Here is a 57,180-nt window from a genome sequence, read left to right as displayed (position 1 = left end):
GCAAGAGATCTCGGCCCGCATCCTCGGCAAGCTCAAGCGTGACGCCGAGCAGTACCTGGGTGACACCGTGACCGACGCGGTCATCACCGTCCCGGCGTACTTCAACGACGCCGAGCGTCAGGCAACGAAAGAGGCCGGCGAGATCGCGGGACTGAATGTCCTGCGTATCATCAACGAGCCCACCGCCGCAGCCCTCGCCTACGGTCTCGACCGGGGCAAGGAAGACGAACTGATCCTCGTCTTCGACCTCGGTGGCGGAACCTTCGACGTCTCGCTGCTCGAAGTGGGCAAGGACGACGACTTCTCGACCATTCAGGTGCGCTCGACCTCAGGCGACAACCGCCTCGGTGGAGATGACTGGGACCAGCGTCTCGTCGACTACTTCATCAAGCAGTTCAAAGACACCACCGGCGTCGACGTCTCGGGTGACAAGATCGCCCTGCAGCGCCTCAAGGAAGCTGCAGAGCAGGCGAAGAAGGAGCTTTCGAGCTCCATGTCGACCTCCGTCAACCTGCCCTACCTGTCGCTGACCGACAGCGGCCCGGTGTCACTGAGCGAAACCATCACCCGCGCGAAGTTCGAGGACCTCACCAAAGACCTGCTCGACCGCACCAAGAAGCCCTTCGAGGACGTCATCCGCGAAGCCGGCATCAAGGTCGCCGACATCGACCACGTCGTGCTCGTCGGTGGATCGACCCGCATGCCCGCCGTGGCCGAACTGGTCAAGCAGGAGGCCGGCAAAGAGGCCAACAAGGGCGTCAACCCGGATGAGGTCGTCGCCGTGGGCGCGGCCCTCCAGGCCGGTGTCCTCAAGGGTGAGCGCAAGGACGTTCTGCTCATCGATGTCACCCCGCTGAGCCTCGGTATCGAGACCAAGGGCGGCATCATGACCAAGCTCATCGAGCGCAACACGGCTATCCCGACCAAGCGCAGCGAGACCTTCACCACCGCCGACGACAACCAGCCGTCGGTCGCGATCCAGGTCTTCCAGGGCGAGCGTGACTTCACGCGCGACAACAAGCCGCTCGGTACGTTCGAGCTCACCGGCATCGCGCCGGCCCCCCGTGGCATCCCGCAGGTCGAGGTCACGTTCGACATCGACGCCAACGGCATCGTGCACGTGTCTGCCAAAGACAAGGGCACCGGCAAGGAGCAGTCGATGACGATCACGGGCGGCTCGAGCCTCCCGAAGGAAGACATCGATCGCATGGTCAAAGAGGCCGAAGAGAACGCCGCTGAAGACAAGAAGCGTCGTGACTTCGCCGAGACCCGCAACCAGGCCGAGACGCTCGCGTACTCGATCGACAAGCTGCTGAAAGAGAACGACGAGAAGCTTCCCGCAGAGGTCAAGACCGAGGTTCAGGCCGACGTCGACGCGCTCAAGGCGGCGCTTGCGGGCGAAGACGACGAGGCCGTGAAGACCGCGTTCGACAAGCTGAATGAGTCGCAGGGCAAGATCGGTGAGGCGCTGTACGCGTCGAACCAGGCTCAGCAGGCTCCGGATGCTGGTGCCGACGCTCCTGCAGGTGACGCCGCGCCCGAATCGGACGAGGATGTCATCGACGCAGAGGTTGTCGACGACGAGGAAGACAAGAAGTAGGAACTGATGACGGACAAGAACTTCGATAACGGCGAAGTTCGTCCAGACGACGAGGGGTCGGAGGCTTCGACTGAGCAATCAGCCGAGGCCACCGGCCCCGAGTCGCAGGATGAACTGACGGTCGACGACATCCTCGGCGCTCAGCAGTCCGCCGAGGCCGCGGCCGAGGATGCCGTCCTGGCAGACCTCGAGTCGACCCTGCTGAACGACCTCAAGCGCCTGCAGGCCGAGTACGCCAACTACCGCCGGCGCACAGAAGACCAGCGTGAGATCGAGATCGAACGCGCCAGAGGAGCGGCCGCAAAGGCGCTCATCCCGGCACTCGATGACCTCGACCGTGCCGAGAAGCACGGTGACCTCGAAGAGGGCACCGCGTTCCACGCGATCGCTGAGAAGGTACGCGGTGTGGCCGAGAAGATGGGCATGACCGCGTACGGCGCAGCCGGTGAGCCGTTCGATCCTCAGCAGCACGAGGCGATCTTCCAGGCCCCGACACCCGGTGTGGAGACTGCAACCATCCTCGAGGTCGTCGAGGTCGGGTATCGCCTCGGCGAGACCGAACTGCGACCGGCCAAGGTCGTCGTCGCCGTTCCGGCGGAGTAGGAGCCCGCATGGCAAGCCAGGACTGGTTCGACAAAGACTTCTACAAGACGCTCGGAGTGCAGAAAGATGTCACCGACGCCGACCTGAAGAAGACGTACCGCAAGCTCGCACGCAAGTATCACCCCGATTCGAATCAGGGGGATGCTGCGGCTGAGGCGAAGTTCAAAGAGATCAGCGAGGCCTACTCGGTGATCGGCGACGCCGAACAGCGTGCGGAGTACGACCAGATCCGGGCGATGGGCTCGGGCGCCCGTTTCACCGCGGGTGGCCAGGGTGCCGGTGGATTTGACGATGTCTTCTCGCGGTTCGGCGGAGGTCGAGGGGGCGCGCGTACCCAGACCCCCGAGGACTTCGAAGACATCTTCGCGATGTTCAATCAGCAGCAGGGTGGCTTCGGCAATGGTCGTTTCGGTCAGTCGACGGGCGGGTTCCGCGGTTATGGCGGACCCACCCGTGGGGCCGATGTCACCGCGCGTACGACGATCGACTTCACGACCGCCGCGCAGGGCGAGACCATCACCCTGGCCGGCGAGGACGGCAAGCCGTTCAAGGTGAAGATCCCCGCCGGCGTTGCGGACTCTCAGAAGATCCGCCTCCGCGGGCGCGGACGCCCCTCGCCGGACGGTGGCGAGACCGGCGACATCGTCGTCCAGGTCGCGGTGCGGCCTCATCCCGTCTTTACGCGTGAAGGGCTCAACATCCGGGTCGTGGTGCCGGTGACCTTCACCGAGGCAGCCCTCGGCGCCACCATCGAGGTTCCGACCCTCGGCGGCGACACCGTAAAGTTGCGCGTTGCGCCCGGGACGCCGTCGGGCCGTGTGCTGCGTGTCAAAGGACGCGGCATCCACACCGCAAAGGGCACCGGTGACCTGCTCGCCGAAGTCCAGGTGGCCGTGCCCGCGCATCTCGATGACGCTGCCCGCGAAGCGCTGCAGCGCTTCCACGACCTCGAGCCGAAAGAGAATCCTCGCGCCGACCTGATGTCGAAGGCGCGCGGCTGATCATGGCCTCCGACATCGACGAGGATGCCCCGATTTTCGCGATCGCTGTTGCCGCGGAGCTCTCGGGAATGCACCCGCAGACCCTTCGGCAGTACGACCGACTCGGCCTCGTCGTTGCCGCCCGCACTCAGGGCGGATCGCGGCGTTACTCGTTGCGTCACGTCGAGCAGCTGCGCGAAGTCGCGCGCATGTCGAGCGAGGGTATGGGCCTGCCCGCGATAGCGCGGATCCTCGACCTCGAAGATCGAGTGCGCGAGTTGCACCTCCGTGTGCGCGACCTCGAAGAACGCATGCGCACCGAGCTCGAGAGGCGACCCGGCGCACGCGTCTTCGCCGCGGGCTCGACCGGGTCGGTCGTCACCCTGCGTCACGGCACGCGCGTTCGCCGAGCGACCGAACTGGTGGTGTGGCGCCCTCGGAACTCCCTCAGCGCGTCTGAGCCGGAGTCGGATTCCAACGCCGACTCCGACGAGAACGACTAAACGCTCAGGCCTCCGCGCGCGCGGTCGGGGCAGCTGCCGGGTTGGCCGCGACGAAGGCGTTGTAATCCTGCTTCGACAGCGCCGCGTACGCGTACGCCCACTCGAGGATCGATTCGCCGACCACACGTCCGTTGCCGATATAGCCGGCGACATCGGCCGCGTTGGGTGCCTGTGCGTGTGCGCGGGCGAGGGTCGCTGCGCACCCCTGGGCGTAGTTGCGGAACGGCCCATCCTCGATCTGGTCGGCGTCGATGCCGCCTTTCATGTCGTGGAACTGCCTCACGTAGAAATCGCCTCGTTTGCCCCGCAGGTGGCCGAGAAACGGGTCTGACACGGCCTGCAGGATTCGTTGCAGTGCAACCACGCGTCCGCCCTCTCCGTGTTGCTCCACATGCGGAGCGAAGACCTCGGGCTGCTCCATGGCGCCGTACTCGACCAGGACGCTTTTGTTTGCCTGCTTGCCCTGAAGAAGGAGGACGTTGCCGTCGCCGTCCTGCAGCAGCACGAGTGTGCACAGCGTGCCGACGCTACCGACGCCCACCACACGTCGGGCGATGTCCGACACGGTGTAATGACTCAGGAGCATGCGGATATCGACGTTCGCCGACTGGGCATAGTTCCGAACGTTCTCGATCAGGCGCCCTTGGGTATCGGCGTCCGCCTGCACCATGGTGGGCGGAGATTCGATGAAGGTCATGCGGCCGTCGGGTCCCTTTTGTGTGAGTTTGCGCACGGCGCGGTCTGCGGTGCGCTTCTGCGCATCGTGGATCGCGTCCTTGAGCACGCTGCGGGAAGACTTCTCGGCGGAATCGACCGCTGCGGCCACATCGAGGTGCTCGAAGAACCGCACGAGCGGACTGCGCTCGGCATACGCTGCCATCGCTCGCGCATAGGTCCGGACGGCGGCGAGCGCAGCATCCATCACGACATCTTCATCTCGTGAGGTCGCCTGCCCGGCGATGACGACGCTGGTGACGAGTCGCTTGACATCCCACTCCCAGGGTGCCCACGCGGCCTCGTCGAAGTCGTTGAGGTCGAACACGAGTGTGCGTTGCTGCGACGCGTAGAAGCCGAAGTTCGCCACGTGTGCGTCACCGCAGGAGGGCACCAGAATGCCGCTGTGCGGATCGTTCCCGAGGTCGGCCGCTTGAATGGCCGCCGTCCCGCGGTAGAACGCGAACGGACTCGCCGACATGCGCTCGGTGCGCAGGGGGATGAGGTCTTGCTCGCGAGTTGCGTTCTGCTTATCGAGGATGCCTAGCGGGTCGCGCTCGCCGATGGTCAGTCGCGACAGGGTGCTGCGCGGCTTCTGCTGTCGCGCGGCCTGCCCCGCCGCCACGCGATCGGTGACACTTAGGGGCTTCGTCCACGAGGCGACGAACTCATTCGGCGGCAATGCACTCATGGCGACATCATGGCGCAATATCGCGGCCGTGACGATAGCAGGTGTTCTCCGCACCGACCCTCGCGTTCGGGGCTAGACCCGATCGGGCGAGATCAGCGGCGGAGCCATCACGTCGCTCGTCACGGTTCCCTTCCAACCGGCGGCCGTGATCGCCCCCGAGATCGCAGCGACGACTGCCGCGCTCGTCGCAACCGCCGCGGCCGGCGCGTGCCAGAACTGCACGCGCGCGGCGATGCGTTCGGGCGAAACCGTGCTCACCAGAGACCGAGCCGGAGTGCTCTGGAGCACTCCCTCCGCGTGGGCGGCAGCATCCGTCACCGCCTTCAATACCTCTTCGACCGGCGTCGCGCCGCGCTCGATGCGTACCTGCACCTCGCTGCGGCGCTCGCCGTGGCGTGAGAAGTTCACCAGAGTCTCAGTCATGAGCTTCGAGTTGGGCGTATGAACCGTGCGGCCGTCGAGGGTCTGCATGATGACCGCGCGCGAATTCAACTCGGTCACTGTGCCGATGATCGGTTCGCCGTCAGGGCCCTCGACCATGAGGTCTTCGCCCACCAGTACCGACTTGCGCGTCTGAATGAGCACACCCGCAGCGAAGTTGTCGGCGACACCGCGCATGACAAGTGCGGCCACCGCGATGACGATCAGGCTCATGGCAAGCAGCGGCTGGATGTTGGCGCCGAGGAGGGCGAGCGCGATTCCGAATCCGAGCAAAAGCACGCTGTACTGCGCGACCCGTGCACCGAAGAGGGCGAGCGCGGGCGTGACGTTCGGGACGTGAGCGAGTACCGCGAGCGTTCCCCGCTTGGCGAAGCGCGACAGGATCCATCCCGCGATGACGGCGATCAGCGCAAAGACGACGTCCCACCAGGAGATGCTGACCGTGAGCAGCTGACTGAAGTCCACGCGCTCACGATAGAGCGGTGCGGCGCGCTGGCCGCTCAGCCTCGCCGACGCGCACTAGCCTGGCCCCGTGAAGCGTGCCCCCTCGTCCGTGATGACTCCGCCGCCCCTCTCGCCGACGCTGACGGTGCTGATCGGGCTCGCCGCGGCGGTGATCGCCCTTACTGGCGTGTCGTTCGCCCGCGAGCTCGTCGGGCCCCTCGCGCTCGCGGCGGTGATCGTGATCATCTGTCACCCCGTTCGTCACCCGCTCGAGCGGCGCGGATGGCCGCGCTGGTTGGCGACGACCGCGGTGATCGTCGTGGCCTACCTCATCCTCGCGTTCCTCGCGCTGCTGCTGTTCTTCGCCGGCACGCAGTTCGTCCGCTTAGTGGGCGATTACGCCGACGAGCTACGTCAGACGGCGCAAGCGCTCATCGATGGGCTCGAGGCGGTGGGACTGGACCAGCAGGCGGCGGATGCGACGGCATCCGTCCTTGATCCGTCCACGATCGCCAGCTTCGCCGCCTCACTGGGGGGCACCGTGCTGGGGGTGCTCACTGCCTTCTTCTTCGTCCTGGCGTACGTGATCTTCATGGCCGTAGACGGTGCCCGCTACACGCGGGCCGAGCAGTCGTTCGGAGTGTCGGCCCGCGCCGCGGTCGGTCGCTTTCAGAAGTTCAACACCGGGGTGCGGCGCTACTACATCGTCAACGCCACGTTCGGTGCCATCGTCGCGATCATCGATGGGCTCGCGCTCTGGGCGCTCGACATCCCTGCCCCCGTGGTCTGGGCAATTCTCGCGTTCGTGACCAACTTCATTCCGAACATCGGCTTCGTCGTCGGGCTCATCCCGCCGGCGCTCCTGGCGCTGGTCGTCGGCGGTTGGCCGCTGATGCTCGCCGTGATCGCGGTCTACTGCGTGGTGAATGTCACCCTCCAGGTCTTGATCCAACCGAAGTTCGTCAGCGACGCAGTCGACATCACGCTGACGCTGAGCTTCTTCTCGGTCATCTTCTGGACGTTCATCATCGGCCCGCTCGGAGCCATCCTGTCGATCCCGTTGACCTTGCTGGTCCGTGCGCTCATTCTCGAGGGGGACCCTGGCGCGCGCTGGCTGCGCTGGCTCTCGGGAGATAAGGATGCCGCGCGATGACCTTGGAGCGTTGGGAGAGGCTCTCGTATTGGCCTCTGGTGATCATCTCGTTGGTCTACATCGTCGCGTACTCGTGGCAGGTGATCGCCGATCTGCAAGGCGTTCAGTACCTCGTCGCACGAGTCGTCATGACGGTCGCCTGGTTGGTGTTCGTCGCTGACTACATCGTGCGGCTGAGGCTGGCCTCACCGCGCTGGCCCTGGTTCCGCTCACACCTGTTCGAGCTCGCGGTCGTCACCCTGCCCGCACTGCGGCCGTTGACGCTGCTGCGCGCGGTGACGTTGGTCAACACGCTGCGCCGCACTGCCGGTGCCGCCCTGCGCGGGCGGCTTCTCATTTACGGCCTCGGTTCGGTTATCGTGCTGATCTGGATGGGCGCGCTCGCCGTCCTCGATTCTGAGCGCGGAGCCCCCGGGGCGAACATCGAGACCATCGGCGATGCGATCTGGTGGGCATTTGTGACCCTGACGACCGTGGGGTACGGCGACTACTACCCCGTGACTGTATGGGGTCGTACCGTTGCCGTGCTGCTCATGTGCGGCGGTGTCGCGCTCGTCGGCGTCGTCACGGCTACCCTCGCGTCGTGGGTGCTCGAGCGTACCGGCCGTGATGCCGGTGAACCGGCGACGCGGATGCAGGTGCGTGAGCTGTCGAAGCAGGTCGCCGCACTCTCGGCACAGTTGCCCGAGCAACCGAAGACGAAACCGCCTGCGCCTCCCGCGCCATCCCCCTAGGGCGGTTTCTGGGGCGATTCGCTCAGGGCGTAGCTCTGCGGTCCTCGGTGTCGGCGACCGGGCGTAGGCTCGTTTCGCGCGCGGGATGCCCCAGGCCTCCCTTCTGTGCGCCATGTCACCCTCTGCACTGCAGGAGACCTCGTGCTCGCCAAACTCCTCATCCGCTATCTCACGCCCTATCGCTGGCTCTTGCTCGCGTTGCTGATCTTTCAGATCATCTCGGCGGTTGCGACCCTCTACCTCCCGCGGCTGAACGCCGACATCATCGACCAGGGTGTCTCGCGGGGCGACACCGCCTACATCTGGTCGACCGGGTCGGTCATGCTGGCGATCTCGTTCGGGCAGATCGTCGCGGCGATCATCGCCACCTACTTCGCGGCCAAAGCGTCGATGGCGGCGGGCCGCGACATCCGCCGCGACATCTACGAGAAGGTCAGCGCTTTCTCCGAGCGAGAGGTCTCCGCCTTCGGCCCTGGGTCGCTCATCACTCGCAACACGAACGACGTGCAGCAGGTGCAGATGCTCGCGATGATGGGCTCGACCATGCTCGTCACCGCTCCGCTGCTCGCGATCGGTGGGGTCATCATGGCTCTGCGACAAGACCTGGGGCTCGGCTGGCTGATCGCGGTCGCCGTTCCGCTTCTGCTGGTGATCGTCCTGCTGATCGTGAGCCGGATGGTGCCGCTGTTCCGCGTCTTTCAGACCAAGCTTGACGCGGTCAACCGCATCATGCGCGAGCAACTGACCGGCGTGCGGGTCGTGCGCGCTTTCGTGCGCGAAGACATTGAAGAAGAGCGCTTCCGCGGGGCGAACACCGACATCATGGTGGTCGGTCGCAAGGTCGGCTCGCTCTTCGTGCTGCTGTTTCCGGTCGCCATGCTCGTGCTCAACGTCACGATCGTCGGTGTCATCTGGTTCGGCGGCATCGAGGTCGATGCGGGCTCAATCGAGATCGGCACACTCTTCGCGTTCATGCAGTACATCGCACAGATCCTCATGGGTGTGCTCATGGCGAGCTTCATGGTGATCATGATTCCCCGTGCAGCGGTCTCGGCCGAGCGCATCGGTGAGGTGCTCGCGAGCGAGTCGACGCTCGTGCGCGCCACCAACCCCGTGCGCGAGTTTCCTGCGCGCGCAACGGTGCGCTTCGATGATGTCGAGTTCAGCTACCCCGGTGCCGAGCAACCGGTACTGCAAGGCATCACCTTCGAGGCGAAGCCGGGCGAGACCGTCGCCGTGGTCGGCTCGACCGGTGCGGGCAAGACGACACTCATCTCCCTCATCCCGCGTCTGTTCGATGTGACCGGCGGGTCTGCGCAGGTCGGGGGTGTGGACGTGCGCAAGGCCGACCTCGACGAGCTCTGGAAGGGCATCGGCCTGGTGCCCCAGCGTCCGTTCCTGTTCTCCGGCACCGTCGCCTCGAACCTGCGCTTCGGGCGTGAAGAAGCCACCGATGACGAACTCTGGGCGGCGCTCGAGATCGCTCAGGGCAAGGACTTCGTCGAGCAGATGGATGGCCAGCTCGGCGCGCGCATCTCGCAGGGCGGCACGAACGTCTCGGGCGGGCAGCGCCAGCGCCTGGCGATCGCGCGAGCGATCGTGCACCAGCCCGACATCCTGATCTTCGATGACTCGTTCTCGGCGCTCGACCTCACGACCGACGCGCGATTGCGTCAAGCACTCTGGAGAGAATTGCCACACGTCACCAAAATCGTCGTCGCCCAGCGCGTCTCGACGATTACCGAAGCGGATCGCATCGTCGTGCTGGAGGACGGCCGCATGGTCGGTCTCGGCACGCACGAAGAGTTGATCGAGAGCAGTGCCACCTACCGAGAAATCGTCGACTCGCAGCTGGCGGTGCAGGCATGAGTGCTCCAGACACGCTGACAGAGGAAGAACGTCTCGAACTCGAACTCGCCGAACAGGCGCGACAGAACTCGGGGGACTGGGACAGCGTCAAGCCCGGCAAGGCCGCGAACTTCGGCCAGAGCTTCGGCCGCCTGATCGGACTCTTGCGTCCCCACGCGTTCGCGTTCACGATCGTGTCGATCCTCGGTGCCATCGGTGTCGTGCTGGCCGTCATCGCTCCGAAGATCCTCGGTGAGGCCACCAACCTCATCTTCGAGGGAGCCGTGTCGACGGGGCTGGCCGAACAGTTCCCGGCGGGGACATCGCAGGCCGATGTCGTCGCGGCGCTCGAGGCGACGGGTCAAACCGACTTCGCCAACATCGTCGGGGCCATGAACGACTTCACCGTCGGGGCAGGTGTCGATTTCGATGCGCTCCGCGTGGTGATCGTCGCGGTGCTGGCGATCTACGTCGTCTCGTCGTTGCTCAGTTGGGTGCAGGGCTACGTGATCAACATCATCATGGTGCGCACGATGTGGCGCCTGCGGGAGTCGGTCGAGGCGAAGATCAACCGTCTGCCGCTGTCGTACTTCGACAAGGTGCAGCGCGGTGAGCTCATCTCGCGCGTGACCAACGACATCGACAACATCACCCAGACCATGCAGCAGTCGCTGTCGTCGGCGTTGACCTCGGTGCTGACCGTGGTCGGTGTGATGGTGATGATGTTCTCCATCTCGTGGCAGCTTGCCCTCGTGGCTCTGATCTCGTTGCCGCTGATGACGGTGATCTTCGGAGTGATCGGACCGAAGTCGCAGAAGGCCTTCGGCATCCAGTGGCGAAAGGTGGGGCTGCTCAACGCTCGCGTCGAGGAGTCGTTCTCGGGCCACGCGCTCGTCAAGGTCTACGGCCGCGAGGTCGACTCGCGCGAGAAGTTCGAGATCGAGAACGAAGAGCTCTACCAGGCGAGCTTCAAGGCCCAGTTCCTCTCGAACGTGATCATGCCCGGCATGACCTTCATCGGAAACCTCACCTACGTCGGTATCGCGGTTCTCGGTGGCTTGATGGTCGCCGGCGGCACCCTGCGTCTGGGTGACGTGCAGGCGTTCATCCAGTACTCGCAGCAGTTCACTCAGCCGCTCTCGCAGCTGGGCGGAATGGCCGCGATCGTGCAGTCAGGAACGGCCTCGGCCGAGCGCGTGTTCGAACTGCTCGACGCCGATGAGCAAGAGCCTGACTCTGACGACGCGCCCGAGCCGGTCGGCGGTGAGGGCGTGATCGAGTTCGCGAACGTCAAGTTCGCATACACGCCCGAGCGTCCGTTGATCACCGACCTGTCGTTCCGCGTCGAGCCCGGCCAGACGGTCGCGATCGTCGGGCCGACAGGCGCGGGCAAGACCACGCTCGTGAACCTCATCATGCGGTTCTACGAACTCGACGGCGGACGCATCCTGCTCGACGGACAGGACATCGCCGAACTCACCCGCGACGATGTGCGCTCGCGTACCGGCATGGTGCTGCAAGACCCGTGGCTGTTCGCCGGAACCATCCGCGAGAACATCCGGTACGGGCGTGAGTCGGCGACCGACGAAGAGATCCTCGAGGCCGCAAAGGCAACGCGCGTCGATCGCTTCGTGCACTCGTTGCCCGAGGGTTATGACACGGTGCTGGATGAGGATGCCTCGAACGTCTCGGCGGGCGAGAAGCAGCTCATCACGATTGCTCGTGCGTTCATCGCCCAGCCCTCGGTGCTCATCCTCGACGAAGCGACGTCGTCGGTCGACACCCGCACCGAGCTGCTGCTGCAGCACGCGATGAACGCTCTCCGCGAGGGACGCACGTCGTTCGTGATCGCCCACCGCCTCTCGACGATCCGCGACGCCGATCTCATCTTGGTGATGGAGCACGGAGACATCGTCGAGAAGGGCTCGCACGACGAACTCATCGCGGCCAAGGGCGCGTACTGGCGCCTGTACCAGTCGCAGTTCGAGCAGGCGGCTCAGGACCTCGACGCTGACGAGGCATCCGTCATTTCCGGAGAGAGTGTTCCTGCGGTGGGAGTAGACGCGCAGGTCTGAGCGCGAACGACACACGATCGCGGCGCCCGGGAGGATTCTCGGGCGCCGCGTCGTGTGTGGGCTGTAGGTGAGTTCGGGGGTGTGTGCGTGCCGTGCCCCAAACACGCAGGACTGCGAGGAGCTGCCCGCCGTTGCGGCTTCGAGGGCTCGCTCGTCTCGATGCGAAACGTCCGACGCGGTCACGCGTCCCGGGCGCAGCGGAAGCCGATGTGCGACATGCCGGTGTCTTCGGCCTGCGGAGAGCGCGCGGCAGGCCGAAAGCGCAGGCAATAATCAGGCGAGCACAGGTGCGATCCACCCTTGAGCACGCGGCGGGGGGTGGCAAACCCGGGTTCGGCGCTCGCGGCGGCGAGCAGGTTCGCGCGTTTGCCGGCATCGACGGGCTTGTCAGACAGCCGCAGGTGGCGGGGTGTGTAGAAGTCGCTCGTCCACTCCCACACGTTGCCGGTCATGTCGTAAAGCCCGTAGCCGTTGGCAGGATAGGAGCCCACCGGCGCGGTGCCACCCACCCCTTGGTTGTCGTACGGAAAGCGCCCGAGCCACGAGTTCGCTCGTGCCACGCCGTCCGGGTAGGTTTCGTCGCCCCACGCGTAGGTCGCTCCGACCAACCCGCCGCGGGCGGCGTACTCATGTTCTGCCTCGGTGGGAAGCCGCGCGCCCGCCCATTCGGCGTAGGCGACAGCATCCGGGTAGGCAACATGAACGACCGGATGCTGCGGCCGGTCATCAACGGACGAGTCGGGGCCGAACGGCTTTCGCCAGAACGCGCCGGGCTGCCACCGCCACCAGTTGCGCCAATTCGCGAGATCGACGCGCCCGGCCGTGGGGGTGAAGACCATCGCGCCGGCCACCAGTGCGTCGGGGTCGGCGCCCGGGAAGTCCTTCGGGTCGAGCTCGCGCTCGGCGATCGTCACGTACCCCGTGGCATCGACGAACTGCGCGTACTGCTCGTTCGTGACGGCGTACCGGTCGATGTGGAACGCGTCGATCTCACGCTCGTGCACGGGCTGCTCGTCGGGGTAGAAGTCGCCTGACCCCATACGCAACACACCCGCGTCGATCAGCGCCATGTCGCGGTCGGTTCCGGTCACACCTCCACCGTACCCTCGGCCGACTGAGGTGCGAGGGCACGACCTGGCGAGGGGTCGTTGCACAGCAATCCCTTCAGCGGTTGTGCCCCGACAGTAGCGCCGCACCCATCGCTCGAAGTCACCCGATCGAGGTGACGTCTGCGCGACGGGCCGACGTTAGCGTCAAACAGGTAGCCCTGAGGAGAGGTGTTTTTCATGTCGATCGATCGCCACAGCCGGACTATGCTCCCGATCCCAGACCGAACCGTCCCGCGTCTGACGACTTACGACGCGAAGGATCCCGACACGGCGTTTCCGCCGATCGAGCCGCTCCTTCCGCCACAGGGTGCGCCGAACGTCGTGATCATCCTTCTCGACGATGTCGGATTCGGCGCGGCCAGTGCTTTCGGGGGTCCGTGCGCAACGCCCAACGCCGAGAAGCTCGCCGCAGGTGGACTGAAGCTCAATCGCTTCCACACGACCGCGCTCTGCGCGCCGACGCGGCAGGCGCTGCTGACGGGACGCAATCACCACTCGGTCGGGATGGGGAGCATCACAGAGACCGCCACGTCTGCCCCCGGTTACAGCTCGCTCAAGCCGAACACCAAGGCTCCGCTGGCGATGACGCTGAAACTCAACGGCTACTCCACGGCGCAGTTCGGCAAGTGCCACGAGGTTCCGGTGTGGCAATCCTCACCGATGGGCCCCTTCGACGCATGGCCTTCGGGCGGTGGCGGGTTCGAGACGTTCTACGGATTCATCGGTGGAGAGAACAACCAGTGGGAGCCGGCGCTGTACGAAGGGACGACTCCGGTCGAACCGCCGGCTACTCCGGAAGACGGGTACCACCTCACCGAAGACCTCGCCGATCGGGCGATCGGTTGGATGCGCACCCAGAAGGCCCTCATGCCCGAGAAGCCGTTCTTCGTGTACTTCGCGCCGGGTGCGACCCACGCGCCCCACCATGTGCCGCCGGAGTGGGCGGACAAGTACAAGGGCCGGTTCGCCGACGGCTGGGATGCGCAGCGAGAGAAGACCTTCGCGCGACAGAAGGAGCTCGGCGTGATTCCTGCTGACGCGGATCTCACCTCTCGCCACGGCGAGATCCCTGCGTGGGACGACATGCCCGCCGATCTGAAGCCCGTTCTGGAGCGTGAGATGGAGGTGTACGCGGGTTTTCTCGAGCACACCGACCACCATGTGGGCCGAGTCATCGATGCGATCGAAGACCTCGGGATCCTCGACGACACCATCATCTACTACATCATCGGAGACAACGGTGCGTCGGCGGAGGGCACCGTCAACGGCGCCTTCAACGAGATGGCGAACTTCAACGGCATGGCCGCACTCGAGACACCCGAGTTCATGATGTCGAAGATGGACGAGTTCGGAACACCCACCTCCTACAACCACTACGCCGTGGGCTGGGCATGGGCGATGGACACGCCCTTCCAGTGGACCAAGCAGGTCGCCTCCCACTGGGGTGGAACCCGCAACGGCGCAATCGTTCATTGGCCGAACGGCATTGCCGACAAGGGCGGGCTGCGCTCACAGTTCACGCACGTGATCGACATCGCCCCCACCATCCTCGAAGCCGCCGGTCTCCCTGAACCCACGATGGTCAACGGAGTGCAGCAGGCTCCGATCGAAGGCTCGAGCATGCTGTACGCCTTCGGAGAGAAGGATGCGCCGGAGCGCCACGATCTGCAGTACTTCGAGATGTTCGGAAACCGCGGGGTGTACCACCGGGGGTGGAGTGCGGTCACCAAGCACCGCACTCCTTGGATGCTTATGGAGCAGACCGGCCCGCTCGATGACGACATCTGGGAGCTCTATGACGGGAGTGCCGACTACAGCCAGGCGCACGACCTGTCGAAGGAGCAACCGGAACGGCTGCACGCGCTCCAGAGGCTATGGCTGATCGAGGCGGTGAAGTACAACGTGTTGCCGATCGACGACCGGACCGGAGAGCGGCTCAACCCCGATCTCGCGGGACGACCGACCCTCCTGCGCGGAAACTCACAACTGCTGTTCTCGGGTATGGGGCGCCTGTCGGAGAACAGCGTCCTCAGCATCAAGAACAAGTCCTTCTCGGTCACCGCCGAGGTCACGATCCGCGGCAAGAGCACGCAGGGGGTGGTGGTCGCGCAGGGCGGCCGGTTCGGCGGGTGGGCCCTGTACTTCCACGAGGGTCGAGCCGTGTTCGTCTACAACACCCTGGGCATCCACGAGTTCCTCACGCGCGCCGACTCCGTGCTCGCGGAGGGCACCCACCAGGTGCGGATGGAGTTCGCCTATGACGGGGGTGGTCTCGCGAAGGGCGGCGGGGTGACTCTCTACTACGACGGCGCCCCGGTCGGGACGGGGCGTGTCGAGGTCACGCAGCCCATGATCTTCTCTGCAGACGAGACGACGGATGTGGGCTACGACTCGGGAACCGGGGTCAGCAGCGATTACACGCCCCAGACGAGCAGATTCTCGGGCAAGATCGGATGGGTGCAGATCGACCTCGGAACCGATGACCACGACCACTTCATCGACCCCGAGGAGCGCATGCGCATCGCCATGGCCCGACAGTGAGGTGTGATGCAGGATTCTTTCGACCAAGACCGTCCCGATTCACCGAGTGACCGGCTGCAGAGTGTCACGAACTCGTTCGGATCTGAGGAGGGCGTCTACGGCGTCATCCTCGTCGCCGGCCTGATCGTCGTCACCGGTGCGGAGAACGCGACGGCGTGGAGTGTCTTCCTCGCCGTCGTGGGCACGGTCCTCGTCTTTTGGGCCGCCCACGTGTACGCCGGCACGGTCTCGCGCCACGGCTTCGGTGACGGCACGACGGGATTGCGCAAGGCATTCCGTGATGCGTTGCACCACTCGTGGGGGCTCCTGGTCTCTGCCCTCATCCCGGCGTGCATTCTGCTGCTCGGAACAAGCCACATCGTGTCGGATCCCGTCGCGATCTGGCTGGCCCTGTGGACTTGCGTCGCGGTGCTGGCGGTACTCGGCTTTGTGGCGTTCACGCGCCGTAGCTCGCCGTGGTGGGTGCGGTTGCTCGGGTCGCTGGCGACCGCGGGCTTCGGCATGCTGATGATCTTGCTCAAAGCCGCCCTGCACTGACCCGCACCGCTGACGCCCCCCAAACGTCAAGAGACGGGGTTCCGCCGAAGCCTGGCCGAACCCCGCCTCAACTCCCCGCTCAGCTCAGGAGTTTGGCCTTTGCCGCAGCGAACTCGTCGTCGGAGAGAATTCCCTGCGCGTGGAGCTGACCGAGCTGGGTCAATTGTCCCATCAGATCCGGCGCCGCGGCCGCGGCCGGAGCGGGAGACGGCGGGGGTGCGGCGGCCTGCGCGTTCGCCACGGCCTGCGCTGCCGCAGCATCCATCGCCGCCTGCTGTTGCTGTGCTTCGTAGGCCTGGGCCTCTGCGGCCTGGTTGGCCTTGTTCGCCTGGTGGGATGCCACGCTTCCTGAGACGGCCGTCGCCGTCCCCGCCACGACCGCCGTGCGTGCGGCCATCCCGATGAGTCCCGGGCGTCCTCTTCTTCCGAGCATGTCGGTCTCCTTCAGTCGTTGTATTCGGACAGGTACGCGTTGACGATGGGGGCCGGGATGCTGGTGCGCGAGAGCACCGTGCCGCCCGCCTGCCACAGAGCCCCGGCGAATGCCTTGGCCCAGAGCAGCTCGACGACGAGGATCGCAGCCGAGGTGCCCGGCTCAAGACCGGCCGCAAGCTCCTCGATGTCTTCCTCGCTGGCCAGGCCTGCGAGATCGAGTGCGGGTGCGCTTGCCGATTCGATCGTGTCGGAAAGCTCCATCATCGATAGCTCGCCCTCGGCGGAGCGGGCGACGAATATCAGGTCGAGCACGTTGACCGTGCCGGCCGCGACGAGGTCGTCGACGGCCTGAAGCACTTCGGGCCCCGGCTTGTCGCCATCGAAGCCGATCGCATAGAACTCGATCGGACCGTAGTCGAATGTGGTCATGGATTCCTCCGATTGCGCTAGCGGTGTACACCATCAGGCTCGCGGTCAGGCGCGCGGGGGTCGTCACTCTGTCTGGGTGATTTGACCCTAGTTGAGGGCCGATGTGAGCCGGGCGATTCCGTCGAAGAATGTGGCCTTCGCGGGCTCACGCCGCCACTCATCCAGGGTCAACTCGCGCCCGATGTCGCGATACTTCTGCTCGACTTCGCGCATACCCGCGACGAACGATCGCCCGCGCACGAGAAGGGACGATTCGGCGTTGAGGCTGAAGGATCGGACGTCCATGTTGCTAGAGCCGATGAAGGCGATGTCGTCGTCGATCGAAAGATGCTTGGCGTGCAAGATGAATGGTGCGGGGTACATGAAGATGCGCACTCCCGCTTCGAGCAGGTCGCCGTAGTACGACCGCTGAGCGTGCCCGACGAGCCACTGGTCGGCTTCCTCAGAAACGAAGAGCTGCACGTCGAGTCCGCGTTGACAGGCTGTCGTGATCGCGTAGACCATTGCTTCGTCCGGGACGAAGTACGGGCTCGTGATGATGACCTTCTCGGTCGCGCCGTAGATCAGCGACAAGAACATCCGCAGGTTGTTCTCGGTCGTGTAGGCGGGACCGCTGGGGACGACCTGGCACAACAGCGCATCGGGCGAGGTCGACGCGACGACGTCGGCTGCCGGCACATGGTCGGTGAGAAGTTCGCCCGTCTCGATCAGCCAGTCCGAGAGGAAGACGGCGTTGACACCGGCGACGACCGGCCCGCTCAGCCGAGTCATCAGCTCTTGCCACTGGAGGCCGCGTTCGATGTTCTTCGGCGAATCGTAGGTGCGTGCGATGAGATTCTGCGATCCCATGAATGCGACGCGTCCGTCGACCACGACGAGCTTGCGATGGTTGCGCAGGTCAGGCCGCTGATACTTGCCCTTGAAGATCTGCACCGGCAGCATCCACGACCACTTCACGCCGATGCGATCGAGTTCGGCGAAGGTCTCCTTGCTTCCTGGGATCTTGGCCGAGGGAAGGTGGTCGGCGAGAAGGCGGACCGTCACGCCTCGCGCGACCGCGCGTTCCATCGCAGAGAAGAATCCGCGCGTCGTGTCGTCCCACGCGACGATGAAGAACTCCACGTGCACGAACGTCGTCGCGGTGTCGATCGACTCCGCCATGGCGTCGATCGATCCTTGGTAATCGTCGAGGAGTACCGCCTCGTTGCCGATGGTCGCCGGGATGCCGGTGAGCTTCTCGTTCTGCTGCACGACCCGCTGGAACCACCTCGGCCACGAAGCATCCGTCAATTCGAGACTCTGCGTGCTTACTGTCGATCGGATGATGGCGTCGATGCGTGCCTGCTCGTCACGGCGTGCTTTCGGAAGCCGGAAGTTTCCGATCAGCAAGAACAACAGGATGCCGACGTAGGGGATGAGGAAGATCGCGAGCAGCCATGCCATCGCCGCCGTGGGCTTGCGATCGCGGGGAATGATGATGAGGGCGGTCACCTTGATCGCAAGATCAACGAAGAAGGCGACCGCCCACGCGATGTTCGTGAGTGTGCTGGAGTCCATCGCGAGGCGGGGTTCAGCCCGCGAGTGCCTTCGCCTTCAGCGTGTCGAACTCCGCCTGGCTGATCGCACCCGAGTCCAGCAGGGCCTTCGCCTTGCTGATGTCGTCAACGGTCGAGCCACCGCTGCCGGCTGTCTGGCGGATGTAGCTGTCTTGCGCGGCGCGCATCTCGGCTGCTTGCGCCATCGAGCGCTGGGTCATGCTGTTTCCGCGCGCGATCAGATAGATGAGCGCCGTGAGGAACGGGACGAACACGAGGAAGAGGATCCACACCGCCTTGAGCCACCCGTTCATCGAGGAGTCACGGAAGATATCGCCGAGGATCGAGAAAAGCACCATCAAGTAGGCGAAGAAGACGAAAGCCCAGAAGAACCAGGCGATCCAAGACCAGAGGTCCATGGCAATCCAATCTTTCAGAAGCGGGCCGAGACGCCCGTGTGGCTCTGAAGATACAGACGACCGGCGCGGGGCAGCGTCACCCCGATCGGGTGAGAACTCCGGGTCAGCTTTGTACGACAGGGTTGACTGAAACGACCTCGATGTGAAGCGATTCGAACATCGAGAGAAGACCGAAGAGCTTCGCCTGATCGGGCACAGGTCCGACGATCCGGGTCATTCCCGGCCCATCCGCGTCGACCGCGAAACCATCGAGCGCGGCAACGAGGTCGGGTCCGATTCGCCCCCGCACGACGATCGAGACCGTCTGAGCGGCCATTCAAGACCTCCTCTGCCACCGGGGATGACCCCACGCCTTGAAGACACAATGCAATGCTGTCTCGCGCCGAACATCATCCCTATGGAATGATTTGCCCCAAACGCCCCCGCGTTTGTAAGGCGGTCATGCTCATGTCAGTTCTGCGCATCGCACCACCCCACGCCGTCGACAGGCCAACACTCCGGAATCGTCTCGATGTGGGGATGGATGCCCCGCTGACCCTTGTCGTCGCTCCCGCGGGATCGGGCAAGAGTGTCCTGCTCACACAATGGGCGTCGACGCTGGATACCGTCCCCGTCGTGTGGCTCGAGATGACGCGCGCTGACGACGATCCCGTGAGCCTGTCTCGACGTCTTGTGGGCGAACTTGTTCCCCTCGGCCCTGGATTCGCTGACCTCGCGCTGGCTCCCGCGGCATCGTCGGTGGGACTGGGCGAGCCGCTACTGGAGGCTCTCGCAGCTTCGTTCGCGCAGTTCGCAGAGAAGGTCGTCGTCATCTTCGACGACCTGCACAGGGTCACGAACGGTGCGGTGGTCACCGACCTGTGGCGCCTCGTCGACCTCCTTCCGTCGAATGCTCATTTCATCTTCTCGTCGAGAGTCGACCTCGGTCTGGGGTGGAGCAGACATCGCCTGCAGCACGGGCTCGTCGAGCTTCGGCAGGCCGATCTCGCCTTCGACGCCTGTGCAGCGAGCGAGGTGCTCACGCGGATCACTCGTCGCCCCATCGATGCGAACACCGCCGAGTCGGTCGTCGAGCACACGGAAGGATGGGCGGCAGGGGTTCAGTTGTACGGCCTAGGGCTGCGCTTTCGCTCCGACCCGGCGCAGTTTCTCGATGCGCTCGCCGACAGCGAGCGGCTCGTCATCGACTACCTCAGCGAAGAGGTGCTCGACGCGCAATGCGGATCGCGACGCGACGCGCTCCTCGCTTTGTCGGTGCTGGACGAGTTCACTCCGAGTCTCATCGAGGCCGTCGCGGGCGTCGATGATGGCGCGGCGTTCCTCGCCGACCTCGAGAAGGAGTCGATGTTCGTCACCGCAGTAGCGGGCAAACCGGGCAGCTATCGGTTTCATCAGCTTTTCCGTGATCTGCTGCGCTATCGATTGCGGGCGATGGATGCTGATGCCGAGGGATCCCTTCTCCTCATCGCATCGCGTTGGTATCTGGCGCACGGCGAAATCGAACCTGCGGTCGGGGCGCTGCTGGCGGCAAGGCACTGGGACGACGCGATCGATCTCATCCTTTCTCGGGGTCGCGAAGTGTACGAGAGGGGACAGACGGCCACCGTCGCACGGTGGCTCGGCGCCATTCCGGAGCATCATCGCCTTGCGCGGCCGGATGCTCAAGTGATCTATGCGATCTTGCGGGCGATGTCGGGCGACGCCCTTGTCGCCGAGGCGATCGTTCGCGAATTGCTCGCAGAGCCAGATCTCGATGCGGGTATCAGGGTTATCGCCCAGTCCTACTTCGCGGGACTGGTGCAATTCCTTCCGCACCCCGATGTCTATCTCGCCGCTGGGCGGAAGGCACTCGAGATGCTCGCTGACTTCGGTGATGAAGACATCCCCGACCTGCTGAATCTCACTGATCGTGTGAAGCTCGATGTCTTCGCCCGCGCATCCGTCGGGAGGGCGTACTTTCTCCTCGGCGACACCCGCAATGCGCGACGGTACTTGGGTGAGCTGCTCGCTTCGCCTGGCCCGGTTTATGCACCGTACAAAGTGCATGTGCTCGGCACTCTCGCGCTTGCCGAGGCATGGGATGGCCACCTGCGCCGCGCCGCCGCGCTGGCAGACGAGGCACTCGAGATGGCGCGGCAGTTGGAGCTGCTGAGCCACCCGGCCCCCGCTGACGCGTATCTGGCCAGATCGCTCATCGCCATCAAACGCGGAGAACCCGAGTCCGGGGCGTTTGCCCTGCACGAGGGGTACCAGCGCGCCGCATCAAACGGGCGCACTCAACTGATGTGGATCGCGCACGCGGAGGCGCGCCTGGTCGATCCAGACAGTGCCGAGTCGATGACCGCCGCACCATCTACGCCCCCGCCGCCCCTCGTGCGCGACGCGCTGGAGGCGATCTCACGACGGCAGCAGCGCGAGGCCGGTCACCCCGCGCCACCGTCGAACGCGGCGACGTGGTCGCGCGTCGCGTACGAGGACATCGCCGGTCTTCTCGCCGTGGGCGACACCGCCTCGGCGCGCGCCCGGATGGAACGACTCACGCTGCCCGATCCGTTGCCACCGTCGGTGTTCATCGATGTGAAGCTTCTGAGCGCCTGGCAGGCTTCGCTCCAACGACGCGTTCCCGAGTCGCGAGATTTCTTGCGCTCGGCGCTCCTCGTCGCCGAGAGGGAGCAACTCGTCCAGCCGTTCCGTCGAGCGGGAAATCACGTCATGGGCCTCGTCCGTGAGTTGCCGGAAGGCTTTGCTGGGTTTCGCCGCCTCGTCCTCGAGCGAGGCGGCATGTCGGCCCCGAGTCCTTCCATGGACGGCCTCGCCGAGCCACTCACAGCGCGGGAGCTCGAACTGCTGGCATACCTGCCCAGTCGCCTGACGAATGCTGAACTCGCTGCTCGGTGCTTCGTCTCTCTCAACACCGTCAAGACCCACATGGCGCACATCTATCGCAAGCTCGGCACGCCGGGACGGGATGCTGCGATCATTCGTGCGAGAGAACTCGGACTTCTCGACGCTGCGGAGATCGCCCGGATCGGGTGAGTCGCTGAGGGCAGCCTGTGCTCTACAGTTCGGCCATGACCCTCAGACGCGACGCGGCAGAAAAGCGAGACCCGGACGCGACAGATGCGCGCGAACCGGTCGTCGACGAGCCTGCCTCATCGATCGTCGAGCCTTCCCCGCCCGACCCACCGCGACCCAGGATACTGGCCTCGATTCAGAGCCCACTGGCGCTCGCCTTCATCGCCACTCTTGGTGTGCTCGGTGGCCTCATTCTCGGGTCGGCTCTGGGGTCGATCACGGCGATTCTCCTCTACATTGTGCTGGCGATGTTCGTTGCGCTGGGGCTTGATCCCATCGTCCGCGCGCTCGAGAGACGTGGTCTTCGGCGAGGTGCGGCGATCGCGATCGTCTTCGTGATCTTCGCGCTCCTCGTGATCGGAATCGTGGTCTTCGTGATCCCCGCTGTCATCGCCCAGGTAGGCGAGCTGGTGCGGTCGATTCCAGAGGCGGTGGAAGATATCGTGACGTCGGACTGGTTCCTGGGGTTGCCTGCGGACTTCCAGGTTGCCGTCTCGCAGTTCCTCGCGCAGGTCGCTGAGGCGCTGGGTAAGCCCGAGACGATCGCAATGCTCAGCGGCGGCGTGCTCCGGGTGGGTGTGGGTTTCATCAGCGCAGTGTCGGCCGGTCTGGTCGTCGTGGCGCTGACCCTCTATTTTCTTTCTTCGCTCAGCGCGATGAAAGAAGCCCTCTACTCGCTCGCCGCAGCCCATAGCCGTCCGAAGCTTCGCGACCTCACGGAGCGGGTGACGGAGTCGGTCGGCAGCTCGTTGCTCGGCTGCGTCACCCTGTCATCGATCAATGCCGGTGTCGTGTTCGTGCTCTACGTGCTCATCGGCCTCCCGTTCGCCGCGCTGATAGCCGCGATCACGTTCGTCATCACGCTCGTTCCGCTCTTCGGATCGGTCATCATGCTGGTCGTGGCGTCGTTGGTCGCCCTGTTCGCCAGCCCGGAGCAGGCGCTGATCTTCGCGGTCTGCTACCTCATCTACATCCAGCTCGAGGCGTACGTCGTCACGCCGCGGGTGATGAACCGGGCGATCTCCATTCCCGCTGCTCTTGTGCTGATTGGCGCCATGGTCGGCGGTGCGATCGGCGGCGTCATCGGCGTGCTGGTGGCGCTGCCGGTGATGGCATCCCTGCTGTTGGTCCTGAAGGAAGTCGTCGTTCCGAAGCAGGATCTCAAGGTCTGACGCGGGCAACCGCGCATCGCACGTCGTCAGATGGGGTCGATCCGTAACACGGTCGGGGATTCGCCGACCTCGAGATCGTCAACGATCCGCAACGTCCGTGCGAGGTCATCGACGGCGCTGATGACGGTGCCGAAGCGCTCGCGGTCGGCACACACAGCCGTGACGGTGACGAAGTGCGTGCCGGTGTCCCACGTGTAGGTCGCGAAGGGCGGAGTGCGCGGGTCAACCGGCAGATCCATCACGAGCTTCTCACCGACACCAAGGTAGGTGCCACGAAACGACTCGGTGTCGTCGTACTCCATCGGCATCATCGCCCGGGCGGTTCGAAGCTGCGATGTGGCTTCCTGCACCTGGGCCATCACCACCAAGAGCTCGGGTTCGGTCTTCCACACCCACACGAGCACACGGCCGGCGGCCCGGCGCATGAGAAGCGGCGCGGCCTGGCTCATCGCCCACGCGGCGAAGCCGCTCCCCGGACGCGGGGTCTCCCCGGTGGCGCCGGTTGCCTGGGACAGCAGCATCCCGATCGCCTTCTTGCGTGCGCGCCGCCCACCGAACCCGAACGAATCGGTCACGGGAACCCAGCGGGAGCGGTCAGCGTCAGCGTGCAGGCGCGGCATGCCACCAGGCTACGCGGCCAAGATCCCGGTGCGCGCAAGCCCCTCGGTTAGACTGTGTGCGGCGCGCCTGCTCCCGCAACGCCGCCGCCGCACAGATTGGCCCCGCACCCCCGTGACCGAATCCGCGACGCCCGCCGAAGCATCCGCAGATGAGCGACGTCCGTTGACGATTTTGATGGCGGCCGACACTTTTGCTCCCGACGTCAATGGCGCCGCTCGTTTCACCGAGCGCCTTTCTGCGGGCCTTGCCGCGCGCGGCCATGACGTGCACGTCGTAGCTCCCAGCGCGCACCACTTTCAGCGTGGCACCTTCACCGAGGTCGTCGAGGGCGAAGAGCTCACCGTGCATCGCCTGCCCAGTTGGCGCTGGTGGCCGCACGACTGGGTGCGGTTCGTCTTTCCGTGGATGTCGAAGCATCACGCCCGCCGCGTCATCACCCGAGTGCAACCTGACGTCGTGCACAGTCAGTCGCACATCGTGATCGGCCGCGGCCTCACCAGAATCGCCACTCAACGTGGGGTTCCAGTCGTCGCGACCAACCACGTCATGGCCGAAAACATCATCGACCACAGCACGCTCCCGCCGGTGCTCGACAAGGTGCTCGTCAAGCTCGCCTGGGATGACGCTGCCCGCACGTTCGGCATGTCACGAGCTGTCACCACCCCCACGCGTAAGGCGGCGGAGTTTCTCGAGAAGACGATCCATATCGAGGGCGTCATTCCGATCAGTTGCGGCATCGACAAGAGCAACTACACGCCCAACCTCGAGCCGCGCGAGCCGCGCCGATTGCTTTTCGTCGGTCGGCTCACGAACGAGAAGCACGTCGAGGTCACATTCGAGGCGATGGCCAAGCTTGTTCCGGAGTTCGACCTCACCTTCGAGGTCGTCGGCGGCGGAGACCAGCGCAGAAACCTCGAGCAGGCCGCGCACAAGCTCGGACTCGACGAGCGAGTGACCTTCCACGGGCGAGTCTCTGAAGAAGAACTGCGTGCCGAGTACACCAAAGCCGACGTCTTCGTGATCGCCTCGATCGCCGAATTGCAGTCGATCGCGACGATGGAAGCGATGGCTTCGGGTCTGCCGGTGGTCGCCGCGGATGCCGTTGCTCTTCCGCACCTCGTGCATGACGGCGAGAACGGCTACCTCTTCGAACCGGGCAACGTCGATGATCTGGTTGAGAAGCTTCGTCGCGTGTTGACGGCATCGCCCGAAGAGTATCTGCGCATGCAACAGGCATCGCTCGACGGCGTCGCGATCCATGACATCAAACGCACGCTTGACACCTTCGAGAAGCTGTACCGCGGCGAACCGCTCTGACATGCGTCTGCTCTTCGACGCCCGGTACATCCGCTGGGAGTTTCACGACGGCATCAGTCGGTACTCGGCAGAGCTCGCGGCGGCGGTTTTCGCCGCCGCCCCGGCTCGCGGCATCCAGGTTGCATTCCTGATCTACGATGAGCGCCAGCGCGCCCTGTTGCCCGAGGGCGCAATCGTCAAGGTGATCCACGCGCCGACGTCGTGGCGCGAACCGTTCACGGCCCTTCAGCTGAACGCGCTGAAGCCCGATGTGGTGTTCTCGCCTATGCAGACAATCGGCTCGGCGGGCCGCCGATACAAGCTGATCCTCACGCTGCACGACACGATTTACTATCGCCACCGCACGCCGCCGCGTGATCTGCCCGCTGCCGTGCGGCTGGGTTGGCGCGTGTTTCACCTGAGTTATGTGCCACAGCGGGTGACCTTGAACGCGGCCGATGTCGTGGCGACGGTGAGCGAAACGAGCAAGGCCCAGTTCGCCGCCGTGCGGCTGACCAAGCGGCCTGTGCTCGTGGTTCCGAATGCGCCTCAGCGACTGGCCGACCTCTTGCCGGTTGATGCAGCGGTGGTTTCGGGTTCGAAGAACCTTGTCTACATGGGCTCGTTCATGCCGTACAAGAATGTCGAGACGCTCGTGCGCGCGATGCAGTGGTTGCCGGGGCGCACGCTCCACCTGCTCTCGCGCATCACGCCGGACCGTCGAGCCGAGCTCGATGCGCTGGTGCCGACGGGCGCATCGGTCGTCTTCCACAACGGGGTGAGCGATGAGGCGTATGCGGCCGCGCTCGCAGGTCAGGCTGTGTTGGTGACGACGAGCCTCGACGAGGGGTACGGACTCCCGCTGGCCGAAGCCGTCGAAATGGGCGTGCCCGCTGTGGTGAGTGACCTCGAGATCTTCCACGAGGTCGCGGGCGACGGAGCACTGTACATTCCGGCTGACGACCCCGAGGCGGTGGCTTCGGCGGTGCGCTCGCTCGACGATGGCGCGACCCGCGAGGCGCTTGTTGCCGCCGGAACGGCGCACATCTCGCGCTTCACGTGGGAGCGGTCGGCCCGCATCCTGCTCGATGAGGTCGAGGCGCTCGCGCGCTGAACCGGGTCTGTCGAGGCATCCGTCCGGTGCTCCGTCGCTCCGCTGTCGCGATCCGCGCTGGGTGGCAACGCTGTGCGACAGCGCAGCTCGGACGAAGGCAAAGAAGCATCGCCGAATCAGGGCAATCGGTAGGTGGTGCGGGTGGGCACCGATCGGTAGCCGTCGCGTGCGGCGACGGTGAAGGTGGCGGCGATGGATGCTGCGGCGATAGCCAGTACGGCGATGAGAAGGATCATGGCAGTAACGCTACGGTTGCGCTCATCCCGCCACGAGTGGCAGGATGGACACACATCGTATGAAATCTGCCAGGAGTCGCCATGAAGACCGTCGCCCTCATCGTCCAACAGGGTTTTGCCCCGTTCGAGTTCGGGCTCGCCTGTGAGGCCTTCGGTCTGGACCGCTCGGATGACGGCATCCCGAACTTCGACTTCCGCATTGTGACGCCCGACCCCGGCGCGATCCGCAGCAATCTGGGCTTCTCGATCAACGTCGAAGACGACCTCGCCTTCGCCGACGAAGCCGACCTCGTCGTGGTCGCGCCGATCCCGCGGGGCACCTGGCACAAGGCCGACCCCCGCGTGAGTGAGGTCGTTCGGCGTGCGGCCGAGCGTCGAGCGTGGTTGCTGAGCGTGTGCAGCGGGTCTTTTGTGCTCGCAGCATCCGGCGTCTTGAACGGTCGCCGCGCGACCACCCACTGGATGTACGCGCAGACGATGGCCTCGATGTACCCCGAGATCGACGTCGACCCGGATGTGCTCTACGTGCAGGACGACCGGATCATCACGAGTGCCGGCACCGCCGCCGGCATCGATGCCTGCCTGCACCTGCTGCGCCAGGTGCTCGGCGCTGAGATGGCCAACCGGATCGCGCGGCGTATGGTCGTGCCCCCGCAGCGCGACGGCGGGCAGGCGCAATTCATCGAGAAGCCGCTGCCGCAGGTGTCGTCGCTTTCGCTCGCGCCGGTGAGCGACTGGATGCTCGACAACCTGCGCGAAGAACTCACGGTAGACCAGCTCGCGGCGAAGGCGCACATGTCTCCCCGCACGTTCGCGCGACGGTTCAAGGCTGACCTGGGCGCGACGCCCGCGTCGTGGTTGGCGCGGCAGCGGATCATCCACGCGCAGCGTCTGCTCGAGACCACCGAACTCGGGCTCGATCGCATCGCGTATGAGGCCGGATTCGGCTCGGCCGCCGTGTTGCGGCAGAACTTCGCGCGCGTGCTCGACACAACGCCGACCGCGTACCGAGCGCGCTTCGCGTGCACGCAAGAGGCGATGGAAGCTGTCGCCTGACCTGGTGCTGTTCTCGCCGTTCTGCTAAACTTGAGTCAAGACGGCTCAACTTTCAGGATGAGTGGTCGCAGACTTCAGGAGAACGTATGAACGCCACACAACAGCCCGGGCAGGAGGACGCGCAGAGCGCCCTCGAGCAGTTCGGGATCAACCTCACCGACCGCGCCCGCCAGGGCAAGCTCGACCCCGTCATCGGCCGCGATAGCGAGATTCGGCGCGTCAGCCAGGTGCTGACTCGTCGCACCAAGAACAACCCCGTGCTGATCGGCGAGCCCGGCGTCGGCAAGACCGCCGTCGTCGAGGGCCTCGCTCAGCGCATCGTCGCGGGCGACGTCGCAGAATCGCTCAAAGACAAAGAGCTCATCACCCTCGATATCTCGGCCCTGGTCGCCGGAGCGATGTACCGCGGCCAGTTCGAAGAACGTCTCAAGAGCGTGCTGAAAGAGATCACCGAGTCTGACGGCAAGGTCATCACCTTCATCGACGAACTGCACGTGCTGATGGGCGCGGGCGGCGGCGAAGGCTCGGTCGCAGCATCCAACATGCTCAAGCCCATGTTGGCGCGCGGCGAACTGCGCCTCATCGGCGCAACCACGCTCAATGAGTACCGCGAGTTCATCGAGAAGGATGCTGCGCTCGAGCGCCGCTTCCAGCAGGTCTACGTCGGCGAGCCCTCGGTCGAAGACACCGTGGCGATCCTCCGCGGTCTCAAGGAGCGCTACGAGGCGCACCACAAGGTCGCGATCGCCGACGCTGCGCTGGTGGCTGCGGCATCCCTCAGTCACCGCTACATTCCCAGCCGCCAACTGCCGGACAAGGCCATCGACCTCATCGACGAGGCCGCGTCGCGCCTGCGCATGGAAATCGACTCGGCGCCGCTCGAAATCGACGAGCTGCGCCGGCACGTCGACCGACTCAAGCTCGAAGAACTCGCTCTCAAGCGCGAGAAGGATGCTGCCTCGAAGGAGCGACTCGCGACTCTTCGCGAGACGCTCGCGAAAGAAGAGACCCAGTTGCGCTCGTTGCAAGAGCGGTGGGAGGCCGAGCGTGCATCGCTGAACCGCGTCGGAGACCTCAAGACCAAGCTCGATGCCGCCCGCATGGCGGCAGAGCGCGCGCAGCGCGAGGGCAACCTCGAGAAGGCATCGCGGTTGCTGTATGCCGAGATTCCCGGACTCGAGCGTGAGTTGGTGGATGCTGAGCGCAATGAGCCTTCGGGTGACCGGATGGTCAATGACCAGGTCACCGACGAAGACATCGCCTCGGTGATCGCGATGTGGACGGGCATTCCGGTGGGCCGCCTGCTGCAGGGCGAGACCGAGAAGCTTCTGCACCTCGAAGCCGAACTCGGCAAGCGCCTGATCGGCCAGAAGGATGCGGTGAAGTCGGTCGCCGACGCCGTGCGCCGCTCGCGCGCAGGAATCAGTGACCCCGGACGCCCGACTGGATCGTTCATGTTCCTCGGGCCGACCGGTGTCGGCAAGACCGAGCTCGCCAAGGCGCTCGCCGAGTTTCTCTTCGACGACGAGCACGCGATGGTGCGCATCGACATGTCGGAGTACGGCGAGAAGCACTCCGTCTCGCGCCTGGTCGGTGCCCCCCCGGGCTACATCGGCTACGAACAGGGCGGACAGCTGACCGAGGCCGTGCGGCGGCGCCCGTACTCGGTCGTGCTGCTCGACGAGGTCGAGAAGGCGCACCCCGAGGTCTTTGACGTGCTGCTGCAGGTCATGGACGACGGACGCCTGACCGATGGCCAGGGTCGCACGGTCGACTTCACGAACGTGATTCTCGTGCTGACCTCGAACCTCGGCTCCCCGATCCTCATCGACCCGACTCTGTCGCTCGATGAGAAGCGCGAGATGGTGCAGGCGCTCGTGCGCCAGGCGTTCAAGCCCGAGTTCATCAACCGGCTCGACGACATCGTGATCTTCCAGGCGCTGACCGAAGACGACCTCGCTCAGATCGTCGAGCTCGCCGTTTTCGCGCTGCAGCGCCGACTGAAGGAACGTCGGCTCACGCTGGCGGTCACTCCGGATGCCCGCACCTGGCTCGCCGAGCGCGGGTACGACCCCGCCTTCGGCGCTCGGCCGCTGCGCCGGCTGATCCAGTCCGAGATCCAGAACCGTCTGGCGACGGCGATCCTCTCGGGCTCCGTGCGCGACGGTGACACGGTGCGCGTAGATGTCGCGGTGGACGGTTCGGGGCTCGCCCTGACCTCATAGCGCGCGGGCGCGGTGGCGGAGCGACGTCTTCGCGCGGAAGCACCGCGGACCGGACCTTGCTCGCGGGCCACGACAACTCCGCAGTCGCATACGATCGCGGGTATGCGTACTGCCGCAGTGCTCTGGCGTTCGTCCCACCCCGGGCCGACCGTCGTGGTCACCGTGCTGGCGCTCGCGCTGGGTGTGTCGGTGGGGCTCGAAGCCTGGCGCCTCGTGCTGCTGGTCGTCTCGGTGCTGTGCGGGCAACTTTCGATCGGCATTTCGAACGACGCGATCGACGCCCCCCGGGACCGTGTTGTCGGGCGCACCGACAAGCCGCTCGCCGTCGCGGACGCCCCGCTGCGCGCCGCGTGGATCGCCGCGTTCGCCACCGCGGCGGTGGCGCTGGCGCTATCGCTCGTGCTGAGCTGGCAGATGGCCCTCGCCCACGCCGTCTTTCTGGCGTCGGGCTGGGCCTACAACGCGGCGCTGAAGTCGACGGTGTTCTCGGCCGGATGCTTCGCCCTCGGTTTCGGAGTCTTTCCGTCGCTCGCCCCGCTATCGTTGCCGGTCCCGGTGGTCGCGGTCTGGTGGGCCTGGGTGGCCGGAGCCGTCCTCGGCATCGCCGTGCACTTCTCGAACGTGCTGCCCGACCTCGACGACGATGCCCGCACCGGAGTGCGCGGCTTGCCCCACCGGATCGGGCGCCGGGGTTCGGCGATCGTCGCCGCGGTCTCGCTCGTGCTGGGCGCGTTCGCGGTGTTCGTCGGCGAGTGGGCGGGCGGGGGGCCCGCACCCGATGTCGTGCGGTGGCTGTTCTTCGGCGGGGTCACGGTGGTCGCGGTCGCCGGGCTCATCGCCGCCGTGACGCCTCAGCCGCGGCGGTTGGTGTTTCGGCTCGTCATGACTGCTGCGCTGCTGCTGGCAGTCGAGCTCGTCGTGGTCGGGGGCCTCTCGGGCTGACCCGGCGTCACGCGCCGGCGTCGAGCCCCATCGAGTACGCCCACGCGAAGCCTGCGCCGAGGGGTGGTGTCAGCATCCCGCGCACCAGACTGCGGCGCACGAAGTCGGCCGCGCCCGTGCGGGGCCGGCCGAGCACGGTGTTGACCGCGGCGAGGCGCCCCGCGCGCAGGGCTGAGGTCACGCGGCGGTGCTCCCATGCGGCAAGATCAGCTTCGGGGGCGCTGCGCGTGTGTACCCACCGCGCGAGCAACGGCGCGAGGCCGACAGCGTCGAGCAACCCCAGGTTCAGGCCCTGCCCGCCGATTGGGCTCACCTCGTGCGCGGCATCGCCGATCACGAAGAGCCGTCCGCGGCGCATCTTCGGTGCCACGAGCCGGCGGATTCCGAAGGCAGTGGCGGCTTCGACCGCGTCGGCGGCGGATGCTTCGCCCCGAGCCCGTAGGGCGGCCTTCAGCCGGGCGACGCGAACATCGGGGGCGTCGGCCTGTTCGTCGGGCGCGGTGCCGGTCGCGGCATCCCACGCCACCATCCGGCGTATCGATCCGGGAAGCGGAAACGACTCGAGGACCCCGCCGGGGGTGAGGTTCACGATCGCGGTCTCGGCATCGGCGCGGTCGGGAACGGCGATGTCAGACATGAGATAGCGGTCGGGGTAGGTCTTCGTCGGCACGGCGCCGTCGCAGTAAGCGAGAGCTCGGGACGTCCACCCGCCGGCGAGCACCACGATCGGCGCGTCGAGTTCTTCGGTGGCGCCGTCGTTTGCGCCGCCGCGCCGCGACACACGCACGCGCACCGACTCTTCGCTCGGTCGCACAGCGGTCACTGCCGCGCCGCGATCCGGCGCGGGGGAGCGCGCGCTCAGGGCTGATTCGGTCGCGGACTGCGGCAGGGTCGCTACGAAGGGAAACCGCGTCGAGAGCTCATCGAACCGCACGATTCCGAGCACGCGGTCGCCCGCGCGGGCCTCACCGCGCCCGACTCTCACGGCGGTGTCGAGGAGCCTCTCGGTGACTCCCGAGGCCTCGAGCGCCGCCAGAACCGGAGCGTGCACTCCGATCGCGCGGGTGCCGACGCTGGGTGTGGACCGCTGCTCGAGCAGACCCACGTCGACGCCGCGACGGGCCAATTCACCGGCCAGGAGGAGACCGACCGGCCCGGCGCCGACTACCAGAACGTCGGTCATTGGAGCATCTCGGGAGAGGCATCCCACCGTGCGAGCACGCGGAACCACCCGGGCTGGCGGACGTCCCAGCCCTCGGGAACAACGGCACCGAGCTCGTTCGCGGTGTAACTGCGGCGGATGCTCCGCAATCCATCGGTGCGCAACAAAGATCCCGGTGCGAACGGGGTGATGCCGATCGCGTAGAGGCCATACGCCGTGCGGCTGCGCTTGATGTCGGAGTGCAGCGCGATGCGTCCGGCGAGCACCTCGGAGTCGGTGAGCAGGGCGGACAACTGCTCCGCGGTGAGGTGGTGCAGCAGGTGGTTCGACACCACGATGTCGTATGCGTCACCCTCTGCGGCGAGGTCGGCACTGTAGGCGGCGCGGTACGAGATTCCGTCGAGAGATGCTGCGGCCCGAGCGACAGCGAGCGACCGTTCGTCGGGGTCGATGCCGAGACCTGCGACCTCGAATCCGTCCGCGCGGGCGCGGCGCACGAGCGCGCGAAGGACGTCGCCGCCGCCGCATCCGATATCGAGAATCCGTCCCCGCCCGCCGCTGGCCAGCAGCGCCGGACGCACCTGGTCGGCGTACACCCCGCCCCACCCCGAGACGAGCCGGTTGATGATCGTGAAGCGGCGGAGCGTGCGCTCGAGGCGCACCGGGTCGCAGTCAGGGTCGTCCATGAGCTCGGTGAGCTGGGTGGCCCTGCTCGAAAGCGCGACCCGTGTGGCCACCAGCGAACTCACGTGTGAACCCGACGCGTGAAGCGCGCCGCCTCGACTGTGAGGCCGGGGCCGAAGGCGAGCCCGCCGACGCGAGCGCCGTCGTTGAGGCTGTCGTCGGCGAGGATGCGCTGCAGGATGAACATGACGGTCGCGCTCGACATGTTGCCGTACTCTGCGAGCACTCCGCGGGAGTACGCCATGGCGTCGTCGGGCAGGTCGAGTCCCGACTGCACGCGGTCGAGCACGCTGCGACCTCCGGGGTGGACGGCCCAGGCATCGACGGCATCCGCGGGCTCTTCATCCGAGCCGAGCACGGTACGCACGACCTCGCGGATCTCGCGGCCGACGATCCGTGGAACCTCGGCGGTGAGGGTCATCTCGAACCCTTCGTCGCCGATGGTCCACATCATGTCGCTCTCGCCCTCGCCGGTGATCGCGGTGAAGAACTCACCGATCTCGAGGACCGGTCGGTCGCGGCGCGGGGGTGTTGCAGTGACGATCGCGGCGGCGGCGCCGTCGGCGAACACGGCGGTGGCGACGATCTGTTCGGGGTCGGTCGAGCTGCGGTTGTGGATGGTGCACAGCTCGGCACACACGACCAGCACGACGGCTTCGGGCTGCGCGTCGCAGATGCGGGTTGCGACCCGCAGGCCGGGAAAGGCCGCGGCGCACCCGAGAAAACCGAGGTGATAGCGCTCGGCATCGGGGCGGATGCCGAGATCGCGCACGAGGCGAAAGTCGGGGCCGGGTGCGAAGAAGCCGGTGCACGAGGCCGTGACGATGTGGGTCACTTCGCGGGGCTCGACGCCGGCGCGTTCCAGGGCATCGGTCGCGGCCGCGGCGAACAGGGCCGGCGCCTCGCGCTTGTAGATTTCGTTGCGGGTGCCCGTCGACGGCGTCAGCAGGTCGCCGGACTCGGTGTCGATGAAGACTCCGCGCGGTTCGTTACCGTTGCCGAGCTCGGTGATCACGGTGTACCGGCGGTCGATGGCCGACTGATCGAAGGCCGCGTGAATCCATCGCGACGCCAGTCGATCAATCCCCGGTTGCCGGGCGAAGATGTCGCGGATCTGCGGCTGTGCCAACACCGTGCCGGGCACAGCCGTGCCCAGAGCCAGGATTCTCGCGACCATGATTCAGCCTAACCACGCCGTGGTGGCTGAAAGGTCGACACGGCTAGGAGTCGCCCCGCAGTTCGGGCGGAGAACTGCCGTTCGGGAGGTCGGCCTGCAGCCGATCATCCTCCGGAGATGTCGTTCTCCTCCCGATCTGCGCGTTGCATCTAGGGAGTCGGCTCGGCGTCGGTGGGAGCATCCGGCAACTCACCCATCGCCCAGAACGGGCCTGTCACCACGAAGAGGGCCGAGACGAGCCCACCGATCGCGCCGATCCACATCGTCGGTACCGCGCCGAGCCACGTGCCGAGCGCTCCGGCGAGAAGTGCCGCAATCGGCATGACACCCCACACGAAGAAGCGGATCGACGCGTTCATGCGTCCGAGCAACCTCTTCGGAGTGATGCGCTGACGGAACGAGACTTGCACGATGTTGTACAGCAGCACGGTGAACATACTGACCGCGGACTGCACGACCAGCAGCACGAACGCGAACTCGGGCACGAGGGCCGCAACCGGGAGGAAGAGCCCGGCGACCGAGAAAGCAATGGCGCTGATCGGGATGCTGCGCGCTTCGCCGATCCAGCGCACGATGTGCGGGGTGGCCATGGCGCCGAGAAGGCCGCCGACGGCGCCGAGCGAAAAGATGATGCCCATGCTCGCGGGGCTGAGGCCGAGGTCGCGCAGCAGGAAGATCGGCAGCATCGTGAAGGTGACCGTGCTGAAGAAGTTCGAGACCCCGGTCGTGCCGACGATGCGGCGCAGGTAGGGGTTGCCGAACACCCACCCCACGCCCTCGCGGATCGACTGGAGGAGCGGTTCGTGTTCGTGCTTCGGTGCGACGATCTCGTCGTCGCGGGTGAAGGCCAGCGCGACGAACGACGCGAGGTAGGTGAAGACCGTCGCCAGCACCGCGATCGGCGCAGTCAGAATGCCGACGAGCCAACCGGCTATCCCGGGGCCGGCGATGTTGGCGAGTTGGTGGGTCGACTCGAGCTTGCCGTTCGCCTCGGCGATCTGGGTCGGGCGCACGAGCGACGGAACGATGGACTGGTACGACACGTCGAAGAAGACCGTCGCGACGCTCATCACGAGCGCGATGACCACGAGGTGCCACACGTCGAGAACACCCGCCCACCACAGCAGGGGGACGGTCGCGAGCGCGAGGGCCCGCACGAGGTCGGCCGCGATCATGACGTGCCGCTTGCGCATGCGGTCGATCCACGCGCCCGCCGGCAGTCCGATCACGAGGAACGCCGCGAATCCCGCTGCGTTGATGACGCCGATCTCGAACTCGTTCGCGTTCAGCACGAGCACAGCGAGCACCGGCAGGGCGAGCTCGGTGATCTGAGCGCCGAATTGGGCGAAGGTCTGCCCTCCCCAGAGCGTCAAGAAGTTGCGATCGCGCCAGAGCGAACCCTTCGGCGCGGGTGTGCTCGGGGATGCGACGGCGGCGGATGCAGCATCCTGATCCGCTTCTATAGCGTCGTCGACCCGCACGGTCGAGGCGGGTGTCGACGACTCAGCCCGCGCTTCGGCCACGACCGGGTCGGTGAGCGCGTCGGGTTCCTCCGGCGGCACTGATTGGGACATGTCAATCAGTCTGCGGCGCCGATTGGGGAATGTCAATCGGTGCTCTAACCTGGACGCGTGGCCAAGGATCAGGAAGAGGGCGTTCAAGACCCGGTGCCTGACGACGCCGAGGCCGAGGCGCGGCTACGCGCACTGAGCTCTCCGCTGCGCCTGCGGGTTTTGAGGCTCTGCGCCTTCGAGGCCCGGACCAACAAGGAGCTTGCCGACCTGCTCAAGCTGAACCCGGGAACGATGCTCCATCACGTCCGCACACTCGTGCAGACCGGCTTCCTCGTGGCCGAACCCGAGCGGCCCGGTGCGCAGGGAGCTCGCGAAGTGCCCTATCGCGCGACCGGTGCGTCGTGGCGCTCGCCGCTCCCCGACCGCAGCCGTGTGCTGGTCGAGGTCTTTCTGCAGCAGATCGAAGGCGTCGATGCCGACGACCTGCGCACCACGTGGCTCGGTCTCAAGCTCACCGACGAGCACCGCAACGAGTTCGAGCGCCGACTTCATGAGCTGCTGGTCGAGTTCAAAGAGCGCGGGCCGGATGCCGACGGTGAGCCCTACTCGGTCTTCACGGCCTTCCACCCCGATCTTAATCCTCCCGCCGTCGGATAGACCCAGGCCGGGCCTATCCAGCCGTGGCACGATAGGCGCTATGCCCACCGCAGAGCAGTCCCCCACTCTCACTCGCACTGAGCTCGAAGCATCCGTGGCGAAGCTGAAGGCGACATATGCCTCGGGGCGCACGCGCGACCTGCGGTGGCGAGAAGTGCAGTTGCGAGGCTTGCTCCGGATGCTGCATACCGAAGAAGCAGCCATCCTCGACGCGCTGCGCCAAGACCTCGGGCGCGACGCCATCGGTGCCTGGATGACCGACATCGCGACGGTCCAGGCCGAGGTGGAATACGCCCTCAAGCACCTCCGGCGCTGGGCTCGACCTCAGCGGGCAAAGCTGCCCGTGACGACCTGGCCGAGCCGCGGCTACCTTGTGCCCGAGCCGCTGGGAGCGGTGCTCGTGATCGGGGCGTGGAACTATCCGTTCAACCTCACCCTCTGCCCGGTGGTCAGTGCGCTCGCCGCGGGCAATGCCGTGGCCGTCAAGCCGTCCGAGAATGCTCCGGCCTCGGCATCCCTCATGGCGCGCCTCTTACCCGCCTACCTCGACAGCGGTGCCATCGCGGTCTTCGAGGGGGACGGCTCGGTGACCTCCGAACTTCTGAAGATCGGCTTCGACCACTGCCTCTTCACCGGCTCGGGCGCGATCGCGCGCAAAGTGCTGGCGGCCGCGGCAGAGAGCCTGACCCCGGTCACCCTCGAACTCGGCGGCAAGTCGCCGGTCATCGTCACCGCCGATGCCGACGTTGCCGTCGCCGCGCGCCGCATCGCGTGGGCGAAGGTGACCAACGCCGGGCAGACGTGCATCACGTGCGACTACGCGCTGGTCGACCGCCGCGTCCGCGCGCGTTTTCTCGAAGAGCTGAGCAAAGCCCTCGCTGAGTTCACGTCGGACGGGATGCAGCGGGTCGTGCACCGCCGTCACTTCGATCGACTGCGGGCACTGGGTGCCGGACACGGGGGATCAGTCGTCTACGGCGGCTCGTCCGACGAGAGCACCCTCACGATCGAGCCGCTCGTCGTGCTCGACCCGGACCTTGACTCGCCGCTCATGACCGACGAGATCTTCGGTCCGATCCTGCCGGTGATCACCGTCGACGGGCTCGACGATGCCATCCGCTTCATCGCCGATCGCCCCCGCCCGCTCGCGCTCTACTTGTTCTCAGAGCGCGCGAAAGACTTGCGCAAGGTCGTGCGACGTACGTCGTCGGGCGCGGTCATCCACAACCACCTGATGCTGCACGCGGTCGCTCCGCAACTGCCGTTCGGTGGTGTCGGCGCGAGCGGCAGCGGCAACTATCACGGCAGATTCGGCTTCGGCACGTTTTCGCACATGAAGCCGGTCATGCGTGCGTTCACGAAGCCCGACCTCGACGTGCTCTACCCGCCGTACACGCCCGAGAAGGTCAAGCTGATCCGTCGCGTGCTCTGACGAAGTTCTCTAGACACGGCGAATGATCGGGCGGATGCTGGAATCCACCGCGTCTCAGGAGGTTCGCCATGCTCGCCCATTCACCCGCGTTCAGCGGATTCGCCGTCGATGATCTCGACGCCGCACACGAGTTCTACGCCGACACGCTCGGGCTCGCCGTAGCGCACGACGAGATGGGCTTTCTGCACATCACCCTCGGCTCAGGAGCCGAGGTGCTGGCATATCCGAAGGACGGCCACGAGCCGGCGGGCTTCACGATCCTCAACTTCCCGGTCGACGATGTCGAAGCCGCCGTCGACGAGCTCAACGCCCGCGGTGTCGTGACCAAGATCTACGCGGACCCCGATTTCGGCACCGATGCGAAGGGCATCTCTCGCGGCCAGGGACCCGACATCGCGTGGTTCCGCGACCCGGCCGGCAACGTGCTCTCGGTGCTCAAGACGATCTGACGGCCCCTCGCCCCCGACCGTTCGCCCGACGTGACCGCCAGAACCCAGTCCGCCGACGAGAACCCCGCCCACGCCCGAGTTCTCGTCGCGGGACTGAGTTCTCGCGGTCAGGGAGCGGGGCGGTCGATCACGCCCAGACGAAGTCGCTCTCGACGAGGTCGCGCACCCGGCGACCGTAGGCGTCGGTGTCGCTCGGCCAGTTCGTGGTGATGCGTCCGTTTTCAGGATGCCGGTACCAGCTGTCGCAGCTCACCCACGCGGTTCCCGCCAGGGCGGTCTGGATCTCGTCGTCCCAGGCCTGTTCGGCCGCTGGAGAAGCTTCGACCGTGCGTGCTCCGAGGGAGACCATCCGGTCGAGGGCGAGTCGCATATGGCGGGCCTGGGCTTCGAGCATCGGAATGATCGAGCTGCCGCCGAGCCCCGTGTTGGGGCCGTACGAGAGGAGCAGGTTCGGAAAGCCCGGCACGTAGATGCCGAGGTGGGCGCGGGCGCCGCCTGTCCACTGTTCGTGGAGGTCGCCGTGCGGGCCGGTGACCCGGATGCCCCGCAGAAACTCCTGCGTCTCGAACCCGGTCGCGTACACCAGCACGTCGGCGGGGTGCCGCTCGCCGTCGGCCGTGATCACGGCGTCGGGTTCGATGCGGGTGATCGGCGAGGTCACGAGCGATGCGCCGTCGCTGGCGATCGCCGGGTAGAAATCGTTCGAGAACAGGATGCGGCGGCATCCGATCGGGTAGTCCGGAGTGAGCGCGGCGCGGAGCGCGGGATCCTTCACGCGCAGGCGAAGGTGCGTGCGGGTGACGGCAGAGCCGATGCGCGCCGGAATCGACCCCGGGTCGAGCTGCTTCGTGAACAGCGCGGCGAGCCAGTGGAAGAAGCCGCGCTCGACGCGGGTGGCAAGGCCCCGGTACCACCGGGGGTACGCGGCATCCGGTTTCGGCCAGATGTGACTGGGCGTGCGCTGGAACAGCACCACGCTCGCTCCTTCGCGCACCAGCGCCGGCACCGCCTGCACGGCGGTCGCCGCCGCCCCGATCACCGCGACCCGGCGCCCGCGCGCGTCGAGATCATCCGGCCAGTCCGCGCTGTGAAAGACCGACCCGGCGAAAGAGTCGGCGCCGGGGATCGCGGGCTGGAGCGGGTTCGACAGCTGCCCGACGGCGCTGACGAGGATGTCGACCTCGGCGGTCGACCCGTCGGCGAACGTGACGGTCCACATCCCCGACCACTCGGCTGCGACCACCTCGGCGCCGAATCGCGTGCGTTCGGTCACGCCTTCGCGCTCGGCCACCGCGCGGAGGTAGTCGAGGATCGCGCGTTGGCCCGAGTAGCGCCTCGGCCACTGATCCCACGGCGCCCACGAGAACGAGTAGAACGGCGAGGGCACATCGCACGCGGCGCCGGGGTAGCGGTTGTCGCGCCACACTCCGCCGAGGTCGCTCGAGCGTTCCCACAGCACGACGTCGCGGTAGCCGTGTCGCAAAAACTCGGTGGCAGTGGCGATGGCGCCGAAGCCCGAGCCGATGATCCCGATGCGCGGCATCATCGCCGGGCGCTCACGGCGCGCGCTCGCCGGGTCGTCATCGACTCGTTCACCGTTTCAGTCTCCGCGGCTATTGGCAGAGTGTCAATAGATGGCCACTCGACCTCGGCGCGGGACTGACGGTGAGCGCTAGAATTCTGTACATGACGACCCTTTCTCTCGCCGATGCACGCGCCAACCTCTCGAAGTTGGTCGAGTCGGCGGTCACCACACACGAGCGCTTCGAGGTCACGCGCAATGGCGCGCGGGCAGCGGTGATTCTGAGTGCCGCGGACTACGACTCGCTCCTGGAAACAGTCGATGTGCTCAGCCGGCCCGATGAGGTCGGGGCCCTGGCGCGCGGACTCGCCGATCTTGAAGCCGGTGCACTGTCTTCCGCCGACGAGATGCGTGCGGCGCTCATCGCCCGCGGTCGGCTCACCGCGTGACGGATGCCTACGCGGTCGTCTTCACTCGCAGCGCGCGACGTGCGCTGGAGGTCGACCTGCCTGAGAAGGTCGCCGCCGCCGCGTTCGAATTCATCGTCGGCCCGCTGGCCGAGAATCCCAGACGTGTCGGCCAACCGCTGCGTGAACCACTCGCCCCGCTCTACTCGGCACGACGGGGGGAGTACCGCGTGATCTATCGAATCGTCGACGAGCGCGTCGTCATCGAGGTCGTCTCGATCGTCCATCGGCGCGATGCGTATCGGCGCTGAAGCCTTCAGCATTGTGAGCCCGGTCGCAGGCTGGCTTCTTCTTGGCGTCCTCAATGGACTGCTCGTCAGCTGGATTTTCTTCTTCGGGTTCCCGGTGATCGCGGTGGTTTCAGGGGTCGTGTCTGGGGTCGTCGCGACTCTCGCAATGTTCTTTATGCCACAGTCAGAGACGTCCGAGGAGGAAGACATCTCAACTGAGAACCCTCTTAGCGTGTTCGGCTCGGGTCCTGACCAGCGCGCCACTCAGATGCGATTGACAAGCCCGAGCCGATGATCCCGATGCGCGGCATCAGGCATGCACCGCGCTGAGTACCGCAGCCGTGCTGAGGTCGAGCACGTCGGCCTCGCTCAGAGTCCCGCGCTGCAACCACTCACGGCACAGGGCCTTGAGGTAGGGCGCAACCGGTCGCAGACGTGCGCGCAGCACGTCGTCATCCTCCAGGCCGAGCGCCTCGATCACGAACCGGGCGGCCCGGTCGTCGGCACGATCAACGAGCGACTGCACATCGCCGCCGTCGTGGAGCGCTTCGGCGCCCGAAGCGTTCACCCAACCCTGGCCGTACTCGCGCGCGCCCTCGAGGATCCACGCCATCGTCAGCCGGGCACGCTCGGCGAGCGGGCGCCCCTCGAGGTCGGGGAGCTCCTGCACGGGCAGCCGCGCCGAGCGGGTCACGACGGCGAGGTACAACTCGCGCTTCGACCCGAAATAGTGGTGCAACAGTCCGCGAGCCACCCCGGCCGCGGCGGCGAGTTCTTCGAGTGAGACGTCGTCGTACCGGCGCTCTCGGTACAGGTCGGCGGCAGCATCCAGAATCTGCGCACGCCGTGCGTCGGGGTCCAGCCGAGTCCGCGTTGCCTCGCTCACAAACCCAGTCTCGCGACCTATTGGCAAACCGTCAATAGCGACGTACGATCGGCTCATGAACGACTACGACGTGGTGGTCATCGGCTCGGGCTTCGGCGGTAGCGTGGCTGCGCTGCGCCTGAGCGAGAAGGGCTACCGGGTCGCGGTGGTCGAGCAGGGCCGCTGGTTTCGCGACGGCGAGCTGCCCAAGACCAGTTGGCGCGTGCGGCGCTACATCTGGGCTCCGGCGCTGCGGTGTTTCGGCATCCTTCGTCTCTCCCTTCTTCGCAACGTCATGATCGCCAGCGGAACCGGTGTGGGTGGCGGCTCGCTCGTCTACGCCAACACGCTCTACGAGCCGCTCGACGACTTCTTTCGCGACCCGCAGTGGGCCCACATCACCGACTGGAAGAGCGAGCTCAACGCCCACTACGACCAGGCGAAGCGGATGCTCGGCGTCACGACATACAACGGGCACACACAGCTCGACGACTTCATGCAAGAGATCGCCACCGACCTCGGAGTGGGCGAGAGCTACCACCCGGCAGACGTGGGCGTGTTCTTCGGCGAAGGCCACGGCGTGGACGCGGCCGACCCGTTCTTCGGCGGAGCGGGACCGGCCCGCAGCGGATGCATCGAGTGCGGCGCGTGCATGACCGGATGCCGCTACAACGCCAAGAACACGCTCGACAAGAACTACCTGCACCTCGCGCAGAAGGCGGGTGCCCGCATCCTGGCCCTGCATACCGTTACCGATGTGCAGCCAGCCCGCGCCGGCGCGTACGCCGTGAGCGGGCACCGCACCGGCAATCGCCTCAGCCGCTTCTCGTTCACGGCCGACCACGTCGTCTTCGCCGGCAATTCGCTCAACACCCAGACCCTGCTGCACCGCCTGAAGCGCCGCAGCCTTCCTCGGCTGAGCGACCGGCTGGGCGAACTCAGCCGCACGAACTCCGAGCAGGTGCTGTCGGCACGCTCGACCAACCCGAACGCCGACTACACCCCGGGCCTGGCGATCACGTCGTCGTTCCACCCCGACAACCAGACCCACGTCGAGCCGGTGCGCTACGGCCGCGGATCGAGTGCACTCTCGGTGCTCAACGCGCACCTGGTCGACCCGGTCGAGGGCATCCCGCGCTGGCGCGCGACCCTGCGCACCTACCGCGCTCAGGGACTCAAGGCCGCGTTCCGCATGCACACCCCCCGCCGCTGGGCTGAGCAGTCGGTCATCGTGCTGGTGATGCAGTCGCTCGACAACTCGATCACGACGTTCCTCAAGCGCGGAATCTTCGGCTCGCGCATGACCTCGCGCCAGGGAGCCGGCGACCCCAACCCCGACTGGATCCCCATCGCGCACCGCATCGCGCGCGACCTCTCGCGCCGCATCGGCGGGCTCGCCGGGGGAACCACGACCGACCTCGTCGGCATCCCGCTCACCGCCCACTTCATCGGCGGCTGCGTGATCGGCACCTCGATCCGCGACGGCGTGATCGACCCCTACCAGCGCGTGTTCGGCTACGACGGGCTGCACATCTCGGACGGCTCGGCCATCACCGCCAACCTCGGGGTCAACCCGTCGCTCACCATCACCGCCCAGGCCGAGCGGGCCATGTCGTTCTGGCCGAACAAGGGCGAGGCCGACCCCCGCCCGCGCCTGGGCGAGGAGTACCGGCGTATCGACGCGGTGGCGCCGAAGCATCCGGTCGTTCCCGAATCCGCTTCGGGAGCCTTGCGGTTGCCCATGCCGACCGTGCGGCCCGGCGCCGTTCCTGTTGCACGACGCAAGAAACGCGCGGCATGAGCGGCGGCGATTCTGCGAAGTTCGCGACGACGGATGCCGCCGCCACCCCGGCCGGGTACGTCGGAGGCGCCGGACCCGACGTCGTGCTGCTGCACGGCCTGGGCAGCCGGTGGCAGGTGTTCCAGCCGATCGTCCCCGAGCTCGAGCGGACCCACCGGGTGCACGCCTTCGACCTGCCCGGGTTCGGCGCGGAGCCGGAAGAACTCACCCTGCGCCCGGGGGTCGCAGGGCTCGCCGACTGGGTCACTGAGAGGCTGCTCTCCAGCGGCGTCGAGCACGCCCACGTCGTCGGCAACTCGATGGGCGGCGCCGTCGCGCTCGAAATCGGCCGCCGCGGGGTGGCCTCCCGCGTGACGGCTTTCGCGCCGTCCGGCTTTGGCTCTGAGCCCGAGCGCATGTTCGCACAGACCTTCCTCACCGCCCAACGGGATCTGGCCCGCAGCATCCCCGATCGCATCTCTGCCGCGCTGCGTACGTCGTTCGGTCGCCGCATCCTGCTCGCCCCGTCGTTCGGATACCCGACCCAGGTCGACCCCGACATCGCCATCGCCGACATGCAAGCCCTCGCCGGAGCGACCGCGTTCGACACCCTCCGCACAGCGCTGCGCACCGAGGGTCCGGTCGCCGAGAACCCCCGCGTGCCGACCGTGATCGTGTGGGGGCGCCGCGACCTCGTCCTGCCGTTCCTGACCCAAGCCCGCAAGGCCCGCCGCCTCTACCCGCACGCCCGCCACATCGCGCTGGGCGGCGCCGGGCATCTTCCTTTTTCGGATGCCCCGGCCACCTGCGCGGCGTTGGTCACCGGCACCCATCCCTTTGTCAGCGCAACAACCCGGAAGTCAGCATGAAGAGCACCTTCTACACCGAAGACCACGAGGCCTACCGCGAGAGCGTCAAGGAGTTCCTCCGGCGTGAGGTAGAGCCCCACCACGAGCGGTGGGAGCGCGAGCACGCGATCGACCCCGCGATCTGGCAGAAGGCCGGCGCGAACGGGATGCTGGGCCTCGCGGTTCCCGAAGAGTTCGGCGGAGGCGGCGAGCCCGATTACCGCTACCGCTTCGTCCTGGCCGAAGAGATCGCCCGCACGAACACCACCTCGTTCGGGGTGGGTCTCGGGCTACAGGACGACATCGTCATTCCGTACTTCCTTGACCTCGCAACCCCCGAGCAGAAGGAGCGCTGGCTGCCGGGCCTCGCCTCCGGCGCGTTGATCGGCGCGATCGCAATGACCGAGCCCGGTACGGGCAGCGACCTGCAGGGAATCCGCACGACCGCGCGCCGAGACGGTGACGAGTGGGTGCTCGACGGGTCGAAGACGTTCATCTCGAGCGGCATTCACGCTGACCTTGTGATCGTCGTCGCCAAGACCGACCCCGAGGCGGGTTCGCGCGGGTTCAGCCTGTTCGTGGTCGAGTCCGGCGACGCCGGATTTTCGCGCGGGCGCCAGCTCGAAAAGGTCGGGCTCGATGCGCAAGACACCGCCGAGCTGGTGTTCGAGGGCGTGCGCCTGGGCGATGACCGCGTGCTCGGTCGGCCCGGCCTCGCGATGCGCTACCTCATGGAGCGTCTGCCCCGTGAGCGCCTGTCTATCGCTGCGGCAGCGGTCGCGGCATCCGAAGCGGCCGTCCGCTGGACTCTCGAGCATGTGTTCAGTCGCACCGCGTTCGGTCAGCGGATCGGCGACTTCCAGAACACGCGCTTCGTGCTCGCCGAGCTCGAGACCGAGAATGACATCACCCGCGCGTACGTCGAAAAGGCCGCCCTGGCGTTGAACGCGGGCGAGCTGACGGCGGTCGAAGCATCCAAAGCCAAATGGTGGGCGAGCGAGCTGCAAGTGAAGGCGACCAGCAAGTGCCTGCAGCTGTTCGGCGGCTTCGGCTACATGCTCGAGTACCCGATCGCGCGGGCGTTCCGCGACGCTCGGATCCAGACGATCTACGGTGGCACGACCGAGATCATGAAAGAGATCATCGGCCGTGAGCAGGCCGCCCGCTACACGACCCGCTAAACCCGCAAGATCGCCGCACGCCACCACGAAGGAGTGACCTTGGCTGCCACGCTCGACACCCGATTTCTCGACGATCTCGCGCCCTCGCTGGGGGTGATGCTGCAGCGACGCATCGCGCGCACACCCGACCTCGAGGCGTTCCGCTTTCTCAGCGGAGGCAAATGGGTCTCGCGCACGTGGCGCGAGGCGGGCGTCGAGATCGCCGAAGCCGCGGCGGGGCTGCTGGCCCTCGGCATGAAGCCCGAAGACCGGGTCGCGATCATCTCGAGCACCCGCTACGAATGGATCGTCGCCGACCTCGGCATCATGTGCGCGGGCGGGGCGACGACCACGGTGTACCCGACGACCGCCGCCGACGACGCGGCGTACATCCTCGACGACGCCGGGTGCCGGTTCGCGATCGTGGAAGACGCCGAGCAACTCGCGAAGGCGCGTTCGGCGGCGCATCCCGCGCTGGAGCACGTGATCGTGATGGATGCTGCGGCCGCGGGCTCCGATGAGGTCAGTTCGTTCAACGAACTGTGTGAACGCGGCCGCGCGTACCTCGACGAGCACCCGGACGCCGTGACGGACGCGACCGCGGCCATCGAGCCCGACGCTCTCGCGACCCTGATCTACACCTCGGGAACCACCGGGCGACCCAAGGGCGTGCGGCTCACCCACCGGTCGTGGGTGTACGAGGGCGAGGCGCTCAAGGCCCTCGGGTTCCTCTTCGACGACGACGTCAACTTTCTCTGGCTGCCGATGTCGCACTCGTTCGGCAAGGTGATCCTCTCGACCCAGCTCGCCGTCGGCTTCGCAAGCGCCATTGACGGGCGGGTCGACAAGATCATCGACAACCTCGCCGTCGTGAAGCCGACGTTCATGGGCGCAGCCCCCCGCATCTTCGAGAAGGCCTACGGCAAGATCGTCTCGACCATCCAGGCCGAGGGCGGGGTCAAGCAGAAGCTGTTCGACAAGGCCTTCGGGGTAGGCGTAGAGGTCGACCGCCGCCGCGCCGCCGGCGAGAAGGTCTCTCCGGCGCTCGCCGTGCAGCACCGCGTGTTCGACAAGCTCGTCTTTCACAAGATCCGTGAGCGGTTCGGCGGCCGGGTGCGCTTCTTCATCTCGGGCTCGGCGCCACTCAACCGCGAGATCGCGGAGTGGTTCCATGCCGCCGGCATCCTGATCGTCGAAGGCTACGGCCTGACCGAAACCGCGGCCGGTGCATTCTGCGGTCGCCCGGTCGACAACAGATTCGGCACGGTCGGTCGCGCGCTGCCCGGCTCGGAGGTGCGCCTCGGCGACGACGGCGAAGTACACGTGCGCGGTCCGCACATCATGGAGGGGTACCACAACCTGCCCGAGGTGACGGCTGAGACGTTCACCGACGACGGATGGCTCCGCACCGGCGATCGGGGAACACTCGACGGCGACGGATTCCTCACCGTCACCGGACGGCTCAAAGACCTGATCAAGACGTCGGGCGGCAAGATCGTGCCTCCGGCGGTGGTCGAGGCATCCTTCAAGGCAATCTGCCCGTACGTCAGCCAGTTTCTCGTCTTCGGTGACGCGCGCCCGTACTGCGTCGCGCTCATCACCCTTGACCCGGATGGGATCGCGGCCTGGGCATCCGAGCACGAGAACCTCGCGGTTCTCGACTACGCGGAGTTGGTCTCGTCGCCCGAAGTCACCGAGCTCGTCGCGGGCTACATCGCCGAGCTCAACGAGCGGCTCAACCCGTGGGAGACCATCAAGCGCTGGAGCCTCCTCGATGCCGACCTCTCGATCGAGGGCGGCGAGCTCACCCCCTCGATGAAGGTGCGGCGCGGGCTGGTGGAGCAGGCGCAGCGTGAGCGGATCGATGCGCTCTATGCCTGATTCTTCAGACGGGTCGGATGCTGCGGCCGGCCCGCTCGCGGGCATCCGGGTGGTCGAGCTCGGTGCGATCGGCCCGGGGCCGCACGCGGCGATGCTCCTGGCGGACCTCGGCGCCGACGTCGTGCGGATCGAGCGGCCCGACGCCGTGCTGCGGGTCGGCGAGGGCGATCAGCGCGACCAGATGCTGCGCAATCGCCGCCTGGTCGAGCTCGACCTGAAAGACCCAGCCGAGTTCGCCCAGGCTCTTGCCCTTATCGAGGCGGCGGACGTGTTGCTCGACGGATTCCGGCCCGGCGTCGCCGAGCGTCTCGGGCTCGGACCTGACGACCTGCGCGATCGAAACCCGCGTCTCATCTACGGCCGCATCACCGGGTGGGGCCAAGACGGACCCCTCGCCCAGACCGCCGGGCACGACATCAACTACCTCGCCCTGACCGGTGCGCTCGCGGCCCTGGGCTTCGACGGCGGACGCCCGCGTGCACCCCTGAACCTCGTCGCCGACTTCGGCGGCGGGTCGCTCTACCTCGTCATGGGCGTGCTCGCCGCGCTCGTCGAGCGGTCGGCGTCGGGCAAAGGGCAGGTGGTGGATGCTGCGATGGTCGACGGTGTCGCCTCCCTGCTGCAGCTCATCTGGGCCCTCCGCGGTACCGGACAGTGGAGCGACCGACCGGGAGTGAACCTGCTCGACGGGGGAGCGCCGTTCTACGACACCTATGTTTGCGCCGATGGGCGGTTCGTCGCGGTCGGCGCGGTCGAGCCCGAGTTCTTCGCACAGCTCGTCGCTGGGCTCGGCTGGGACGACCGGGCTGGTGTCGTGAAGGCAGCGCAGTTCGACCCGCGCGGCTGGCCCGCCCTGCGGGCGCGCCTGACCGAGACCTTCGCGACCCGCACCCGCGACGAGTGGGCGGTGATTTTCGACGGAACCGACGCGTGCGTGACTCCGGTCCTCACTTTCGCCGAGGCATCCGCCCACCCCCATCTGTCCCACCGTGAGACGCTGGTAGAGGTCGACGGCGTGACCCAGGCGGCGCCGGCGCCGCGGTTCTCACGCACTGCGGCCCCCGGCATCCGCCCCCCGCTGTCTCGACCTGACGATTTCGTCGACGTACTCGCCGACTGGTCACCCCGCACCGACCCTCAGGAGAGATCATGAGCGAAGCCTTCATCTACGACTCCGTGCGCACCCCGCGCGGCCGAGGCAAATCGAACGGCTCCCTGCACGAGGTCAAGCCCGTCTCGCTCGTGACCGGGCTCGTCGACGCGCTGCGCGAGCGCAACCCGGGGTTTGACCCGGTTGGCATCGACGACATGGTGCTCGGCTGCGTCACACCGATCGGAGACCAGGGCGCCGACATCGCCAAGACTGCTGCGCTCGCCGCGGGCCTGCCCGACAGCGTTCCGGGTGTGCAACTCAACCGCTTCTGCGGGTCGGGCCTCGAAGCCGTCAACCAGGCCGCCGCGCGCGTGCGTTCGGGGTGGGAAGACCTCGTGCTCGCGGGTGGTGTCGAATCGATGAGCCGTGTGCCGATGGGCAGCGACGGCGGCCCGTGGGCGATGGACCCCGAGACGGCCTTTGCCGCCGACTTCGTGCCGCAGGGCATCAGTGCCGACCTGATCGCCACGATCGAGGGCTACTCGCGCGACGATGTCGACCGGTTCGCCGCGACGTCGCACGAGCGCGCCGCGCGAGCATGGGCCGAAGGCCGCTTCGCCCGCTCGGTCGTTCCCGTGCGCGACCGCAACGGGCTCGTCGTGCTCGATAGAGACGAGACGATCCGCCCCGGCACGAGCGTCGAGTCGCTTGCGAGCCTGAAGCCCTCGTTCGCCGTGATCGGGCAGACCGCGGGGTTCGACGAAGTCGCCCTGGAGAAGTACCCGCACGTGGCCGACATCGATCATGTGCATCACGCCGGCAACTCGTCGGGCATCGTCGACGGTGCGGCTCTCGTACTTGTCGGCTCCGAAGCCGCCGGAGTGCGGCACGGGATGACGCCCCGCGCGCGAATTCTCTCGGTGGGTGTCGTGAGTACCGAGCCCACCATCATGCTGACGGGTCCCGGCCCCGCCTCGCACCTCGCTCTGCAGAGGGCAGGACTCACCCCCGGCGACATCGACCTCGTCGAGATCAACGAAGCCTTCGCCGCAGTGGCCCTCAAGCTCATGCGCGACCTCGGTGACTTCCCGCACGAGCGCACCAACGTGAACGGCGGCGCGATCGCGATGGGCCACCCGCTCGGGGCGACCGGCGCGATGATCCTCGGAACCCTCGTCGACGAACTCGAACGCACCGGCGGCCGCTATGGCCTGGCCACCCTCTGCATCGGCGGCGGCATGGGCATCGCCACCGTCGTCGAACGCGTGTGAAACCCCAGCGTCTGAACCGAGAGACACCTACTCATGACTGACAACACTTCTGTGCGCTACCGGCTCGATGACGGCATCGCCCACCTCGTGCTCGATGATCCGAACCAGTCGGCCAACACCATGAACGCGGCCTTCCGGGTCGACTTCGCCGCAGCCGTCGATCAGCTCACGGCTGACATTGATCGCGACCCTGCGGCCGTGCGCGGGGTCGTGGTCGAAAGCGCCAAGAAGACCTTCTTCGCGGGCGGCGACCTGGGCTCGCTCATGGCCATGGGTTGGGAGGGCGCTGCCGTCCTGTTCGACGAAGCCGAGGCGGTCAAGGCATCACTGCGTCGCCTTGAGACGATCGGCCGACCGGTCGTCGCCGCGATCGCGGGCGCCGCCCTCGGTGGCGGGCTGGAGATCGCGCTGGCATGCCACCACCGCATCGCAACGGCCGGGAAGTACGATCTCGGTCTGCCCGAAGTCACCCTCGGCCTCCTGCCCGGCGGCGGCGGCATCACCCGCACCGTGCGCATGTTCGGTCTGCAGGAAGCCCTCACCGGAATCTTGCTCGAGGGGCGCGGATTCAAGCCCGCTGCCGCGCTGCAACGCGGGCTGGTCGATGAGGTCGTTGCCTCGGTCGACGAACTGATCCCCGCCGCCATCGAATGGATCGACGCGCACGCGGATGATCCGGATGCTGCGACCCAGCCGTGGGACCGCAAGGGATATCGCATGCCCGGCGGAACCCCGTCGACGCCGGCGCTCGCCGTCATGCTCCCCGCGTTTCCGGCGACCCTGCGAAAACAACTCAAGGGCGCACCGATGCTCGCACCGAAGGCGATCCTCTCTGCCGCGGTGGAGGGGGCACAGGTCGACTTCGACACGGCAACCCGCATCGAGACGCGCTACTTCGTGAGCCTCGCGACCGGCCAGCAGTTCCGCAACATGACTCAGGCCTTCTTCTTCGACATGCAGGCGATCGGCAAGGGCGCCTCGCGACCGGCTGGAATCGCGCCCCGCCGCGTTGAGCGGCTCGCCGTGCTCGGTGCGGGCATGATGGGCGCGGGCATCGCCTACGTCACCGCACGCACGGGCATCACCGTCGTGCTGAAGGACGTCACCCTCGAGGAAGCCGACAAGGGTAAAGCCCGTGCCGCGGCTCTGCTGGACGGGCTTGTGGCTAAGGGACGGCTCGACGCCGCCGGTCGCGACGAGGTGCTCGGCCGTATCCTCGCCACAGCAGAGGCCAGCGACCTCGCGGGCTGTGACGCAGTGGTCGAGGCGGTCTTCGAGTCGGTCGAGCTGAAGCATCGCGTGCTCGCCGAGGCTGAAGCATCCGTTCTTCCTGATGCGCTCCTCGCATCCAACACCTCGACGCTGCCGATCACGGTCCTGGCCCAAGGCGTGCAGAAGCCCGATGATGTCATCGGGATTCACTTCTTCAGCCCCGTCGACCGCATGCCGCTGGTCGAGATCATCGTCGGTGAGAAGACGTCGGATGCTGCGCTGGCGAGGGCCTTCGACCTTTCGGTGCAACTGCACAAGACTCCGATCGTCGTGAACGATTCCCGAGGATTCTTCACGAGTCGGGTGTTCGGATCACTCGTGCTCGAGGCCGCCCGCATGGTCGGCGAGGGTGTCGACCCGGTCCTGATCGAGCGCGCGGCGTCGCTCGCCGGGTTCCCGGGGCAACCGCTCGCGATGCTCGATGAGGTGTCGCTTAACCTGCCGGTGAAGATCGAGGCCGAAGCCGCGCGCCTGGCCGCCCAGTCGGGCGCGGCCTTCGAGCCGAACCCGGCGATGGCCGTCCTCGAGTCGCTCATCGCTCAGGACCGCGCGGGTAAGGCCGCCGGAGCCGGGTTCTACGACTACCCCGTCGAGGGTCGCAAGCGTCTGTGGTCGGGGCTGCGCGAGCAATTCGGGGGTGACGCCGGCGACGACCCCGTCGATCTCGTCGATGTGCAAGACCGGCTGGTCTTCGCGATGAGCGTCGAGACCGCCCGCGTGCTTGAAGAAGGCGTGCTGCGCAGCGTCGCCGATGCCAACATCGGGTCGATCCTCGGCATCGGCTTTCCGCCGCACCTCGGTGGAGCGCTGCAGCACGTGGACGGCTACGAGGCCCTGGACGGGTCGATCGGGGTCGTAGCTTTCGTGGCCCGCGCCGACGACCTCGCCGCACGCTACGGCGAGCGGTTCGCGCCGACCGAGCGCATGCGCGCGGCCGCGGCTGCCGGCGGAACCTACCGATGATGAGCGTGGTCAGCGGGGCGCCTTCGGAGTGGATCACCGGCAGGGACGGCGTGCCGTACCCACCCGAGCCGTGGCGCCTGCACGCGGACTTCGGCATCACGCTGTTCCTCGTTCCTGTGGCCGCGTTGCCCCCCGAGGTCGCCGCGCATGCGCCGGCGGGGGCACGGATGCTGCGCCTCGGCGATCGCGCGATCGTCGGGGTAGCTGCGGTCCGCTACGGCGAGGGAAGCGTGCTCACGTACGACGAGCTGCTGGTCGCCGTGCCGGTGTGGCACCGGGGTGGGCTGCGCGTGTCGATTTCGCAGATCTGGGTTGATTCCGCCGCATCCCGCACGGGCGGTCGCGAGCTCTGGGGCATCCCGAAACACCTCATGACAACGCAGCGGCATGCGTCGGGCGGTCATCTCGAGGCGACGTTCACGGATGCCGCGGGCGCACCTCTCGCCTCCGTGTCGGCCGAACCCACCGGGCGACTGCCTGGCCGGTGGCCATTGCCGCTCCCGACCGCGCAGCGCCTGCCCGACGTGGGATGGGACGACCGGATTTCGCTGAACCGGATGCGTGCCGGCATCCATTCGATCCGTGCCGAGTGGCGCTTCGACGGACCTCTCTCGTGGCTGCGCTCCGCGCGCCCCGTGGTGTGTGTCGGGCTCAGCCGCGCCGACATCACCTTCGGGCAGTAGTCCTGCCGTGCGCGTCAAAGCTCCGGGACGGATTGGCGCCTTCGGTCGCTCCGACCCGAGAACAGCCCGATCCGTCCCGGAACTTTCACCACTTCGGTCGGTAACCGCCCCGCGAGCGCCCTAGCCTAGGGCCATGACGGCGACGGCAGACCTCTACGACGACCGCGGCGATGAGCTCGACTCGCTCTCGCTGCAGTTCCACGACTTCGGCGGGCGCTCCGCTTTCGACGGCCCGATACGCACGGTCCGGTGCCATCGCGACAACGCCCTGGTCAAGCAGGTGCTTGCCAGCCCGGGTGAGGGCGCGGTACTCGTGGTCGACGGCGCTGGCTCGCTCGAGTCGGCCCTCGTGGGTGATCTCATCGCCGCCTCGGCCGTGGCGAACGGCTGGGCCGGCGTCATCGTGCACGGTGCGATCCGCGACCGGGTCGCCATAGGCGCCCTGCCGCTCGGGGTCAAGGCCTTGGGGTCGAACCCGCGCAAGAGCGCCAAACATGGCATCGGAGAGATCGATGTGCCGGTGACGATCGCCGGCGTGACCTTCGCCCCGGGCCGGCACGTCTGGGCCGACCCCGACGGGGTGCTCACCGAGCGCTGATCCGAAGCATCCGCACAGAGAGTTCCGCTGTCGCAACCTGCCCGGCGAAGGGCAGATCGCGACAGCGGAACGGTGCGCTTGCGAGCACGTCAGGCCGCGAGGGCCTCGCGGAGCTTGACCCGGGCGCCCATGCGCAGGAGCGAGTTCTGGTAGATCTTCGCTCCGATCAGGATCGCCGCGATGCACGTCGCGATCAGGATCGCGAGCGACAGCAGGGGCTCCCACCACTGCGCCTCACCGAGGAACAGTCGCATCGGCATGCCTACCGGCGCCGAGAACGGCACGTACGACATGATGCCGAGCACCACCGGGTTGTCGTTGAAGAAGATCACCAAGAAGTACGGTGCCATGACCAGCATCGTGATCGGAGTGGTGGTCGATCCGATGTCTTCCTGGCGCGAAACCATCGCCGCGGCCGCCGCGAACAGCGACGCGAGCAGGATGAAGCCGAAGAAGAAGAAGACAGCAAACCACGCGATCGGACCGCCGAGCCCCTGCAGAATCTCGGACTGCCCGGTGACGGTGAGCCCGACGATGGCTATCGCAGCGAGGACCAGGATCTGCCCCATCGCCAGGACCGTGTTGCCGATCACCTTTCCGGCGAGCAGGGCCCGCACCGGGATCGCCGAGATCAGCAGTTCGACCACGCGGGTCTGCTTCTCTTCGACCACGCTCTGGGCGATCGTTCCGCCGAACAGCGACGCGGCCATCAAGAAGACGACACCGAAGCCGATCGCTACGAAGTAGCGCAGGGCCTCGTTGGTCGGGTCGGGTTCGAGCAGCTCGACCGGCGGAAGTTGGGCCAGCGACAGCAGCAACTGTGTCGGCGCGGACGACTCGGCGATCAGGGCGAAGCCGACGGGTGAGGCTGGGTCCGCGACGATCGCGGCATCCACATCGCCCGCCGACACGAGCGCCTCTGCCTCGGCGCGGTCGTTGACGTCGGTGATATCGAGTCCGGGGATTCCCTCGACGTAGGTCGAAGCATCCGAGGTCACCGCCACCGGCGTTCCGTCAGTGTTCGAGGCCTGGAAGCCGCCCCACACCACCAGCGCCAGAGCGCCGAGAAACAGGATGATGCTCGAGATGAGAAAGGCCTTGCTGCGCAGCTTCGAACCGATCTCACGCTCGGCGACGAGCCACGTGCTCTGGGCGAAGCTGGGGGGCGCAGCCTCCGCGGCGGCGCCGGGAATCACACTGATGGGAGTGCTCACTGGATGACCTCCTTGAAGATCTGGGCGAGGGTCGGATGCTGCGGTGCAAAGCTGGCGACATCTCCGTGTTCGACAGCCCGGCGAAGAATCCGCTGCGCGGTTTCGTCCGAATCGACATCGAACAGGGCGTAGCCGCCGTCGAAGTTGGCCACCTCAACGCCGGGCTCGGTGCGCAGCCAGCCGGCGTCGCCGGCCGAGATGAGCTCGTAGCGGTGTGTGGAGTGCGCCGCGCGCAGGTCGTCGCGGGCGCCCGCGGCGCGGATCGCGCCGCCGGCGATGATCACGAGGTCATCGCACAGGCGCTCGACCACATCGAGCTGGTGTGAGGAGAACAGCACGGCCGCGCCCTGCGCCGCGCGCTGCTGAAGCACCTGGGCGACGACGTCCACCGCAAGCGGGTCCAGGCCCGAGAAGGGCTCGTCCAGGATCAGCACCGACGGGTCGTGAACGAGCGCCGCGGCGATCTGTGCCCGCTGTTGGTTACCCAGCGAGAGCGTCTCGACGTTGTCGTTCAGGCGCTCACCGAGCCCGAGCTCTTCGAGTAGTGCGGTCGCGCGGGCCGAGGCATCCGGCTTCGAAAAACCGTGCAGACGCGCGAGGTACACGATCTGCTCGAGCACCTTCATCTTCGGGTAGAGCCCGCGCTCTTCGGGCATGTAGCCGAAACGACGGCGGTCGGATGCCACCACCTCGGTGCCCTCGAACGTCACCGAACCCGAGTCCTTCGCGAGGACTCCGAGCACGATGCGCATGGTCGTTGTCTTGCCCGCACCATTGCCGCCGACGAAGCCGGTCAGGCGCCCGGGGCGCACGTCGAACGACACGTCGTCGAGCACGCGTCGCCCTCCGTAGCTCTTTGTGATGTCTGTGAGTTTCAGCATGACTCCACGCTATGAGCCCGCGCGGAGGGCGTCCTCCCCCTCGCGACGGAGTTGACGGATGAGATCCAGATTCATGCACGGGACCGCAGACTTCCTCATCGGCTACCTCGAGGCGTTCGAGGTGCTCACCGACCGCTACGTGCGCGTCCCCGTCGCGGCCTGACGCGAATCCAGGCGCGGGCTGGCCGGGCGCGAGCTCAGGCCAGCCCGTGGCGGTGGGCGTAGACGACCGCGGCGACCCGATCGCGGGTGCCGAGTTTCTGCAGCACGTTCGAGACGTGCGTCTTGACCGTCGCCTCGCCGATGTACAGGCGACTGGCGATCTCGGCGTTGCTGAGAGCCTCGGCGACCAGTTTCAGAACTTCGCGTTCACGCTCGGTCAGGTCGTGAGCGAGCGGATCGGGCGCGGGAGCAGCAGGTGCCTCGGCCGTCTCGGTGAACCTTTCGATCACCCGCCGTGTCACCTCCGGAGCGAGGAGGGCATCGCCCGCAGCAGCTACCCGCACCGCAGTGACGAGGTCTTCGGGCCCGGCGTTCTTGAGCAAGAAACCGCTCGCGCCGGCGTTCAACGCCTGAAAGAGATAGTCGTCGCGGTCGAAGGTCGTCACGATCACGACCGCGGCCGAGATCATCGGATCTGCCACGATTCGCTGTGTTGCCTCGAGTCCGCCTGCGCCCGGCATCTGCACGTCCATGCAGATCACATCGGGCTGAAGAGTGGATGCCGCCACCACCGCAGCTTCTCCGTCCGCGGCTTCGCCGACCACGACGATGTCGTCCTGCGCTTCGAGGATCATCCGGAATCCCGCGCGCATCACGGCGTGGTCATCGACCAGCAGAACCCGGATCGCGGTGCCGCTCATACGACGGCCTCGACGCGTATCGGCACGCGCATTCGCACCAGGTAGCCGCCGCGCGGGCGCGGACCGATCTCGATCGTGCCGCCCGAGGCAGCCGCGCGCTCGCGCATCCCGACGATTCCGAGCCCTGGCCGGGTCGTGCCGAGGGCGCTCGTGCGGCCGTCGTTGGTCACTTCGAGCTCGACCAGATCGGCGTCGTAACGCAGGCGAACGTCAGCGGAGGCATCCGGACCACCATGCCGCCGTGCGTTCGTGAGCGCTTCCTGCGCCACGCGGTAGAGGTTCACCTGCGTGAGCACCGGAAGCTCGGTGGTGGCGCCGACCACCGCGAGCGTCGTGGGCAACCCGTTTTCGCGGGCGTGCTCGACGAGTGCCTCGAGATCGGTCAGGCGCACCGTCGATTCGCTCGAGGTCTCGTCCTCCGATGAGCGCAGAGTCTCGAGCAGCTGGCGCAGTTCGGTGAGAGCAGAGCGGGCGGATTGCTCGACCGACAGCAGCGACTCGCGCGCCGCTGCAGGGTCGCGGTCGAGCACCGCGCGTGCGGCGCCGGCCTGAACTCCCATCGCCGAGACGTGATGAGCGACGACATCGTGCAGTTCGCGGGCGATGCGGACGCGGTCGAGGGCCACGGCTTGCGCCGCGGTGACTTCGCGCTCGCGTTCGAGTTCTGCGGTGCGTTCTTCGAGCGCGCCCCGCTCGAGCGCCGCCGCGTAGGCGCGGTCACCCATGTAGTACGCGCCGCCGAAGAACGCCGCATTCACCAGGAACTGAATGAGCATGAAGGCGACGAACGGGGAGAAGAGCCCGGCGCGTGAGAGACCGTCTTCGGTGGGCGAGGTCGCTGACTGGTACATCGTGATCAGCAGCCAGAGGAACATCGCACAGATGACGACGACCCGAACGATCGTTGCGCGGCGCCGATCATCGACCCACGCACCCACGGTGTACATCGCGATGAAAAGGGCGATGTTGACGACGTACATCTCGGGGATTCGGAACGAGACGCCGACGATGAAAGCGAGCGCGACGAGCACGAGCGCGGTCGAAGGGTAGCGGCGGCGCACCGCGAGCGGAGCCGTGATGGCGACGGCGTAGAGCAGACCCCACTCCATGCCCGGCACGTCTTCGCCGTAGAACCCGGCCACCGAGCCGAGGGCTGAGCTGAGGATCGCGGCGAGCAAGAGGGCGAGCGCGAGCCAGACATCAGCCCGAAGGCCGGCGGTCGATACCGGCGCGCGCCGTCTCGAGGCAGTCAGAGGTGTGGACACTCCTCCACGCTACGGGGGAGGCTGGCGCGAGGCATCCCCCGTGCGACGGAGTCGACTTTCTACTTGCTATTGACAAGTTCGCTTGTCTTTTGCAAGTATCTCCTCATGACTCACATCTTCGTCAACATCCCCACGAGCGACCTCGACCGTGCGAAAGCGTTCTACACCGGTCTGGGGTTCGCCATCAATCCGCTCTTCACCGATGAGAATGCGGCCTGCATCGTCATCGACGACAACATCTTCTTCATGGTGCTCACGAAGGAGTTCTTTGCCACCTTCACCGACAAGACCGTCGCCGACACCGCCACCACGGCTCAGGCGCTCATCGCCATCAGCCGCGAATCGCGCGACGACATCGACAGCATCGTGGCCGCGGGCCTTGCGGGCGGGGGCACCGAGCCTCGCGACGCGCAGGACTACGGCTTCATGTACAGCCGCGACCTGGAAGACCCCGACGGCAACATCCTCGAGTTCATGTACATGGACCCGCAGGCAGCTGAGCAGGGGCCCGAGGCGTACATCGCCGACAACGCCGAGCAAATGGCCGACATCCCTCGTCCTGGCGCGTAATCGGTGGCAACTCGCAGTTACGGACAGTATTGCGGGGTCACCACGGCTGTCGAGCTGATCGGCGAACGCTGGGCATTGCTCATCGTGCGTGACCTTCTCGTCGGCCCGAGGCGGTACACCGACTTGAAGCAGGGCCTGCCGAAGATCCCGA

General features: G+C 66.7%; 52 protein-coding genes (2 of these 52 cut by a window edge). 33 read left to right on the top strand and 19 right to left on the bottom strand.

Features of this window, described 5'->3' with window-relative positions; genetic code table 11:
- The 4 genes in view from dnaK to LG299_RS10110 are tightly spaced (at most 8 nt apart) and all read left to right on the top strand, a layout consistent with a single transcriptional unit that may run on beyond the window.
- A protein-coding gene (gene dnaK, locus LG299_RS10125; protein ID WP_404429815.1) for a molecular chaperone DnaK crosses the window boundary here: on the top strand, nt 1-1,600 show its 3' portion. It extends 263 nt beyond the left edge of the window; the window shows 1,600 of its 1,863 coding nt (coding positions 264-1,863); its start codon lies beyond the left edge, outside the window; it ends in the stop codon at nt 1,598-1,600.
- A 6-nt stretch (nt 1,601-1,606) separates the two neighbouring features.
- Nucleotides 1,607-2,203, top strand: coding sequence for a nucleotide exchange factor GrpE (locus LG299_RS10120; RefSeq protein WP_404429813.1), 597 nt, complete (start codon nt 1,607-1,609; stop codon nt 2,201-2,203).
- An 8-nt stretch (nt 2,204-2,211) separates the two neighbouring features.
- Complete coding sequence (locus tag LG299_RS10115) at nt 2,212-3,204, top strand: DnaJ C-terminal domain-containing protein (protein WP_404429811.1); 993 nt, start codon at nt 2,212-2,214, stop codon at nt 3,202-3,204.
- Nucleotides 3,205-3,206: 2 nt separating this feature from the next.
- On the top strand, nt 3,207-3,686 hold the full coding sequence (locus tag LG299_RS10110; RefSeq protein ID WP_404429809.1) for a heat shock protein transcriptional repressor HspR: 480 nt from the start codon (nt 3,207-3,209) through the stop codon (nt 3,684-3,686).
- Nucleotides 3,687-3,690: 4 nt separating this feature from the next.
- Here the strand turns inward: LG299_RS10110 and LG299_RS10105 are convergent, their stop codons facing one another.
- Entirely contained in the window at nt 3,691-5,091 is a 1,401-nt protein-coding gene (locus LG299_RS10105; protein WP_404429807.1) for a DUF2252 domain-containing protein, read from the bottom strand.
- A gap of 72 nt (nt 5,092-5,163) precedes the next feature.
- Nucleotides 5,164-5,997 carry a mechanosensitive ion channel family protein gene (locus tag LG299_RS10100; RefSeq protein WP_404429805.1) on the bottom strand — a complete coding sequence of 278 codons (834 nt, stop codon included), beginning with the start codon at nt 5,995-5,997 and terminating at the stop codon, nt 5,164-5,166.
- 67 nt (nt 5,998-6,064) lie between these two features.
- Here LG299_RS10100 and LG299_RS10095 point away from each other — a divergent pair, with 67 nt between their 5' ends.
- From LG299_RS10095 to LG299_RS10080, 4 genes are all read left to right on the top strand, one after another.
- Entirely contained in the window at nt 6,065-7,129 is a 1,065-nt protein-coding gene (locus LG299_RS10095) for an AI-2E family transporter (protein WP_404429804.1), read from the top strand.
- Nucleotides 7,126-7,863 carry a potassium channel family protein gene (locus tag LG299_RS10090; protein ID WP_404429802.1) on the top strand — a complete coding sequence of 246 codons (738 nt, stop codon included), beginning with the start codon at nt 7,126-7,128 and terminating at the stop codon, nt 7,861-7,863. The genes LG299_RS10095 and LG299_RS10090 overlap by 4 nt, the downstream gene beginning before the upstream one ends.
- Nucleotides 7,864-8,004: 141 nt before the next feature.
- Nucleotides 8,005-9,732: an ABC transporter ATP-binding protein gene (locus LG299_RS10085; protein ID WP_404429800.1), complete on the top strand. Its 1,728-nt coding sequence runs from the start codon at nt 8,005-8,007 to the stop codon at nt 9,730-9,732.
- Nucleotides 9,729-11,786 (top strand): ABC transporter ATP-binding protein, encoded by a 2,058-nt coding sequence (locus LG299_RS10080; protein WP_404429798.1) that lies wholly within the window; start codon nt 9,729-9,731, stop codon nt 11,784-11,786. The genes LG299_RS10085 and LG299_RS10080 overlap by 4 nt, the downstream gene beginning before the upstream one ends.
- 179 nt (nt 11,787-11,965) lie before the next feature.
- Here LG299_RS10080 and LG299_RS10075 read toward each other — a convergent pair whose 3' ends face one another.
- Nucleotides 11,966-12,856 (bottom strand): formylglycine-generating enzyme family protein, encoded by an 891-nt coding sequence (locus tag LG299_RS10075; RefSeq protein ID WP_404434853.1) that lies wholly within the window; start codon nt 12,854-12,856, stop codon nt 11,966-11,968.
- Nucleotides 12,857-13,072: 216 nt separating this feature from the next.
- Here LG299_RS10075 and LG299_RS10070 point away from each other — a divergent pair, with 216 nt between their 5' ends.
- Together LG299_RS10070 and LG299_RS10065 are read left to right on the top strand one after the other, a co-directional pair.
- Nucleotides 13,073-15,436, top strand: a complete 2,364-nt coding sequence (locus LG299_RS10070) for an arylsulfatase (protein WP_404429796.1) — start codon at nt 13,073-13,075, stop codon at nt 15,434-15,436.
- Between the two features lie 6 nt (nt 15,437-15,442).
- Nucleotides 15,443-15,973, top strand: coding sequence for a hypothetical protein (locus LG299_RS10065; RefSeq protein ID WP_404429794.1), 531 nt, complete (start codon nt 15,443-15,445; stop codon nt 15,971-15,973).
- Between the two features lie 79 nt (nt 15,974-16,052).
- Here LG299_RS10065 and LG299_RS10060 read toward each other — a convergent pair whose 3' ends face one another.
- The 5 genes from LG299_RS10060 to LG299_RS10040 all read right to left on the bottom strand — a co-directional run bounded on the left by LG299_RS10060 (nt 16,053) and on the right by LG299_RS10040 (nt 19,107).
- Nucleotides 16,053-16,406 (bottom strand): SHOCT domain-containing protein, encoded by a 354-nt coding sequence (locus LG299_RS10060; RefSeq protein ID WP_404429792.1) that lies wholly within the window; start codon nt 16,404-16,406, stop codon nt 16,053-16,055.
- Nucleotides 16,407-16,417: 11 nt separating this feature from the next.
- The gene (locus LG299_RS10055; protein WP_404429790.1) at nt 16,418-16,837 is read right to left on the bottom strand and encodes a DUF6325 family protein; all 420 of its coding nucleotides are present in this window, start codon (nt 16,835-16,837) and stop codon (nt 16,418-16,420) included.
- 87 nt (nt 16,838-16,924) lie between these two features.
- Nucleotides 16,925-18,394, bottom strand: coding sequence for a cardiolipin synthase (gene cls / locus LG299_RS10050; RefSeq protein WP_404429788.1), 1,470 nt, complete (start codon nt 18,392-18,394; stop codon nt 16,925-16,927).
- Between the two features lie 13 nt (nt 18,395-18,407).
- Nucleotides 18,408-18,791, bottom strand: coding sequence for an SHOCT domain-containing protein (locus LG299_RS10045; protein ID WP_404429786.1), 384 nt, complete (start codon nt 18,789-18,791; stop codon nt 18,408-18,410).
- Nucleotides 18,792-18,894: 103 nt separating this feature from the next.
- Entirely contained in the window at nt 18,895-19,107 is a 213-nt protein-coding gene (locus LG299_RS10040) for a hypothetical protein (protein WP_404429784.1), read from the bottom strand.
- Nucleotides 19,108-19,238: 131 nt separating this feature from the next.
- Here LG299_RS10040 and LG299_RS10035 point away from each other — a divergent pair, with 131 nt between their 5' ends.
- Nucleotides 19,239-21,827 (top strand): LuxR C-terminal-related transcriptional regulator, encoded by a 2,589-nt coding sequence (locus LG299_RS10035; protein WP_404429782.1) that lies wholly within the window; start codon nt 19,239-19,241, stop codon nt 21,825-21,827.
- A 35-nt stretch (nt 21,828-21,862) separates the two neighbouring features.
- Nucleotides 21,863-23,038, top strand: a complete 1,176-nt coding sequence (locus LG299_RS10030; RefSeq protein WP_404429780.1) for an AI-2E family transporter — start codon at nt 21,863-21,865, stop codon at nt 23,036-23,038.
- A 26-nt stretch (nt 23,039-23,064) separates the two neighbouring features.
- On the opposite strand, the gene LG299_RS10025 is transcribed toward LG299_RS10030, so the two are convergent.
- Nucleotides 23,065-23,658 (bottom strand): hypothetical protein, encoded by a 594-nt coding sequence (locus LG299_RS10025; RefSeq protein ID WP_404429778.1) that lies wholly within the window; start codon nt 23,656-23,658, stop codon nt 23,065-23,067.
- A gap of 112 nt (nt 23,659-23,770) precedes the next feature.
- On the opposite strand from LG299_RS10025, the gene LG299_RS10020 reads away from it, so the two are divergent.
- The 5 genes from LG299_RS10020 (at nt 23,771) to LG299_RS10000 (ending at nt 30,528) form a co-directional block, all read left to right on the top strand.
- Entirely contained in the window at nt 23,771-24,976 is a 1,206-nt protein-coding gene (locus LG299_RS10020; protein WP_404429776.1) for a glycosyltransferase, read from the top strand.
- A gap of 1 nt (nt 24,977) precedes the next feature.
- Entirely contained in the window at nt 24,978-26,069 is a 1,092-nt protein-coding gene (locus LG299_RS10015) for a glycosyltransferase (protein ID WP_404429774.1), read from the top strand.
- Between the two features lie 317 nt (nt 26,070-26,386).
- The gene (locus tag LG299_RS10010; protein WP_404429772.1) at nt 26,387-27,361 is read left to right on the top strand and encodes a GlxA family transcriptional regulator; all 975 of its coding nucleotides are present in this window, start codon (nt 26,387-26,389) and stop codon (nt 27,359-27,361) included.
- Nucleotides 27,362-27,447: 86 nt separating this feature from the next.
- On the top strand, nt 27,448-29,586 hold the full coding sequence (locus LG299_RS10005) for an ATP-dependent Clp protease ATP-binding subunit (RefSeq protein WP_404429770.1): 2,139 nt from the start codon (nt 27,448-27,450) through the stop codon (nt 29,584-29,586).
- A 102-nt stretch (nt 29,587-29,688) separates the two neighbouring features.
- Nucleotides 29,689-30,528 carry a UbiA family prenyltransferase gene (locus tag LG299_RS10000; RefSeq protein WP_404429768.1) on the top strand — a complete coding sequence of 280 codons (840 nt, stop codon included), beginning with the start codon at nt 29,689-29,691 and terminating at the stop codon, nt 30,526-30,528.
- Nucleotides 30,529-30,535: 7 nt separating this feature from the next.
- On the opposite strand, the gene LG299_RS09995 is transcribed toward LG299_RS10000, so the two are convergent.
- The 4 genes from LG299_RS09995 to LG299_RS09980 all read right to left on the bottom strand — a co-directional run bounded on the left by LG299_RS09995 (nt 30,536) and on the right by LG299_RS09980 (nt 35,125).
- A complete protein-coding gene (locus tag LG299_RS09995; protein ID WP_404429766.1) occupies nt 30,536-31,711 on the bottom strand; it encodes an FAD-dependent oxidoreductase in 1,176 nt (391 codons plus the stop codon).
- A complete protein-coding gene (locus tag LG299_RS09990) occupies nt 31,708-32,439 on the bottom strand; it encodes a methyltransferase domain-containing protein (protein ID WP_404429764.1) in 732 nt (243 codons plus the stop codon). The genes LG299_RS09995 and LG299_RS09990 overlap by 4 nt, the downstream gene beginning before the upstream one ends.
- Nucleotides 32,436-33,551 carry a type III polyketide synthase gene (locus tag LG299_RS09985; RefSeq protein WP_404429762.1) on the bottom strand — a complete coding sequence of 372 codons (1,116 nt, stop codon included), beginning with the start codon at nt 33,549-33,551 and terminating at the stop codon, nt 32,436-32,438. Before LG299_RS09985 ends, LG299_RS09990 begins: the two co-directional genes overlap by 4 nt.
- 149 nt (nt 33,552-33,700) lie before the next feature.
- A complete protein-coding gene (locus LG299_RS09980; protein ID WP_404429760.1) occupies nt 33,701-35,125 on the bottom strand; it encodes an MFS transporter in 1,425 nt (474 codons plus the stop codon).
- Between the two features lie 57 nt (nt 35,126-35,182).
- On the opposite strand from LG299_RS09980, the gene LG299_RS09975 reads away from it, so the two are divergent.
- The 3 genes from LG299_RS09975 to LG299_RS09965 all read left to right on the top strand — a co-directional run bounded on the left by LG299_RS09975 (nt 35,183) and on the right by LG299_RS09965 (nt 37,603).
- Nucleotides 35,183-35,722 (top strand): ArsR/SmtB family transcription factor, encoded by a 540-nt coding sequence (locus LG299_RS09975; RefSeq protein WP_404429758.1) that lies wholly within the window; start codon nt 35,183-35,185, stop codon nt 35,720-35,722.
- A gap of 40 nt (nt 35,723-35,762) precedes the next feature.
- On the top strand, nt 35,763-37,154 hold the full coding sequence (locus LG299_RS09970; protein ID WP_404429756.1) for an aldehyde dehydrogenase family protein: 1,392 nt from the start codon (nt 35,763-35,765) through the stop codon (nt 37,152-37,154).
- Between the two features lie 68 nt (nt 37,155-37,222).
- On the top strand, nt 37,223-37,603 hold the full coding sequence (locus LG299_RS09965; protein ID WP_404429754.1) for a VOC family protein: 381 nt from the start codon (nt 37,223-37,225) through the stop codon (nt 37,601-37,603).
- Nucleotides 37,604-37,730: 127 nt separating this feature from the next.
- On the opposite strand, the gene LG299_RS09960 is transcribed toward LG299_RS09965, so the two are convergent.
- Nucleotides 37,731-39,149, bottom strand: coding sequence for a flavin-containing monooxygenase (locus LG299_RS09960; RefSeq protein ID WP_404429752.1), 1,419 nt, complete (start codon nt 39,147-39,149; stop codon nt 37,731-37,733).
- 140 nt (nt 39,150-39,289) lie between these two features.
- Here LG299_RS09960 and LG299_RS09955 point away from each other — a divergent pair, with 140 nt between their 5' ends.
- Entirely contained in the window at nt 39,290-39,574 is a 285-nt protein-coding gene (locus tag LG299_RS09955; RefSeq protein WP_404429750.1) for a type II toxin-antitoxin system Phd/YefM family antitoxin, read from the top strand.
- Nucleotides 39,571-39,843: a type II toxin-antitoxin system RelE/ParE family toxin gene (locus LG299_RS09950; RefSeq protein WP_404429748.1), complete on the top strand. Its 273-nt coding sequence runs from the start codon at nt 39,571-39,573 to the stop codon at nt 39,841-39,843. The genes LG299_RS09955 and LG299_RS09950 overlap by 4 nt, the downstream gene beginning before the upstream one ends.
- A gap of 289 nt (nt 39,844-40,132) precedes the next feature.
- On the opposite strand, the gene LG299_RS09945 is transcribed toward LG299_RS09950, so the two are convergent.
- Nucleotides 40,133-40,708 (bottom strand): TetR/AcrR family transcriptional regulator, encoded by a 576-nt coding sequence (locus tag LG299_RS09945; RefSeq protein WP_404429746.1) that lies wholly within the window; start codon nt 40,706-40,708, stop codon nt 40,133-40,135.
- A 55-nt stretch (nt 40,709-40,763) separates the two neighbouring features.
- On the opposite strand from LG299_RS09945, the gene LG299_RS09940 reads away from it, so the two are divergent.
- The 9 genes from LG299_RS09940 to rraA all read left to right on the top strand — a co-directional run bounded on the left by LG299_RS09940 (nt 40,764) and on the right by rraA (nt 52,236).
- Complete coding sequence (locus LG299_RS09940; protein WP_404429744.1) at nt 40,764-42,488, top strand: FAD-dependent oxidoreductase; 1,725 nt, start codon at nt 40,764-40,766, stop codon at nt 42,486-42,488.
- Entirely contained in the window at nt 42,485-43,336 is an 852-nt protein-coding gene (locus tag LG299_RS09935; RefSeq protein ID WP_404429742.1) for an alpha/beta fold hydrolase, read from the top strand. Before LG299_RS09940 ends, LG299_RS09935 begins: the two co-directional genes overlap by 4 nt.
- Complete coding sequence (locus LG299_RS09930) at nt 43,333-44,496, top strand: acyl-CoA dehydrogenase family protein (RefSeq protein WP_404429740.1); 1,164 nt, start codon at nt 43,333-43,335, stop codon at nt 44,494-44,496. The genes LG299_RS09935 and LG299_RS09930 overlap by 4 nt, the downstream gene beginning before the upstream one ends.
- A 39-nt stretch (nt 44,497-44,535) precedes the next feature.
- Complete coding sequence (locus tag LG299_RS09925; RefSeq protein ID WP_404429738.1) at nt 44,536-46,356, top strand: AMP-dependent synthetase/ligase; 1,821 nt, start codon at nt 44,536-44,538, stop codon at nt 46,354-46,356.
- Entirely contained in the window at nt 46,349-47,509 is a 1,161-nt protein-coding gene (locus LG299_RS09920; RefSeq protein WP_404429736.1) for a CaiB/BaiF CoA transferase family protein, read from the top strand. The genes LG299_RS09925 and LG299_RS09920 overlap by 8 nt, the downstream gene beginning before the upstream one ends.
- Nucleotides 47,506-48,720: an acetyl-CoA C-acetyltransferase gene (locus LG299_RS09915; protein WP_404429734.1), complete on the top strand. Its 1,215-nt coding sequence runs from the start codon at nt 47,506-47,508 to the stop codon at nt 48,718-48,720. Before LG299_RS09920 ends, LG299_RS09915 begins: the two co-directional genes overlap by 4 nt.
- 33 nt (nt 48,721-48,753) lie before the next feature.
- Nucleotides 48,754-50,955, top strand: coding sequence for a 3-hydroxyacyl-CoA dehydrogenase NAD-binding domain-containing protein (locus LG299_RS09910; RefSeq protein WP_404429732.1), 2,202 nt, complete (start codon nt 48,754-48,756; stop codon nt 50,953-50,955).
- The gene (locus LG299_RS09905; protein WP_404429730.1) at nt 50,955-51,638 is read left to right on the top strand and encodes an acetoacetate decarboxylase family protein; all 684 of its coding nucleotides are present in this window, start codon (nt 50,955-50,957) and stop codon (nt 51,636-51,638) included. The genes LG299_RS09910 and LG299_RS09905 overlap by 1 nt, the downstream gene beginning before the upstream one ends.
- 133 nt (nt 51,639-51,771) lie before the next feature.
- Nucleotides 51,772-52,236: a ribonuclease E activity regulator RraA gene (rraA, locus tag LG299_RS09900; protein WP_404429728.1), complete on the top strand. Its 465-nt coding sequence runs from the start codon at nt 51,772-51,774 to the stop codon at nt 52,234-52,236.
- A gap of 89 nt (nt 52,237-52,325) precedes the next feature.
- Here the strand turns inward: rraA and LG299_RS09895 are convergent, their stop codons facing one another.
- The 4 genes from LG299_RS09895 to LG299_RS09880 form a co-directional block, all read right to left on the bottom strand.
- Entirely contained in the window at nt 52,326-53,450 is a 1,125-nt protein-coding gene (locus LG299_RS09895) for an ABC transporter permease (RefSeq protein ID WP_404429726.1), read from the bottom strand.
- A complete protein-coding gene (locus LG299_RS09890; RefSeq protein WP_404429724.1) occupies nt 53,447-54,331 on the bottom strand; it encodes an ABC transporter ATP-binding protein in 885 nt (294 codons plus the stop codon). Before LG299_RS09890 ends, LG299_RS09895 begins: the two co-directional genes overlap by 4 nt.
- Before the next feature lie 197 nt (nt 54,332-54,528).
- Nucleotides 54,529-55,194: a response regulator gene (locus LG299_RS09885; protein WP_404429722.1), complete on the bottom strand. Its 666-nt coding sequence runs from the start codon at nt 55,192-55,194 to the stop codon at nt 54,529-54,531.
- Entirely contained in the window at nt 55,191-56,459 is a 1,269-nt protein-coding gene (locus LG299_RS09880) for a sensor histidine kinase (protein WP_404429720.1), read from the bottom strand. Before LG299_RS09880 ends, LG299_RS09885 begins: the two co-directional genes overlap by 4 nt.
- A 105-nt stretch (nt 56,460-56,564) precedes the next feature.
- Between LG299_RS09880 and LG299_RS09875 the strand changes: the two genes are divergently transcribed.
- Together LG299_RS09875 and LG299_RS09870 are read left to right on the top strand one after the other, a co-directional pair.
- Nucleotides 56,565-57,029 carry a VOC family protein gene (locus LG299_RS09875; RefSeq protein WP_404429718.1) on the top strand — a complete coding sequence of 155 codons (465 nt, stop codon included), beginning with the start codon at nt 56,565-56,567 and terminating at the stop codon, nt 57,027-57,029.
- Nucleotides 57,030-57,032: 3 nt separating this feature from the next.
- Nucleotides 57,033-57,180 carry the 5' portion of a winged helix-turn-helix transcriptional regulator gene (locus LG299_RS09870; RefSeq protein WP_404429716.1) on the top strand. 554 nt of this gene lie beyond the right edge of the window, so only the first 148 of its 702 coding nucleotides appear in the window; it begins with the start codon at nt 57,033-57,035; its stop codon lies off the right edge, out of view.

This window comes from Microbacterium lacus (genome assembly GCF_044794305.1).
Taxonomy (GTDB): domain Bacteria; phylum Actinomycetota; class Actinomycetes; order Actinomycetales; family Microbacteriaceae; genus Microbacterium; species Microbacterium lacus_B.
The sequence above is the reverse complement of the archived record's forward strand: the minus strand, read 5'-3'. Positions and strand labels throughout refer to the sequence as shown.

Bases quoted from the DNA above. Each gene is read 5' to 3' on its own strand.
- LG299_RS10120 (WP_404429813.1), top strand. From the start codon at position 1,607: ATGACGGACAAGAACTTCGATAACGGCGAAGTTCGTCCAGACGACGAG.
- LG299_RS10115 (WP_404429811.1), top strand. From the start codon at position 2,212: ATGGCAAGCCAGGACTGGTTCGACAAAGACTTCTACAAGACGCTCGGA.
- LG299_RS10110 (WP_404429809.1), top strand. From the start codon at position 3,207: ATGGCCTCCGACATCGACGAGGATGCCCCGATTTTCGCGATCGCTGTT.
- LG299_RS10105 (WP_404429807.1), bottom strand. From the start codon at position 5,091: ATGAGTGCATTGCCGCCGAATGAGTTCGTCGCCTCGTGGACGAAGCCC.
- LG299_RS10090 (WP_404429802.1), top strand. From the start codon at position 7,126: ATGACCTTGGAGCGTTGGGAGAGGCTCTCGTATTGGCCTCTGGTGATC.
- LG299_RS10080 (WP_404429798.1), top strand. From the start codon at position 9,729: ATGAGTGCTCCAGACACGCTGACAGAGGAAGAACGTCTCGAACTCGAA.
- LG299_RS10075 (WP_404434853.1), bottom strand. From the start codon at position 12,856: ATGGCGCTGATCGACGCGGGTGTGTTGCGTATGGGGTCAGGCGACTTC.
- LG299_RS10070 (WP_404429796.1), top strand. From the start codon at position 13,073: ATGTCGATCGATCGCCACAGCCGGACTATGCTCCCGATCCCAGACCGA.
- LG299_RS10065 (WP_404429794.1), top strand. From the start codon at position 15,443: ATGCAGGATTCTTTCGACCAAGACCGTCCCGATTCACCGAGTGACCGG.
- LG299_RS10060 (WP_404429792.1), bottom strand. From the start codon at position 16,406: ATGCTCGGAAGAAGAGGACGCCCGGGACTCATCGGGATGGCCGCACGC.
- LG299_RS10055 (WP_404429790.1), bottom strand. From the start codon at position 16,837: ATGACCACATTCGACTACGGTCCGATCGAGTTCTATGCGATCGGCTTC.
- cls (WP_404429788.1), bottom strand. From the start codon at position 18,394: ATGGACTCCAGCACACTCACGAACATCGCGTGGGCGGTCGCCTTCTTC.
- LG299_RS10045 (WP_404429786.1), bottom strand. From the start codon at position 18,791: ATGGACCTCTGGTCTTGGATCGCCTGGTTCTTCTGGGCTTTCGTCTTC.
- LG299_RS10040 (WP_404429784.1), bottom strand. From the start codon at position 19,107: ATGGCCGCTCAGACGGTCTCGATCGTCGTGCGGGGGCGAATCGGACCC.
- LG299_RS10035 (WP_404429782.1), top strand. From the start codon at position 19,239: ATGTCAGTTCTGCGCATCGCACCACCCCACGCCGTCGACAGGCCAACA.
- LG299_RS10030 (WP_404429780.1), top strand. From the start codon at position 21,863: ATGACCCTCAGACGCGACGCGGCAGAAAAGCGAGACCCGGACGCGACA.
- LG299_RS10025 (WP_404429778.1), bottom strand. From the start codon at position 23,658: ATGCCGCGCCTGCACGCTGACGCTGACCGCTCCCGCTGGGTTCCCGTG.
- LG299_RS10015 (WP_404429774.1), top strand. From the start codon at position 24,978: ATGCGTCTGCTCTTCGACGCCCGGTACATCCGCTGGGAGTTTCACGAC.
- LG299_RS10010 (WP_404429772.1), top strand. From the start codon at position 26,387: ATGAAGACCGTCGCCCTCATCGTCCAACAGGGTTTTGCCCCGTTCGAG.
- LG299_RS10005 (WP_404429770.1), top strand. From the start codon at position 27,448: ATGAACGCCACACAACAGCCCGGGCAGGAGGACGCGCAGAGCGCCCTC.
- LG299_RS10000 (WP_404429768.1), top strand. From the start codon at position 29,689: ATGCGTACTGCCGCAGTGCTCTGGCGTTCGTCCCACCCCGGGCCGACC.
- LG299_RS09995 (WP_404429766.1), bottom strand. From the start codon at position 31,711: ATGACCGACGTTCTGGTAGTCGGCGCCGGGCCGGTCGGTCTCCTCCTG.
- LG299_RS09985 (WP_404429762.1), bottom strand. From the start codon at position 33,551: ATGGTCGCGAGAATCCTGGCTCTGGGCACGGCTGTGCCCGGCACGGTG.
- LG299_RS09980 (WP_404429760.1), bottom strand. From the start codon at position 35,125: ATGTCCCAATCAGTGCCGCCGGAGGAACCCGACGCGCTCACCGACCCG.
- LG299_RS09970 (WP_404429756.1), top strand. From the start codon at position 35,763: ATGCCCACCGCAGAGCAGTCCCCCACTCTCACTCGCACTGAGCTCGAA.
- LG299_RS09965 (WP_404429754.1), top strand. From the start codon at position 37,223: ATGCTCGCCCATTCACCCGCGTTCAGCGGATTCGCCGTCGATGATCTC.
- LG299_RS09960 (WP_404429752.1), bottom strand. From the start codon at position 39,149: ATGATGCCGCGCATCGGGATCATCGGCTCGGGCTTCGGCGCCATCGCC.
- LG299_RS09955 (WP_404429750.1), top strand. From the start codon at position 39,290: ATGACGACCCTTTCTCTCGCCGATGCACGCGCCAACCTCTCGAAGTTG.
- LG299_RS09940 (WP_404429744.1), top strand. From the start codon at position 40,764: ATGAACGACTACGACGTGGTGGTCATCGGCTCGGGCTTCGGCGGTAGC.
- LG299_RS09935 (WP_404429742.1), top strand. From the start codon at position 42,485: ATGAGCGGCGGCGATTCTGCGAAGTTCGCGACGACGGATGCCGCCGCC.
- LG299_RS09930 (WP_404429740.1), top strand. From the start codon at position 43,333: ATGAAGAGCACCTTCTACACCGAAGACCACGAGGCCTACCGCGAGAGC.
- LG299_RS09920 (WP_404429736.1), top strand. From the start codon at position 46,349: ATGCCTGATTCTTCAGACGGGTCGGATGCTGCGGCCGGCCCGCTCGCG.
- LG299_RS09915 (WP_404429734.1), top strand. From the start codon at position 47,506: ATGAGCGAAGCCTTCATCTACGACTCCGTGCGCACCCCGCGCGGCCGA.
- LG299_RS09910 (WP_404429732.1), top strand. From the start codon at position 48,754: ATGACTGACAACACTTCTGTGCGCTACCGGCTCGATGACGGCATCGCC.
- LG299_RS09905 (WP_404429730.1), top strand. From the start codon at position 50,955: ATGAGCGTGGTCAGCGGGGCGCCTTCGGAGTGGATCACCGGCAGGGAC.
- rraA (WP_404429728.1), top strand. From the start codon at position 51,772: ATGACGGCGACGGCAGACCTCTACGACGACCGCGGCGATGAGCTCGAC.
- LG299_RS09890 (WP_404429724.1), bottom strand. From the start codon at position 54,331: ATGCTGAAACTCACAGACATCACAAAGAGCTACGGAGGGCGACGCGTG.
- LG299_RS09885 (WP_404429722.1), bottom strand. From the start codon at position 55,194: ATGAGCGGCACCGCGATCCGGGTTCTGCTGGTCGATGACCACGCCGTG.
- LG299_RS09875 (WP_404429718.1), top strand. From the start codon at position 56,565: ATGACTCACATCTTCGTCAACATCCCCACGAGCGACCTCGACCGTGCG.